Annotated in this window: 54 protein-coding genes and 1 riboswitch (2 of these 55 running past the window's edge); of the genes, 3 read left to right on the plus strand and 51 right to left on the minus strand. The window is 45.6% G+C overall.

Annotation, left to right across the window (positions count from 1 at the left end; all coding sequences use genetic code 11):
* The 50 genes from QNH28_RS27575 to QNH28_RS27820 all read right to left on the minus strand — a co-directional run.
* Positions 1-2,258: the 5' portion of an S-layer homology domain-containing protein gene (locus tag QNH28_RS27575; protein WP_283909330.1), read on the minus strand. Its footprint begins 1,699 nt before the window's first position; the window shows 2,258 of its 3,957 coding nt (coding positions 1-2,258); it begins with the start codon at positions 2,256-2,258; its stop codon lies beyond the left edge, outside the window.
* 159 nt (positions 2,259-2,417) lie between these two features.
* The gene (locus QNH28_RS27580) at positions 2,418-3,545 is read right to left on the minus strand and encodes a glycosyltransferase family 4 protein (protein WP_283909331.1); all 1,128 of its coding nucleotides are present in this window, start codon (positions 3,543-3,545) and stop codon (positions 2,418-2,420) included.
* A 116-nt stretch (positions 3,546-3,661) separates the two neighbouring features.
* On the minus strand, positions 3,662-4,417 hold the full coding sequence (locus tag QNH28_RS27585) for a WecB/TagA/CpsF family glycosyltransferase (RefSeq protein ID WP_283909332.1): 756 nt from the start codon (positions 4,415-4,417) through the stop codon (positions 3,662-3,664).
* A 6-nt stretch (positions 4,418-4,423) separates the two neighbouring features.
* Positions 4,424-5,551, minus strand: coding sequence for a polysaccharide pyruvyl transferase CsaB (gene csaB, locus QNH28_RS27590; RefSeq protein ID WP_283912281.1), 1,128 nt, complete (start codon positions 5,549-5,551; stop codon positions 4,424-4,426).
* The gene (locus tag QNH28_RS27595) at positions 5,527-7,563 is read right to left on the minus strand and encodes a DUF5693 family protein (protein WP_283909333.1); all 2,037 of its coding nucleotides are present in this window, start codon (positions 7,561-7,563) and stop codon (positions 5,527-5,529) included. Before QNH28_RS27595 ends, csaB begins: the two co-directional genes overlap by 25 nt.
* A 134-nt stretch (positions 7,564-7,697) precedes the next feature.
* Entirely contained in the window at positions 7,698-9,419 is a 1,722-nt protein-coding gene (locus QNH28_RS27600; RefSeq protein WP_283909334.1) for a phospho-sugar mutase, read from the minus strand.
* 49 nt (positions 9,420-9,468) lie between these two features.
* On the minus strand, positions 9,469-9,891 hold the full coding sequence (gene fabZ / locus QNH28_RS27605) for a 3-hydroxyacyl-ACP dehydratase FabZ (RefSeq protein ID WP_283909335.1): 423 nt from the start codon (positions 9,889-9,891) through the stop codon (positions 9,469-9,471).
* 256 nt (positions 9,892-10,147) lie between these two features.
* The gene (locus QNH28_RS27610) at positions 10,148-10,396 is read right to left on the minus strand and encodes a DNA-directed RNA polymerase subunit beta (RefSeq protein ID WP_283909336.1); all 249 of its coding nucleotides are present in this window, start codon (positions 10,394-10,396) and stop codon (positions 10,148-10,150) included.
* A 10-nt stretch (positions 10,397-10,406) separates the two neighbouring features.
* Complete coding sequence (locus QNH28_RS27615; RefSeq protein ID WP_283909337.1) at positions 10,407-11,228, minus strand: flagellar hook-basal body protein; 822 nt, start codon at positions 11,226-11,228, stop codon at positions 10,407-10,409.
* Between the two features lie 49 nt (positions 11,229-11,277).
* The gene (locus tag QNH28_RS27620; protein WP_283909338.1) at positions 11,278-12,156 is read right to left on the minus strand and encodes a flagellar hook-basal body protein; all 879 of its coding nucleotides are present in this window, start codon (positions 12,154-12,156) and stop codon (positions 11,278-11,280) included.
* A gap of 47 nt (positions 12,157-12,203) precedes the next feature.
* A complete protein-coding gene (gene mreB / locus QNH28_RS27625; protein ID WP_042131361.1) occupies positions 12,204-13,202 on the minus strand; it encodes a rod shape-determining protein in 999 nt (332 codons plus the stop codon).
* Positions 13,203-13,331: 129 nt separating this feature from the next.
* Positions 13,332-13,619, minus strand: coding sequence for a sporulation transcriptional regulator SpoIIID (gene spoIIID, locus QNH28_RS27630; protein WP_019915029.1), 288 nt, complete (start codon positions 13,617-13,619; stop codon positions 13,332-13,334).
* A gap of 273 nt (positions 13,620-13,892) precedes the next feature.
* Complete coding sequence (locus QNH28_RS27635; protein ID WP_283909339.1) at positions 13,893-14,627, minus strand: M23 family metallopeptidase; 735 nt, start codon at positions 14,625-14,627, stop codon at positions 13,893-13,895.
* A 61-nt stretch (positions 14,628-14,688) separates the two neighbouring features.
* Positions 14,689-15,663 (minus strand): stage II sporulation protein D, encoded by a 975-nt coding sequence (spoIID, locus tag QNH28_RS27640; protein WP_283909340.1) that lies wholly within the window; start codon positions 15,661-15,663, stop codon positions 14,689-14,691.
* Positions 15,664-16,073: 410 nt separating this feature from the next.
* Complete coding sequence (gene murA / locus QNH28_RS27645) at positions 16,074-17,450, minus strand: UDP-N-acetylglucosamine 1-carboxyvinyltransferase (protein WP_283909341.1); 1,377 nt, start codon at positions 17,448-17,450, stop codon at positions 16,074-16,076.
* A gap of 200 nt (positions 17,451-17,650) precedes the next feature.
* Complete coding sequence (locus tag QNH28_RS27650; RefSeq protein ID WP_283909342.1) at positions 17,651-17,908, minus strand: DUF1146 family protein; 258 nt, start codon at positions 17,906-17,908, stop codon at positions 17,651-17,653.
* Between the two features lie 299 nt (positions 17,909-18,207).
* Positions 18,208-18,624, minus strand: a complete 417-nt coding sequence (locus QNH28_RS27655) for a F0F1 ATP synthase subunit epsilon (RefSeq protein WP_042131365.1) — start codon at positions 18,622-18,624, stop codon at positions 18,208-18,210.
* A gap of 62 nt (positions 18,625-18,686) precedes the next feature.
* On the minus strand, positions 18,687-20,087 hold the full coding sequence (gene atpD / locus QNH28_RS27660; RefSeq protein ID WP_042192466.1) for a F0F1 ATP synthase subunit beta: 1,401 nt from the start codon (positions 20,085-20,087) through the stop codon (positions 18,687-18,689).
* 261 nt (positions 20,088-20,348) lie between these two features.
* The gene (gene atpG, locus QNH28_RS27665; RefSeq protein ID WP_042131368.1) at positions 20,349-21,218 is read right to left on the minus strand and encodes an ATP synthase F1 subunit gamma; all 870 of its coding nucleotides are present in this window, start codon (positions 21,216-21,218) and stop codon (positions 20,349-20,351) included.
* Between the two features lie 153 nt (positions 21,219-21,371).
* A complete protein-coding gene (gene atpA, locus QNH28_RS27670; protein WP_283909343.1) occupies positions 21,372-22,883 on the minus strand; it encodes a F0F1 ATP synthase subunit alpha in 1,512 nt (503 codons plus the stop codon).
* Between the two features lie 11 nt (positions 22,884-22,894).
* Positions 22,895-23,446 (minus strand): F0F1 ATP synthase subunit delta, encoded by a 552-nt coding sequence (locus QNH28_RS27675; RefSeq protein ID WP_060625972.1) that lies wholly within the window; start codon positions 23,444-23,446, stop codon positions 22,895-22,897.
* Positions 23,443-23,931, minus strand: coding sequence for a F0F1 ATP synthase subunit B (atpF, locus tag QNH28_RS27680; protein WP_042131371.1), 489 nt, complete (start codon positions 23,929-23,931; stop codon positions 23,443-23,445). The genes QNH28_RS27675 and atpF overlap by 4 nt, the downstream gene beginning before the upstream one ends.
* A gap of 97 nt (positions 23,932-24,028) precedes the next feature.
* Positions 24,029-24,241: a F0F1 ATP synthase subunit C gene (gene atpE / locus QNH28_RS27685; RefSeq protein ID WP_039877624.1), complete on the minus strand. Its 213-nt coding sequence runs from the start codon at positions 24,239-24,241 to the stop codon at positions 24,029-24,031.
* 104 nt (positions 24,242-24,345) lie between these two features.
* Positions 24,346-25,113, minus strand: coding sequence for a F0F1 ATP synthase subunit A (gene atpB, locus QNH28_RS27690; protein WP_042192471.1), 768 nt, complete (start codon positions 25,111-25,113; stop codon positions 24,346-24,348).
* Positions 25,114-25,142: 29 nt separating this feature from the next.
* The gene (locus tag QNH28_RS27695; protein WP_283909344.1) at positions 25,143-25,511 is read right to left on the minus strand and encodes an ATP synthase subunit I; all 369 of its coding nucleotides are present in this window, start codon (positions 25,509-25,511) and stop codon (positions 25,143-25,145) included.
* A 1-nt stretch (position 25,512) separates the two neighbouring features.
* Positions 25,513-25,746, minus strand: coding sequence for an AtpZ/AtpI family protein (locus QNH28_RS27700; RefSeq protein ID WP_042192476.1), 234 nt, complete (start codon positions 25,744-25,746; stop codon positions 25,513-25,515).
* Between the two features lie 177 nt (positions 25,747-25,923).
* Entirely contained in the window at positions 25,924-27,084 is a 1,161-nt protein-coding gene (wecB, locus tag QNH28_RS27705) for a non-hydrolyzing UDP-N-acetylglucosamine 2-epimerase (RefSeq protein ID WP_283909345.1), read from the minus strand.
* A gap of 59 nt (positions 27,085-27,143) precedes the next feature.
* A complete protein-coding gene (gene upp / locus QNH28_RS27710; RefSeq protein ID WP_094871130.1) occupies positions 27,144-27,773 on the minus strand; it encodes a uracil phosphoribosyltransferase in 630 nt (209 codons plus the stop codon).
* Between the two features lie 422 nt (positions 27,774-28,195).
* Entirely contained in the window at positions 28,196-29,443 is a 1,248-nt protein-coding gene (gene glyA, locus QNH28_RS27715) for a serine hydroxymethyltransferase (RefSeq protein ID WP_283909346.1), read from the minus strand.
* 113 nt (positions 29,444-29,556) lie between these two features.
* Entirely contained in the window at positions 29,557-30,141 is a 585-nt protein-coding gene (locus QNH28_RS27720; protein WP_283909347.1) for a TIGR01440 family protein, read from the minus strand.
* 165 nt (positions 30,142-30,306) lie between these two features.
* A riboswitch (ZMP/ZTP riboswitch) is annotated at positions 30,307-30,389 on the minus strand.
* Between the two features lie 48 nt (positions 30,390-30,437).
* Positions 30,438-31,025 carry a low molecular weight protein arginine phosphatase gene (locus QNH28_RS27725; RefSeq protein WP_283909348.1) on the minus strand — a complete coding sequence of 196 codons (588 nt, stop codon included), beginning with the start codon at positions 31,023-31,025 and terminating at the stop codon, positions 30,438-30,440.
* Between the two features lie 47 nt (positions 31,026-31,072).
* Positions 31,073-31,645 carry a manganese efflux pump MntP gene (locus tag QNH28_RS27730; protein ID WP_283909349.1) on the minus strand — a complete coding sequence of 191 codons (573 nt, stop codon included), beginning with the start codon at positions 31,643-31,645 and terminating at the stop codon, positions 31,073-31,075.
* Between the two features lie 126 nt (positions 31,646-31,771).
* Positions 31,772-33,007, minus strand: a complete 1,236-nt coding sequence (locus QNH28_RS27735; RefSeq protein ID WP_283912282.1) for an L-threonylcarbamoyladenylate synthase — start codon at positions 33,005-33,007, stop codon at positions 31,772-31,774.
* A gap of 207 nt (positions 33,008-33,214) precedes the next feature.
* On the minus strand, positions 33,215-33,970 hold the full coding sequence (gene spoIIR / locus QNH28_RS27740; protein ID WP_283909350.1) for a stage II sporulation protein R: 756 nt from the start codon (positions 33,968-33,970) through the stop codon (positions 33,215-33,217).
* A gap of 83 nt (positions 33,971-34,053) precedes the next feature.
* A complete protein-coding gene (locus tag QNH28_RS27745) occupies positions 34,054-35,238 on the minus strand; it encodes an FtsW/RodA/SpoVE family cell cycle protein (RefSeq protein ID WP_283909351.1) in 1,185 nt (394 codons plus the stop codon).
* Positions 35,239-35,464: 226 nt separating this feature from the next.
* Complete coding sequence (locus tag QNH28_RS27750; protein WP_283909352.1) at positions 35,465-36,649, minus strand: FtsW/RodA/SpoVE family cell cycle protein; 1,185 nt, start codon at positions 36,647-36,649, stop codon at positions 35,465-35,467.
* Between the two features lie 140 nt (positions 36,650-36,789).
* Positions 36,790-37,788, minus strand: coding sequence for a peptide chain release factor N(5)-glutamine methyltransferase (prmC, locus tag QNH28_RS27755; protein WP_283909353.1), 999 nt, complete (start codon positions 37,786-37,788; stop codon positions 36,790-36,792).
* Positions 37,781-38,854, minus strand: coding sequence for a peptide chain release factor 1 (prfA, locus tag QNH28_RS27760; RefSeq protein ID WP_042131385.1), 1,074 nt, complete (start codon positions 38,852-38,854; stop codon positions 37,781-37,783). Before prfA ends, prmC begins: the two co-directional genes overlap by 8 nt.
* A 232-nt stretch (positions 38,855-39,086) precedes the next feature.
* Positions 39,087-40,187, minus strand: coding sequence for a redox-regulated ATPase YchF (gene ychF / locus QNH28_RS27765; RefSeq protein WP_094871113.1), 1,101 nt, complete (start codon positions 40,185-40,187; stop codon positions 39,087-39,089).
* 143 nt (positions 40,188-40,330) lie between these two features.
* The gene (locus QNH28_RS27770; protein WP_283909354.1) at positions 40,331-41,683 is read right to left on the minus strand and encodes a S41 family peptidase; all 1,353 of its coding nucleotides are present in this window, start codon (positions 41,681-41,683) and stop codon (positions 40,331-40,333) included.
* A gap of 165 nt (positions 41,684-41,848) precedes the next feature.
* Positions 41,849-42,322 (minus strand): GNAT family N-acetyltransferase, encoded by a 474-nt coding sequence (locus tag QNH28_RS27775; protein ID WP_283909355.1) that lies wholly within the window; start codon positions 42,320-42,322, stop codon positions 41,849-41,851.
* Between the two features lie 40 nt (positions 42,323-42,362).
* The gene (gene fni / locus QNH28_RS27780) at positions 42,363-43,502 is read right to left on the minus strand and encodes a type 2 isopentenyl-diphosphate Delta-isomerase (RefSeq protein WP_283909356.1); all 1,140 of its coding nucleotides are present in this window, start codon (positions 43,500-43,502) and stop codon (positions 42,363-42,365) included.
* A 114-nt stretch (positions 43,503-43,616) separates the two neighbouring features.
* The gene (locus QNH28_RS27785) at positions 43,617-45,092 is read right to left on the minus strand and encodes a phytoene desaturase family protein (protein WP_283909357.1); all 1,476 of its coding nucleotides are present in this window, start codon (positions 45,090-45,092) and stop codon (positions 43,617-43,619) included.
* Entirely contained in the window at positions 45,089-46,249 is a 1,161-nt protein-coding gene (locus QNH28_RS27790) for a glycosyltransferase family 2 protein (protein WP_283909358.1), read from the minus strand. The genes QNH28_RS27785 and QNH28_RS27790 overlap by 4 nt, the downstream gene beginning before the upstream one ends.
* Positions 46,246-46,983: a lysophospholipid acyltransferase family protein gene (locus QNH28_RS27795; protein ID WP_283909359.1), complete on the minus strand. Its 738-nt coding sequence runs from the start codon at positions 46,981-46,983 to the stop codon at positions 46,246-46,248. Before QNH28_RS27795 ends, QNH28_RS27790 begins: the two co-directional genes overlap by 4 nt.
* Entirely contained in the window at positions 46,952-47,728 is a 777-nt protein-coding gene (locus tag QNH28_RS27800; protein ID WP_283909360.1) for a carotenoid biosynthesis protein, read from the minus strand. The genes QNH28_RS27795 and QNH28_RS27800 overlap by 32 nt, the downstream gene beginning before the upstream one ends.
* Entirely contained in the window at positions 47,729-48,601 is an 873-nt protein-coding gene (locus tag QNH28_RS27805; RefSeq protein ID WP_283909361.1) for a phytoene/squalene synthase family protein, read from the minus strand.
* Positions 48,598-50,070: a phytoene desaturase family protein gene (locus QNH28_RS27810; RefSeq protein ID WP_283909362.1), complete on the minus strand. Its 1,473-nt coding sequence runs from the start codon at positions 50,068-50,070 to the stop codon at positions 48,598-48,600. Before QNH28_RS27810 ends, QNH28_RS27805 begins: the two co-directional genes overlap by 4 nt.
* Complete coding sequence (locus tag QNH28_RS27815; RefSeq protein WP_283909363.1) at positions 50,067-51,611, minus strand: phytoene desaturase family protein; 1,545 nt, start codon at positions 51,609-51,611, stop codon at positions 50,067-50,069. Before QNH28_RS27815 ends, QNH28_RS27810 begins: the two co-directional genes overlap by 4 nt.
* A gap of 206 nt (positions 51,612-51,817) precedes the next feature.
* Positions 51,818-52,729: a MerR family transcriptional regulator gene (locus QNH28_RS27820; RefSeq protein ID WP_283909364.1), complete on the minus strand. Its 912-nt coding sequence runs from the start codon at positions 52,727-52,729 to the stop codon at positions 51,818-51,820.
* 226 nt (positions 52,730-52,955) lie between these two features.
* On the opposite strand from QNH28_RS27820, the gene QNH28_RS27825 reads away from it, so the two are divergent.
* Entirely contained in the window at positions 52,956-54,485 is a 1,530-nt protein-coding gene (locus QNH28_RS27825) for a phospholipase D family protein (RefSeq protein WP_283909365.1), read from the plus strand.
* Between the two features lie 57 nt (positions 54,486-54,542).
* Here the strand turns inward: QNH28_RS27825 and cls are convergent, their stop codons facing one another.
* A complete protein-coding gene (cls, locus tag QNH28_RS27830; protein ID WP_283909366.1) occupies positions 54,543-56,051 on the minus strand; it encodes a cardiolipin synthase in 1,509 nt (502 codons plus the stop codon).
* A gap of 226 nt (positions 56,052-56,277) precedes the next feature.
* Between cls and QNH28_RS27835 the strand changes: the two genes are divergently transcribed.
* Together QNH28_RS27835 and QNH28_RS27840 are read left to right on the plus strand one after the other, a co-directional pair.
* The gene (locus QNH28_RS27835) at positions 56,278-57,195 is read left to right on the plus strand and encodes a TetR/AcrR family transcriptional regulator (RefSeq protein ID WP_283909367.1); all 918 of its coding nucleotides are present in this window, start codon (positions 56,278-56,280) and stop codon (positions 57,193-57,195) included.
* A 112-nt stretch (positions 57,196-57,307) separates the two neighbouring features.
* On the plus strand, positions 57,308-57,671 hold the 5' portion of the coding sequence (locus QNH28_RS27840) for an efflux RND transporter permease subunit (RefSeq protein ID WP_283909368.1). The gene runs 2,798 nt beyond the window's last position; 364 of the gene's 3,162 nt are visible here — the first part of the coding sequence; it begins with the start codon at positions 57,308-57,310; the stop codon falls past the right edge of the window.

Consider the following 57,671-nt stretch of genomic DNA (forward strand, 5'->3'; position numbering starts at 1 on the left):
TACTCATAGTACAGGCCATTTGCAGCCAACTCGTTAGGATAACGTTTTGGACCAATAGGACCTTCAGGATTGTCTGTTAGGAGCTTATCTTGTCCTGTTGAAGTAAATACCAGAGTTGAACCCTGATATAGATTTAACGTCGAGGCTCCGCTTCCTTGTAGCACCAAGTCAAATTTATCTTTGCTTGTTGTATATTTTTCGTCCTTATAAATAATTTCAGATGGCAGTGCAAGAATTGCATTACGCTCTACTTCATTAGTAAGAGTTGTTGACGTAAAAGGTAGACGATTATCTCCTACGGTTGGGTGGAACTGCTTCAACCCAGATATATTGGTATCAATGATGTAGAGTTTCAGTTCTTTTTTAATAATCCGCTGATTTCCTGTACTATCTTTAGAGACACCTGTAAACACGATTTTATTCTCACCGTACACCAAGGGACCCGACTGGCTAATTCCTAAGTTAAAATTGAAGGTCGTCTTGTCAGTAGTTGAACCATCCTTCACTACACCAAGTGCAAATTTATTCACAATAACTGTACCCGCTGAATTCTTGGTATCAGGTAATTGATTACTATCAATACCATTAATCTGTACTTGTGCACTCTCGATATTCTCAAATCCGATATATTCACCATTAACATTTAGAGTTCTATCAATACTTGAATCGAATTCATAGGTTTGTCCGTCCTGTAGATTGCTTACGTAAATATAGTTTTTAGATACATATGAAATATCAGCATTATAATAAGACTCTGATCCTGTGTATCGGAACTGTACTTTCTGTTGACCATTCGAGAAACCCGTAATTTTATAAACGTATTCGTTTGTACCGGTAACCGCCTCAGAAACATGAGATATACTTAACGGTTTATTACTCAAAGGTAAATAGTTAGCAGTTAACACAGCTGATGTTGATTTATTTGTTTTTGCCAAAATATAAAAGGTGTCACTCTCCAACTGTTGACCATTTAGAGGCAGTTTTGAGATGTTTGTAAGAGCTCCTGAGCCTGTATATCCAGGAAGATAGTACATTTCTGTTATAACAGTCTCATCTTTCAAAAATTTATAAGAATAGATATGAGAACTACTGTGGGTGCCATAATCAACGGACAGCTTAAAGTCATTTACACCTGGGAGAATATCTAGATTTGTGTTAGTCGTAAATTTAACCAATTTGTAAGTTGGAGTAACGCCATCAGGACCAGGAATAGTTAACTCCTCTTCCACGCTTTTTATCGTAACAACTTTTTCAGTACTGGTAGTACCTTTATTAAGAGTTAGTACAGCACTTGTTTTGAATGGAGCTACGTTGTAAGGCACCAATATTTGTCCTGTAAAACCTGCAACACTAGGTGTCAGGTCAGCAGTTAATGTCGGTACTTTGTCATTTAGAATATTATAGTCGACTGAATTATGATTAATGTTCAAAGAAGCAAACGGTTGATCCTTATCAAAGAAATAAACCGATCTGTCAATGGTTATTGAATCCGAAGCATTTTGAATTACGATTTTAAGAGTACTTAATCCCGGATTCAAATTCAAAGCAGGTGTAAAAAATGTTCCGTCTTCCAATAAGGAGGTTTGCAGAGCTGTTCCGCCATTCACGGAGACACTAACTTTCGTTGCATTCGCTACTTTACCTTGGAGAGTAATTGTAGATACTGGGACAACTACCTGTGTTCCTTCGTTCAAATTCAGTGCAGCAGGTCCACCCAATACTTTTAATTCTGTTACGTAAGGCACTTGATCATATAGCACATAGAAGGATTCTGAACGTTGAAGATTACCTTGCATACCAGAGAAAGTAATCTTATTAAAGCCTGTATACAAAACAAGACCAGACGCTACGAAGCGATTGTCCGGACTATTGTTATCTGTTGTAACTGTTCCCGTAGTCAAGCGCGTCGAATCCGTTACCCATTTTTGAGTTGAGCTATCCTGAGTCAGCTGCTCAACAGTAACCTTCATTGTAGATGAAGTTACCTGTGAGTAAGTTCCTGTAATTGAAAAGGTAGGATTGCTTATTTTGTAAACACTAGAACGACTAATTAGCCCCTCTGGATTTGGAGTACCTGATGTTGGCACAACATCCTGCTTCAACAAAACGGTATTACGTAATGTGAGATCATCCGGACTGAAGAAAGTCGTAGAGCTCGTGGTAGCCGCTGCCGCTATCGGCGTGTATTTACCTGGGAACATAGAAACGATCAAAGCCGCCAGCATCAGCCAAACGAACGGTCTCTTAAAGCGTTGCATGTGTTATATCTCTCCTTTGAGTATAAGTTCTCGTAAACCTTCACTTTGTTCTTTATCGGTCATAAGAAGCAATATTTTTAGGGAAAATAACAAAAAACTCATCCGAAATCGGATGAGTTTTGTTAGTTATAGAAAATTTTAGGATAATTGCTAAGTTGCTTAGGACTTAGAGCCTCTTTCCGGATCAGCCTTCATACGCATTCTTAAAAAGAAATTAATTACTGGACGTTTAGTCTTACCGATCAAACCAGTGATTTCAGCACCGATTTGCAGGAAGAAGAGCATGATACAGATGACCACGAACGTAACCCAGTTCGCTTCATAAAGAGCTGCGGATGATTGAATGACAGCTAGAATACCGAAAAACGCAGCAATACCATAAATAATGAGTACAGTCTGGCGGTGGCTAAAGCCAAGCTCACGTAGACAGTGATGCAAGTGACCTTTATCTGGTGCGAAGATTGGTTTCTTCTGCAGCTTACGACGCACGATCGCAAAGAACGTGTCCGACAAAGGTACACCGATAATAAGCAAAGGTGTAATAAACGAAACCACTGCAATCTGTTTAAATCCTAGCAAAGCAAGTAATGCCAAGCAAAAGCCTAAGAACAGCGAACCCGTATCTCCCATGAAAATCTTAGCAGGATGGAAATTAAAGAACAGGAATCCGATGATGCTACCCAGAAGCAACAGACACAGCATTGCCACCATGGTGTTTCCCATCACGAAAGCCATTGCCGCAATCGTAGCAATTGCAATTCCTGATACACCAGCCGCAAGCCCGTCCAGCCCGTCGATCAGATTAACAGCATTGGTGACACCGACAATCCAGAAAATCGTTAGCGGGATAGCAATCCAGCTCTCCAGTGAGGAATACGTATTGTTAAATGGAATATTCACAAAATCTACAGTAATACCAAAGCCGAAAACAACGATACAGGCTGCGATAATTTGGCCCAGTAGCTTCACTTTTGCTGATAATTCGAATCGGTCATCGAGTGCCCCGATAAGTACAATCAGTCCGCCACCACACAGCAGCGCTTTGATGAAGTTGACCTCCCGCGGAGTGAACTCGTATGGAATAATCGGCAATACGGCAAGCAGGCCTAACACAAACGCTAGAAAAATAGCTAATCCGCCAAGGCGGGGCATAATTTTCGTGTGCACTTTACGAGCATTCGGCACATCTGTCGCACCAATCTTGATGGCGAATTTCTTCACCAAAGGTGTGAGGCCAAGTGCGAGTCCCATGCATACGATAAATCCAGCGATGTATATGATTAACATTTGATCAGTCGACCCCCATTTCTCTACCGCATTGAATTATACGCTGTTACAAAAACAAATTCCAATCCTTTATTTAGGCTATTTATCTCATTTTCTAGGTGAATATCGGCATTTTGCTAGACTTTTGTTACTTTATCTTTCTCACGCACCACTTTTAATGCGAATTTCGGCAGTGCAAGCATCCGTTTGTACCGTGTTGGTTCTTTTAGGAGACGGTACAACCATTCTATTCTCATTTTTTGGAAGGCTTTTGGTGCTCTTTTGCTCTTTCCAGAAATCACGTCAAAGCTGCCGCCGACCCCCATCATGATCGGAACACCCAGTTTGGATTTATATTTAGCAATCCATGGTTCCTGACTATCTGCACCTCTGGCAACAAATAATAAGTCAGGATTAGCCTTAACAATTCCAGCAACAATTTCTTCATCTGCATCCGGACCAAAATAACCGTCGCGATATCCTGCAATGATAACACCCGGATATTGCAATTGTAACCTTTCAGCGGTTTCCCGAATCACTTCAGGCGTAGAACCTAGGAGATATACCTTCCAACTATATCTTTCACCCTGCCGCATCAATTCATGTAACAGATCATAACCTGCTACCCGTTCTGATACCGGCTCATTACAATAATTAGCAGCCCATACAACGCCTGTCCCATCGGGGACAACCAATTCAGCCGATTTCATAATATCCATATAAGCCGGATCTTCCAGCGCAGCCATAACCATAATTGGATTAGCTGTAATCACTTGATGCGGGATACGGGTATGAACAGCCTCCGTCAAATAGGCAACGGTTGCTGCCATATCAACTTTCGAGACTTTGATCCCAAAAATAGGAACTGTAGGTACCACGCTTTCTGCTTTCACGTAAGATCATCCTTTATGGTGAAAATATTCTACAATTTGCCGAGCTGGTGCCTCTGCTTCTTGAATCAACTTGGAAATGACATCTGCCCGTGCTGCTCTCCATTCCTGCCCGGTGTTCAAAAGATGAACAATCTCGGCAGCGACATGTTCAGCATCAAGTGTGTCTGTTGCTCCAACAGGATGGCACTGTACTCTGTCTAGAAAATGATCGATCTTCGGATCATAAGAAATACCAATCAGTGGAACACGTCTTCCAGCCGCGTAGATCAAGCTATGAAGTCGCATACCAATCAGAACATCGCATTGTCCCACTTCCCGTAGCATCTGCTGCGGGTGAATAGCATCCTCACAAATACTGACCTGTCCACCATGCTCGTTTATACTTCCCTTCAGCTTATCCATCAGATAACGTGAAGCCTCATTGTCCGAAGGGGTGTGAAAAGGGAGAAATCGCAAATGTAACGGAGCCTCGCGGTTGGCCTTAATCAATCCTTGAGCAAGAGAATCCAACTCCTTGCGATCTTGCTCCCAATAACGTACCGATATCCCGATCACCGGAAGCGATTCTGATGATTGTGTAGCAACATCCGCGTCCTCCGGCAAAGACAAGCCCATTACCGGATCGGGAACAACTTCTACGTTCTTCTGTTCTAGTCCCATAGATAGAAGAAGCTCGCGGGATTGTTCATCCCGCACAGATATATAAGTACATTTACGAAACACGGATTTGATTAAAGGGTGAAACAGTTTACGATTCACTGGCCCGATACCTTGAGCATAGATAAAGGTTGGTCTACCCATCCACTGCGCAAGCTTGATAATACCTAAATAGTAAGGAATACTCTTGCTACCTGTTACATCCTGCAGCAAGCTCCCCCCACCGCTGATCAGACCAGCGCTCTCATAAATCGCTTGACGGACTTCAACAAGCTTCATCCGGTGCACGGATTTCACTCCGTATGTGGCGCTGGTCCACTCAGGATCAATGGATAACACGATAGGCTCAATGGATATACCTAATGCTTGAGACTGTTTCTGCAGTGCAATTAGAATAGACTGCAATACCGCCTCATCTCCACTGTTACGGAAACCATAGTAACCAGAGATAACTATCTTTTTAGGAGTGGCGACCATCGTTTCCAACACCCTTCTGCAATCTGCCATACGATTACGGCAATTACACCAATGATCAATCCAAGTCCAAGACCGAGCAATCCACGAACCAGCGAGATTAGAACAGGTGAATGAATATGTGCAAAGGTATCCACCATGGAGAGCTGACCAATTACGGCAATGATCATGATAAACGCTGCATTCCGATATCTAAAGGCCAGGAATGCACCAAGAATTAATAACGGATGTGCGAGCAAAAACTCTTTATTACGCGGCCGGACACCAACCGTATTCTCTAGGAATGTACGGAAGGCCATTTCCAGAGGTGTTACGTTACCGCTATTTCCAGTACGGCTTAAATAATACATACCTACGACCCCAAGAACCATAGCGGCAAGAACCATAGCTAATGTGATTGGTGTACGCAGCAGCTTACCTGTCTTGTTAAAGACAAACTCTCCACGATAGAGGAGTACATAAAGCGCTACAAGGCCGATAGGCGCCATATGGAGTAGACTGACACCACGGAACTGGTCCAGCACTAGACTGTAGGTTATGTTGTTGAGCAGTGCGATTACGAATGGCACAGCGCTCAAAGAAATTAATGAAGTCTTCAAATAAAGCACCAGACTATGCGTGAACCGACGTTTCGGGCTCATAGCCTTATAGGTAAGGGAATTGCTCCGTAGAGGAGGTCCCATTTCATTGACCTTACGAATGGCAAGTACAACCGCAAGGGTCGGTGCACTTATCGCAGCCGCAAGCGCCAGCGCCTGCTCAAACAGCTCTGGTTTCAAGACCAACAGGCCTGCACTTCCCAGTAATCCTAGCACCCATGCAGGGATCGTAAGCCATGGAATAAAGTAAGAAATTAGCAGCGCTACTAAAGAAACTGCACCAACTACCGCTACTAGCTTGAAATAACGCTGATAAGACGAATCTACAACCTCAAATGCCGTAGCTTGTCCTAACTTAAACCCATTGTCTTTGATCTGCTCAACGGCACCGCCAGGATCACTCAGACTCGTGATAAGGTTGTCCAGCGTATCTGTAATCTGTGCCTTCGCTGTATTCCGTGAAGGAATCGTATTTAAATAAATCATGCGAATGTTGCGATCCTTTGTCGCCAAAGCGAAACGATCCGAAATCACTTTTGGATCTAGGGCAGAATCTCCTTCGCTAAGGGAATATAACCGTGTTACGTTATAGTCCAGCAAATAGGCGAGCTTGTTAAAGCCTTTCTGCTGTTTCTTAATATTTTCAATCGCTGCAATTCCGATTCCACGTTCCTTAAGGAGATTAGCAAAGTCAGTGATACTAGCCGTATCGGCATCATCATTAAACCCTTTAACGGACTCTCCCTCGAATAGGATTCGTTTTACACCCAATTCTTCATACCGATCTAACAGCTTCTTAACTGTCGCTTTATTATAAGTCAAAGAATCCACAAGACGCGGTACAATGGTAAATCCTTTGTCATGCAGCATCTCCAGTGTAAATGGATCTGGCTGAAGTGGCTTCAATGTAGCATCTTCTATTGGAGTCTCAATAATAAGACCTTGTTGTCCACGGAAACTCCATTCCTTTGAAGTGATCCCAAGATTACCGAATGCCTCTTTAATAACAGGCGCTAAGGCCTCGTAGTAATCAGGATTAGTAAAAAGAACATAAGTATAGTTCTCATTCTCCGGAATGATAGTATTCGTAAAATTAGCTATATCAGCCGCACCCCACATCATAAGGCGACGCGCCTTACGATAATCTTCCAGCGTGCTTTCATAAATCGCCATGCTCTGAACACCAGCATCTTTTAAGCGGTCTAACTGTTCGGAAATATAATTCTGCGGGTTTGCGCGATAGCTAGCGACTTCAACTAGATCACGATAATCAAATACAAATTCCACTGTCTTAGAAGACTTCTCCGTCTGTAGACGGTCATAGACAACAGGCAGGGCAGCTAAAACGCCAACCACAACTATGATCCACAGCCACTTTCGGGAAGAAATATTCCAACGTTGCCATTTTTGCTGCACCAAAAGTACCTCCTCTTTCACTTTAAAACTCTTTTTTACAAAAGTAGAAACGGATCGTCATCCTTTAGAGACGGTACCCGTTTCTACGTTAAAAATATAATTCCAAAATATAGAATGCGATCTATATTCTTATTTTATTGTTCCCCGTCAACGCGGGCCATAACCTGCTTGGATAGTGTAGCTACCTTGTCCTTAGCATTCTGCAAGGATTCACCCACAACCGCAAAATAAACTTTAATCTTTGGTTCAGTACCGGAAGGACGCAGGCAGAACCATGATCCGTCAGCCAGCAAATATTTCAATACATTTTCCTTCGGCAGACCATTCAAGCCTAGCGAATAATCCAGCACCTCTGTAACGGCAGATCCCGCAATTTCTTGTGGTGCATTCGTGCGCCAATCATTCATGATGCCTTGAATTTGCGCAACGCCATCCTTGCCCTTCAATGTACGGGACTCCAGGCTTTCCAAGAAGTATCCGAACTGCTCATACAATTCCTGAAGAACATCATATAATGTTTTGCCTTGAGCTTTGTAATAAGCACCTGCTTCGGCGATCAACATAGCCGCAAGAACGGCGTCCTTATCACGGGCATAGTTACCTGCAAGATAACCATAGCTTTCTTCATAACCGAAAAGATATGTGTAATCTCCGGATTGTTCGAATTGAGTCATTTTTTCCCCAATATATTTGAAGCCCGTTAGCGTATTAAATACAGTTGCACCATAATGAGAGGCTACAGCAGCCCCCATCTCGCTTGTCACGATAGTCTTCACAACTGCACCATTGCTTGGCAACTTACCTTGTTCCTGTAAACGGCTCAAGTAGTAATGAATCATCAAAGCTCCGGATTGATTGCCCGATAAAACAACAAATTTACCTTCATTGTCACGAACCACTGCACCCATACGGTCTGCATCAGGATCTGTGCCAATCAAGAGGTCTGCATTCAACTCTTCGCCCAGCTTCATAGCCAGTGTAAAGGCTTCGCGCTCCTCTGGGTTTGGCGATTTTACAGTAGAAAATTCGGAATCTGGTTGCTCTTGCTCAGGTACAACATGCACCTGTGTGAACCCAATTTTTTCAAGCACGCGACGAACCGGCAGGTTACCTGTACCATGTAGCGGGGTGTATACGATTTTGAAGTCTTTTCCAAGCGTGGAGGCAATCTCTTCACTTGCAAGACTAACCGCAGCAACAGTATCAGTAAACGCTTCGTCATCCTTCTCACCGAGCCAGTGCAGCAGACCTTGACGCTCCGCTTCTTCTTGGGAAATCCGTTTCACACCATCAAAAGTGTCAACCCCTAATATGTAAGAAATGACCTTTTCGGCTTCGTCAGGGACAAGCTGTCCACCTTCAGAATTATAAACTTTATAACCATTATATTCAGGCGGATTATGGCTTGCAGTAATAACAATACCACCCGTTGCCTTCAAATGCCGTACACTGAAGGACAGTTGTGGGGTTGAACGCAGAGAAGTGAATAAATGAGCCTCAATGCCATTAGCAGCCAATACAAGAGCAGCCTCAAGTGTGAATTCAGGCGAGAAACGACGGGAGTCATGAGCGATAACAACAGAAGGTCTTCCCTCTCCAGTATGCTTTTCCAGAATATATTTAGCGAAACCTTGTGTAGCCCTACCTACCGTATAACGATTGATACGATTACTACCTGCGCCAATCACACCACGTAGACCACCTGTACCGAATTCTAGATCTCTATAAAATCGTTCCTCGAGCTCCTGTGGCTCGTTCTCCAGAGCGCGCAGCTCAGCCTTCGTAGACTCATCAACGGAGGCGTTCTCCAGCCAGCGTGATAAGGTTTCTGCCGCTTTTGGGCTTAATTGAGTCATTAAGAATCTCTCCTTCTCCATGTATAATATATAATTTTGAAAATTAATATTAGCTCAGCGCAAACATAATTTCCCCGGAGGCAACAACTTTCCCCTCAACCGACGCAGTAGCTTGTCCTTTTCCAATACTGCCCTTAAGACGAGTAATCTCCACTTCAAGAGTGAGCGTATCTCCCGGTACGACTTGACCACGGAAACGGAATCCATCGAGCCCAGCTAAAAAGCCAATTCGACCGCGATTCGCTTCTACCCCCAGAATAGCAACCGCACCTACTTGTGCAAGAGCTTCTGTAATCAGTACGCCCGGCATTACCGGATAACCTGGAAAATGGCCTGCGAAGAAAGGTTCATTGATCGTTACATTTTTGACGCCTACAGCTCTTTTACCCATTTCGATCTCGGTGATTTTGTCCACCAGCAGAAATGGAGGCCGATGGGGAATAATTTCTTGAATTTGGTTGATATCCAGCATTATAACAAAACTCCTTTCGGATGTTACTTCATTTATTCTTCGCCGAACTGCATAAATTTAGGCAACTTCGGTAAAAACTATATTTATCCTTCACCACCTGCAGAAGTGGAGGTTGAGATAAGGGGCTTTCTCCACCCGATGCGATAGCATGGCGGAGAGGGCCCTTTTTGCTGCCCGAGGCCCCCCACCATTATACATTTATCCGTATAAAAAAGAAAACTCCCTTATCCAAGAAGGGAGTCATTATCATCTTAAATTATGGAGCAAAAACCAAATCATATACATGTCTCCATGTGCTCCATTGTAGAACATCGCTAAACTCTTTTTTGCCAAGGACAACGTAACCGACGACCAGCCCGCCTCCAAGTGCAGCTACTAGAAGCAAAGGAATAAGAATCCACTGGATGAGTGTCCATTTTGAAACTCCGTCCCGCTTCTTCTCTTTCTTGTCTTCTTTCTTGTCTTCTGGTTTGTCTTCCGACTTCACCTTTTTCTGACGTTCCATTCCTTCACCTCTACCCGCGCATGTTATTGGCCAGACCTAGCATCTGATCACTGGAAGAAAGCGCCCGAGCTGCGAGTTGATACGTACGTTGAATCTGCATCATTTCTGTCATTTCTGTGGTCATATCGACATTTGACTGCTCCAGCCACCCTGAGCGTACTCCAATTCCAGAAGCCTCACCTGCCGCTCTTTGTACAAAAGCCTGCCGTGCTGTAACGCCATCGGAAAGCATATAGAAATTCCCGTCCACTGCTTTTAAAGCATTCTGTGTCTTAGGTTCTACAATCATTATAGTACCCGCTACCCGAACAGGTCCATTCTCTGTCTGTTTCGTTAATACACGACCAGATTCGTCGATAGCTGCGTTCACGCCCACAGGGACTGTTAAAGGATTACCTGCTGTATTCAGCACCGGATTCCCCGTATTATCTACAAGGACCATCTTCGTTACATCGGTAGTGTCCGGCGTAAAGTGAAAGTCACCTTGTCTAGTATAAGCTGTAGTTCCATTGACCTGAACACCAAACAGGCCATTCCCCTGAAGCGCCAAATCGGTTGGATTACCCGTTTCTTTAAGGGGGCCTTCTTCCCAATTGGTCGTAATCGAAGGCACATAAGTCCCAAAACCGATATTAAAGCCTAGAGGTGTAGCGCGGCCCGGCTGATCATAGTCATCCGATTGCTGCTGTACACGGGTCAGCACATCCTCAAAGGAGCCTTGCTTGCTCTTATAACCATTTGTATCCATATTAGCTAGATTATCCGCTATAATATCAAGCCGCTGCTGAAGGCTGGACATGGAGACTGCTGCACTAATCGTTGAGTTGTTCATAGATCAAACCTCCTATAAGCTTTACCTGTAAAAATTTCATAAGCAGCGCTTATACCCTGCCGACTTCAGTTACAGCCTTCTGCAAGCTGCTATCATAGTATTGGACGATCTTTTGGTTCGCTTCATACGCCCGGTATGCGGCATTCAAATCTACAGTTACCTGAGTAGGGTCAACATTGGAGCCCTCCAAGTATCCTTGACGCACCTGCAAGATATCAGTTGCATTGGAGTAACGAATGCCCGCCGCCGCTACATCATCAGCGTGAAACACACCTTTACCGTCACGCACAAGCTCCTGCGGCTTTGTAACTACACTCACACCAATCTTGGTCCCTGTCGGAAGTCCTGTTTCTGGATTTAGTACATTCCCCTGCCCGTCCACTTTAAGGGTGTCCTGATTTCCTGTCAAGACAAGAGGCTTACCAGTGGAATCAAGAACCTTAAAGCCTCCACTGCTCAACACTTCTCCCGTAGCCGCATTTACTGTGAAGCTTCCATTTCGGGTAAATAAGTTGTTGCCCTCCGCATCCTGAACGGTAAAGAAAGCTTGTGGACGGTAAGTAACCTCACCATCAGCACTCACATATTTCCCCGAACCATCAAAAGCTATATTCTGACCCGTCACAAGGTCGGCGACTTGCAAATCTGTAGATAAAGCAAAATCCATAGACTTGCCGCTCTCCCTTAAATCACCCTGCAAATATTGGGATATCGACTCTTCTGCAAAAACCCCTGTGTTAAGGCGCCCCACCGGCGTGGTATTGCCATTGCTCATAGCCGAGATCAAGACATCTGGAAAAGCATGATTCACACTATCAACCTGCTTATATCCCGTTGTATTTAAGTTAGCGATGTTCTGTGTTGCCGTATCGTGTCTACGTTGCTGCGCAACCATACCTGCAGCGGCCGTATATAATCCTCTTATCATGAAGGTAGTCTCCTTCCGAATCTAATGCTACCTTTTATATCGGCTGCTTAGAACTTTTTCTTAACGACCTTGTCCAAATTGTCCAGCATAATTCCTGTTCCTTTTACCACACAGTGCATAGGGTCTTCCGCTACCCAGACAGGTACATGTAATTCTTCTGAGAGCAGCTCGTCCAATCCATTAAGCAAAGCACCTCCACCAGTGAGAACAACACCCCTGTCAATAATGTCCGCAGACAATTCTGGTGGTGTACGCTCCAGCACCGATTTAGCCGCAGCCACAATGGAAGAAACCGGATCCCATAATGCTTCCTTTACCTCGCCAGCTGTAATAGTGAGCGTCTGGGGAAGTCCGCTTACCATGTCCCGGCCACGAATATCCATTTCGGACTTCATCAAACCAGGTCGAACCGTACCAATAGTAACCTTAATATCCTCTGCTGTCCGTTCACCGATCAACAATTTATATTTTTGTTTAATATATCTTAAAATGGCCTCATCGAACTTGTCTCCCGCGACTTTAATCGAAGAAGCGGTAACGACGTCGCCCATAGAAAGTACGGCTACATCCGTCGTTCCGCCACCGATATCGACGACCATGTTCCCACTTGGCTGATAAATGTCCATTCCCGCTCCAATCGCAGCGGCCTTTGGCTCTTCTTCCATAAATACTTCCTTAGCCCCGCTACGTTCTGCCGCTTCCCGAATGGACTTCTGTTCCACAGATGTAATATTTGTAGGGGCGCATATCAGAATGCGAGGCCGTGAGTACCACGTACGACCGCCAACACGATCGATAAAATACTTCAGCATCATTTCTGTGATTTCAAAATCTGCAATAACACCATCCCGTAAAGGACGGATAGTTGTTATATTTCCAGGTGTACGTCCAACCATGCGACGTGCCTGTTCTCCCACCGCAAGGACTCTCTTCGTATCACTTTCAAGTGTGACCACGGAAGGTTCATCCAGAACGACTCCCCTTCCCTTAACATGTATGAGCACATTGGCCGTGCCGAGGTCGATTCCGATATCCTTGCTAAACATAATGAAAGAGCCCCCAAAGTGTTATTTTAATTGAAAAAACAGCAGTTAGTACTAAATTTAAAAATAACATACTTTAGGGGAAGTACACAATGTTTTAAAGCTGAATATTTCCTTAAATTTCCGAAAATCTCATGGCTTTGATGCTACAGCAACCTCACGTTTTTTCCCCGTCGTTTTTTTATATTTAATTTTTGTGGCTTCTCCCCCCCGAAGATGTCGGATGGATTTGTGATATTCAAGAATGTGCTTCACCTGATCGGCCAGATCAGGGTTGATCTCTGGCAGACGCTCCGTCAAGTCTTTGTGCACCGTGCTCTTTGAAACGCCAAATTCCTTGGCTATGGTCCGGACCGTATGCCTGGTTTCCACGATGCAGCGTCCGATTTTGATCGTACGTTCCTTGATGTAATCGTGCACGCTCCCGCCTCCCAACTGTGGATAGTTTGGTACATTATATGAGGGGCGGGCTTATATATTCGCGCTTTCAAGACATGACAAGCCTGGAAGGGCTCATTTTATTTAATGGACAACCCAAGAAGCCTTGTTATTAGCAAGACGGAACGTCGTTGGTTCATCAAAGACAATAACCGTTTTTCATAGAAAAATAAGGCTCTTTATAAGCATGCTGCTTACGAAGAGCCTTTTTCACAAAAAAAAACAGGAGGCATTAGCCCCCTGCAGTAGATATTCTTATCGCCCTGGCAGTAACTCTGATGGATTAACTACTTTGCCATCCTTATACACTTCAAAGTGTACATGATTGCCAAGGTCCTTCTCGATTTCACTGCGACCTGCGATTGCAAGCGTATCTCCTTGCTTCACAACATCGCCTTTTTTAACTTTCGCGTCGCCAAGACTTTGGTACACGGTCTTCATGTTACCTTGATGGGTAATCTCAATGACCTTACCTAACACTGCAACATCTTCCACTCTAGTGACTTCACCGCTAAGCGCTGCTTTGACGTCGAACGTATTGTTATCTTCACGGGCAAGGTCGATACCGACATTAGGAATAAATTTGTCGTTATACTGCACCATTGCGGCAACGTGATTGTCTTCTGTACCATTCTCGTCATAATACGGTTTGACCACTTCTACTTCACCTGGATTAGCTACTGGCCAAACCAAGCTTTCCGCTGAAGCAAGAACTTCAAGGGCATCTGGATTACTGTTTGCAGTACCAGCTTCGTTAGTCGAAGCTCCTACTTGCTGTGATGTGGCGGCGGTGTCCAGCGGTTTTTGGCCGGCATCCTGATAGACCCACACCAAAGTTAGTATAATTGCCGCTGCCGCCGTGTAGACTGCTGGGAACACCCAACGTTTAGATAACATCTTGCTCCATGAAGAAGGTTTAGCACCTGAATCTCCCTGCGATTTTTTGAGAGATTCATCATGGTTTGTTTTGTTTTTGTCTTGTTCATTCATATGGCTATCACCTCAGTAACCAGTGTTACCGGGCTTCTATCTTTTATACGTATCTTTCAAGTTATTTTTTCAGAAGAGTTGAGATTTGCGTAAAAGAGATACCACTGTAATAGTGTTTGAGAATTTGAGTAGCCGTTCCGCCTTCCTTCGCCATCCCATTCGCCCCCCACTGACTCATTCCAACACCATGCCCATTTCCGAAGGTAGTTATATAGATTTTATTCCCTTTTCGCCCCCAACTGAATTGGCTGGAACGTAACCCTAGCTTCTCTCGCACTTCTCTTCCAGTAAAAATAGTACCTCCAATAGAGATTTCCTTAACCCGATGTCCAGTGGTGAGAGACAACACTTCTACCGGCAATTCAGAGGAAGTAGATATGTTCTTTGTCATGCCTGATTGGGTCGTATCTTTTGAAGCAGGGATTACTCTGTCGTTTAGCCCAAGTCTAGTAAGTATTTCCGAGATGGTGAATGTAGAGGTCACCGCATAGTTTGGGGTAATCTCTTTCTCCCAAGGACTAGTTACACTGCGCAGATAGGGAATCGCTGCATTCCAGTATTCTTCCGAGTTCTCAGTATATCCTCCACTGGAGGCGAAAAAGGAGGCCGTAATCGGCTGCCCTTTATAGGTCATAATGACACCGCGCGTCTCAAGGACCGCGCGCTGAAGCTTTGCGAGGTCGGCGCTTCTTCCGCCGAGCTTCCATTTCCGTTCCAGCGTGTCCTTAGATACGTAAGCCTGATGGCTTACCGTATCTGTTACATCCGCCCCCGGAACGGGGACGCCGCTTCTGTCGCCAGCCAGCAGGCGGCGCAGGATAAAGGTGCGGGCCGCTACGGCCTGCGCTTTGAGCGCTTCAAGCTCAAAGCTGGCCGGCATCTCGGCCGCAAGCACGCCGCTGACGTATTCCTCCAGCGGCAACGTCTCTATTTGTCCGCTACGCGACAAATAGACGGAGACCTTCGGCTGCGGCGCTTCCTGCGCAGCCGCCTCCGGCCCCGCCGGTGCGGCCGGTGAGGCCGTGACCGCCGGCAAGGCCGGAGGCACCGGTTGTCCCCGGTGCAGCGGGACAACCGCCAGTGGAATCAGCAGCGCCGCCAGGATAGGCGCTGCGATCCAGGCGACGGGGCCGAGTCGCCTGAGCCGGGGAGCAAGGGAACGCGAGTGCCAGCGCGTTGACTTGTTACGTCGCAAGTAGCGGAAATCTTTCATCTCTATGGCTCCTTCCGTAAGTCACTGTTGATTCTTATAGATATGAATTTACAGCAACTACTAGAACAATATTTGAGAGAAAGAGAGTGGCTTTCTCGTATCTATCACTATGCTCCGCGTTAAAGAATTACAAACGAAAAAAATCCCCATTAGTTGAGGATTCAAATTTCTTTCTTATCATAAAAAAAGAACAAGCCGCATCACTGCAGCCTGTTCTCACCTAATGACTAATATTATACCCAAGTTGCTTGAACCTGAAAGCGAGGCTTAACCTCTTCGCTTTTATGAGATTCACTCTTGGCTACTTCTGGTTTAAGAGTTTCATCCTTCACCGTTTGTGCGGCTGTGTCTTCCATAGAAATGCGCCAAATTTCCGCACCTAGTCCGGACAGCTTCTCAGCCAAATGTACATATCCGCGATCGATATGATGAGTTCCGCTTACCTCAGTAGTGCCTTCAGCAACAAGACCTGCCAAAATAAGCGCAGCTCCCGCACGTAGATCCGTAGCACAAACCTTGGCTCCGACCAATTGCGCATTACCTGTAACGATGGCTGAGCGTCCTTCGATCTTAATCTCAGCATTCATGTTGTGGAATTCATCCACATGCATGAATCGGTTCTCGAATACAGTTTCCGTAACGACACTAGTTCCTTCAGAGCGCAGCAATAATGCCATCATTTGTGACTGCATATCCGTTGGAAAGCCTGGATACGGCAAAGTCTTCAAATCAACAGCTTTAAGAGGTTTGTCACTGATTACACGAATCCCGTTCTCATCAGGAATAATGGTCACGCCCATCTCTTCCATCTTTGCAATAACAGGACCCAAGTGATCAGCGATTGCGCCTTCCACATAAACATCGCCACCTGTAATTGCTGCGGCAGCCATATAGGTGCCTGCTTCGATACGGTCAGGTATTACATGATGTTTAACGCCATGCAGACGTTCAACGCCTTCAATACGGATAACACCTGTTCCCGCACCGCGCACGATTCCACCCATACCGTTCAAATAATTGGCCAGGTCGACAATTTCAGGCTCCTTAGCCGCATTCTCAATCACGGTCACGCCTTCGGCGAGTGCCGCTGCCATCATTATATTTTCGGTCGCACCCACGCTAGCTACATCCAAATACACTTTGGCTCCGCGCAGGCGACCGTTACTTTTCGCTTCAATGTAGCCCTGGCCGAGACTAATCTCCGCACCAAGCGCTTCAAATCCTTTCAAATGCTGATCAATCGGTCGTGTGCCAATGGCGCAGCCGCCAGGCAAAGAAATTCTTGTGTGGCCAAGCCGAGATAACAGGGGGCCCATGACTAAAAAAGATGCCCGCATTTTTCGAACCCATTCATAAGGTGCTTCGCAGGAAGTGATGTTTGTAGCATCCACCTGGATAATATCGTTTTGATATGTAACACCTGCACCCAAAGATTCCAACATTTTTGAGATCGTCATTACATCATCAAGCGGAGGTGCGTCCACAATGACGCTTACTCCTTCTTCTGCCAATAGAGAGGCGGCTATGATCGGTAATACGGAATTTTTTGCGCCGCTAACTTTCACGCTCCCGGTCAATCTGTTGCCACCGCGGACGATAAATTTGCTCATTTTCGGTTTCCCTCCGCGTCCATTATTTCTTAAATTATTTTTTAGATTAAAAGTAATTGCAAAAAAATTCGCATACTCCATCAATACGCCCATTCAGCCGGGCATGTTCCTTAAAGTTCAGTGTTGACATAATAAAACCTTATTATTCGACACTTTTTGACCACTGCGACCTATGACACTTATAACCAAACTACATATTCCTAAAACATATAGCGGATCATCCCACTCCAGCTAAGGTAATCCAGAAAGAATCCTGCAACAAAATGACCAAGTACAATGGCTAGAAGTAAGTGCAGTAGCCTTCCTTGAGGACTCTTGGGATATCTTATGACCAAATCCAGCTTAAGGTTCTGCAATGCCCACCAAGATAATACAACACTGAGCAAAGAAACAATCATTGAGATCATGCTGCTGGTTCCAGCTGCACTAGACCAGCCATTGGACAAAATATCCTCCATGCTAACCCTCCGTGTTCGTATTACTCGGAAATCGACTCTTATATCATACTTGTGCAGGGCAAAAGAATCCAGTACTTTTACAAATTTTTAAACAATTCAACGCCAATATCCAAAAAAATGAAGAAATCTTAACCTTTAATACATAGATTACTATAACAAGCTTAAACGCCTTCAGCGGCGTTCTTATAAGGACGGCAAGTGTTTATGCGAGAAATATAAGACAGAAAGTATTGTGTAAAACTTATACTCTCTTATATTTAAAAAAAAGCAGTCAAGCTTAGAGCTTGACCGCTAATATGCTACTGTTGTCCTTTACCAGTGGACACTTTAATCCGTGTAACAGCGCGTTGCAGCGCCAACTCCGCACGGCGGTGATCGATATCATCTTGTTTGCTACGAGTCTGGAGACGGCGCTGAGCCCGTTCTCTAGCAGCTTCGGCGCGCTCAACATCAATATCTGTTGGCAGCTCGGCACTTTCTGCCAGCACTGTTACTTTGTCCTTATGCACTTCAACGAACCCGCCATGAACGGCGATGGAGATCGTAACACCGTCCGATTTGACGGATAACGGAGCAACCTGAAGTGGAGTCACAAGCGGAATGTGTCCAGGCAAAATACCCAACTCGCCTTCGACTCCCCGTACTGTCAAGCTATTCACTTGTTTAGAATAGACGAGATGCTCCGGCGTGACAATTTCCAACAAAAAGGTATTCACTTCCATTCCTCCTTAAAGCTTTACATAGTAAAGCTCACATCGAAAACATCCTTAGCTCAGTGTTACATCGATTTCGCTTTTTCAACCGCTTCTTCGATTGTACCTACAAAAAGGAACGCTGCTTCTGGAAGATCATCATGCTTACCATCCAGGATCTCCTTAAAGCTACGTACAGTTTCTTTGATTGGCACGTATTTACCCTTGAAGCCGGTGAACTGTTCGGCCACGTGGAAAGGCTGAGACAGGAAACGCTCAACTTTACGAGCACGGGCTACGATAACCTTATCATCCTCACTCAATTCATCCATACCCAAGATGGCAATGATGTCTTGAAGTTCGGTATAACGTTGCAGCAATTGTTTAACACCTTGTGCCACATTGTAATGCTCTTCACCAACAATTTCCGGAGCTAGCAGACGCGAGCTGGAAGCCAGTGGATCAACCGCTGGGAAAATCCCCTTCTCGGAAATCTTACGCTCAAGGTTAGTTGTTGCATCCAAGTGAGCAAACGCCGTTGCCGGAGCGGGGTCAGTGTAGTCATCCGCTGGTACGTAGATTGCTTGAATGGAAGTAACAGAGCCTTTTTTGGTAGAAGTGATACGCTCTTGCAACTGACCCATTTCAGTAGCCAGGGTTGGTTGGTAACCTACAGCGGACGGCATACGTCCGAGAAGAGCGGATACTTCGGAACCCGCTTGGGTAAAGCGGAATATATTATCGATAAAGAGCAGCGTATCGCGACCTTCTACATCACGGAAATATTCCGCCATAGTAAGACCGGTCAAAGCTACGCGTAGACGCGCGCCTGGGGGCTCATTCATTTGTCCGAACACCATTGCTGTTTTCTTAATAACGCCGGAGTCCGTCATTTCGTGATAAAGGTCATTACCTTCACGAGTACGTTCACCCACACCCGCGAATACGGAAATACCGCCATGTTCTTGGGCAATGTTATTAATCAATTCTTGAATCGTTACTGTTTTACCTACACCGGCACCGCCGAACAGACCAACTTTACCGCCCTTAGCGTAAGGTGCAAGCAAGTCGATAACTTTAATACCCGTTTCCAAAATTTCGGCTTGTGTCGACAATTCATCAAATGTCGGAGCCAAACGGTGAATCGGGTTCTTAATTTCAGCAACAACTTCACCAGCGTTATCAATTGGATTTCCAAGTACGTTAAATACCCGGCCTAATGTCGCTTCCCCAACAGGAACCGAAATAGGACCACCTTGGTCAATCGCATCCAGTCCGCGAACCAGACCATCTGTAGAAGACATCGCGATACAACGTACCAAATTGTCTCCCAAGTGATTGGAAACCTCAAGTGTTAGGTTAATCTGGCGACCATTGTCCAAGACGGTTTCAATTTTGATAGCGTTGAATATCTCGGGCAATTGGCCGCGTTCAAATTCAATATCGACAACCGGACCCATAATGCTTACAACGCGTCCTTTGTTCATCTTCATTTCCCTCCTCGAAAGCTGTTACATCAAGAAGAAACGACGTTGTCGTCATATAAAGATGACAACCGTTTCTCGTAGAAATATAAGCATTTTGTATAGGGTATAACCTATACTTTCTTATATTTTAAGAAGAACTGCAGTGCCGTTCTTAAGGAGCCATACTCCAGAAGTGGGCGATACTATGTATCGCTCCATGCGGCACTGTTTCTCGTAAAATACAAGGCAAGTCAAGCGCGCTGCTTAACTGTTCTTGTATTTTTAAGACTGAGCGTTCGCTCCGGCCACGATCTCGGTAATTTCCTGCGTAATTGCCGCCTGACGGGCACGGTTGTACGTAAGGGTAAGTTCTCCGATCATTTTCGACGCGTTCTTTGTTGCACTGCCCATCGCTGTCATTTTCGCACCCAGCTCACTGGCCTTGCCATCCAGAATTGCGCTATAAATCAAAGTTTCGGCGTATTTCGGAAGTAGTACTTCGAGTACGCCTTCTGGTGAAGGTTCATATTCGTAATTTGCGGTCGCTTCATGATGCTCATGATTTCCTACGCCTTCCATAGGCAACAGTCGATCAACGGTTGGGATCTGGGTAATCGCATTGACGAATTGGTTGTAACAAACGTACAACTCATCATACGTACCATCTACAAACTGTTGTACTGCCGAATTAGCAATAGACTTGATGTCCGCAAATTTCGGCGCATCCGACAGCTCAGTAACTTCCTGTACAATCGGATATTCACGGCGGCGTAAGAAGTCACGGCCTTTACGACCGATAACGAACAAGGCGTACTCATCTTTGGATTTATGGCGCTCCGCGATGAGCATCGTCACCTTACGTAAAATATTAGCGTTGTATCCTCCCGCAAGCCCTCTATCAGAGGTCACGATAAGATAACCAGTTTTTTTCACAGGGCGACTGACCAGCATGGGATGCTGAACGCCTTCTGTACCCGCAGCAATGCTCGATACAACCTCTTTCAGCTTCTCAGCATAAGGACGGGCGGCAATTGCCTTCTCCTGGGCTTTTCTGAGCTTGGAGGCGGCTACCATTTCCATCGCTTTTGTGATCTGTCTTGTGTTTTGAACACTCTTAATTTGACGTTTAATATCACGCATGCTTCTTGCCATGATTTCACCACCTTAAAGCTTTGACGAAGTCAAAGCTAACTTCGTAAGCATCTTCTTAGCTTTGACGAATTCAAAGCTTACTTTATAAGTAATAGCCTGAGCTTCGGCAGAGCCAAAGCTCACTTAGTAAGATTCGTTTAGGTACGATCTATATTAGCTAGTAGCAAAGCCTCTTTTAAATTTATCAATTGCGGCTTTAAGAGCGGCTTCGTTATCTGCTGTCAAGTCCTTGGTATCTCTGATGGATTGAGCAACTTCAGCAGCACTGCTATCCATGTAAGCAAGGAATTCCTTTTCAAAACGTTTTACGTCTTTAACAGGAATATCATCCAAATATCCTTTTACAGCTGTGTACAAGCTGAGCACTTGATGCTCAACAGACAATGGCTGATTTACACCTTGTTTCAGAACTTCCATCATACGTGCTCCGCGATTCAGACGAGCAAGCGTAGATTTATCAAGATCTGATCCGAACTGTGAGAAAGCTTGAAGCTCACGATATTGAGCAAGATCCAAACGGAGCGAGCCAGCTACCTTCTTCATCGCTTTAATCTGAGCGGAGCCCCCTACACGGGAAACGGAGATACCGACGTTGATCGCCGGACGTTGACCAGAGTAGAACAGATCGGATTCAAGGAAGATTTGACCATCTGTAATCGAGATTACGTTCGTAGGAATGTAAGCCGATACGTCAGATGCTTGTGTTTCGATGAACGGAAGCGCGGTTAATGAACCACCACCAAGCTCATCACTAAGCTTAGCCGCACGTTCCAAAAGACGGGAGTGTAAGTAGAACACGTCACCAGGGAACGCTTCACGACCCGGTGGACGACGAAGCAGCAAGGACAATTCGCGATAAGCCGAAGCTTGTTTTGAAAGGTCATCATAAATGATCAGTACGTGTTCGCCCTTGTACATAAAGTATTCGCCCATTGCGCAACCTGCGTATGGAGCAATATACAACAGTGGGGATGGCTCGGAAGCCGAAGCAGTTACAACGATTGTATATTCCAACGCGCCATGACGGCGGAGAGTTTCTACAACCTGTGCTACTGTTGATTGTTTTTGTCCAATGGCAACATAAATACATTTCATTCCGTTGCCTTTTTGGTTGATAATCGCATCGATTGCGATTGCAGTCTTACCTGTTTGACGGTCACCAATGATAAGTTCGCGTTGTCCACGACCAATTGGTACCATCGCATCAATCGCTTTAAGGCCAGTTTGCATTGGCTCATGAACCGATTTACGGTCGATAACACCAGGAGCGTTATTCTCAACCGGACGGAACTCCGTCGTTTGAATTGGGCCTTTACCGTCAAGCGGCAAACCGAGTGCGTTAACTACACGACCCAGAAGGGCCTCTCCCACTGGAACTTGCATGATTTGTCCAGTACGTTTTACTTGATCGCCTTCACGAATTTCCTTGTACTCACCCAGAATAACAACACCGACGTTGCTTTCTTCCAGATTGAGCGCCATGCCCACTACACCGTTGGAGAACTCTAGCAACTCGCCTGCCATTGCGTTTTCCAGACCGTAGACACGAGCGATACCGTCTCCGACTTGAATGACGGTGCCCACTTCGGCAACTTCGATATCGGCTTTATATTGCTCAATTTGACTTTTGATCAAAGTGCTGATCTCTTCAGGTCTGATGCCCAATATCCTCACCCCTATCTTCTATGCTTATCATTAAAGGATTTCTCGAGACGTTCCAATTTACTAGAAAGACTGCCGTCATACAGCGTATCACCGATATAAACTTTCAGTCCTCCCAGCAGGCTTGGATCGACCACATTCGTAACCCGAATTTTACGGTTTACGAGCTGGCCGAATTCTGCAGCTACAGCTGCTTGTTCTTCTTCACTTAAAGAATAAACAGAGTATACCTTAGCATCACCAATGCCAAGAGCGTCTCCTTCAATCTTGATATACGTATCCAGCAGTTCGGCAAAAATATCGGTTCTGCCTCGCTCTACTAACAGTTCTACAATGTTCATCACAATAGGAGAGAGCTTATCTTGAAGTGCTGTGCGCAGCACTTTCAGCTTGTCGGACTCCGAGATACGTGGTGCAAGAATAAAGCGCTGTACCTCTTGGTCTGAATGTAATACTTCGACCACTGCCTTGAGCTGTTCTTCTACTTCAAGGGTAATCCCCTTCTCTACCGCTGCACTGTACAATGCTTTAGCGTAGCGCTTGGCAACTACCGTATCGCGGCTCATGATCGGCCTCCTACCTCATTGAGGTATTGGTTCACAAGCTGCTCCTGCTCACTGCTAGCACTAACTTCTTTCTTAAGAAGTTTAGAAGCAATACGAACAGATGCCGTTCCAATTTCGCTGCGCAACTCTTCCACTGCTTTATTCTTCTCGTTCTCGATATCGCGCACGGCCTCTTCTTTGACGCGTGCAGCTTCAACTTTAGCTTGCGCCAAAGCTTGTTCTACCTGTTGATTACTAGTAATTTGTGATTGTTGAATAATCTGTTGAGCTTCCTGGCGTGCACTGTTCAGCGCCTGCTTCTGCTCTTCCACATACGCGACCGCTTGCTCTCTAGTCTTCGCAGCTTCATCCATTTGCTGCATTACCAGCTCACGGCGTTTCTCCATAACTGCGAACAGTTTGCTGAACGCATACTTACTGAGCAAGAAATATAGAATCCCAAAGGCTACAATTGAAAATACGATGTTTGTCCAAACAATTTCCACTGAGGTCACTCCCTTCCGTTACCGCGTCATGCGGACGTATACAAAAGTAAGGCGCGGATGGCATCGGCCGTCCCCGCCAAACCGTAAATACGGTTTATTAAGAAAACATGATCAGGAATGCGATAACTGTTGCTGCCAACGGAATAACTTCGACGATACCTACACCGATAAACATTGTTGTTTGAAGCGCGTTACGAGCTTCTGGTTGACGAGCGATAGACTCAACTGTTCTACTAACGATCATACCGTTACCAAGACCTGCGCCAAGTGCACCCAATCCAACCGCTATTGCTGCTGCTAAAAATTCCATTTGTAAATATCCTCCTTTAATTTCGGTTCATAATGTGTTTAATGATATAAGATATCTCCCGCGAAAGAAAATCAGACAATATCCGTTCTCTTCGCAGCAGTTCATTAATGTGCTTCTTCTTCGTGAATCGTCATCTGTGCGATATAAACCATCGTCAGAATCGTAAAGATAAACGCCTGTAGTGCCCCGACGAAAATACTGAAGCCTTGCCATACAGCCAGGAACGGAATACTGAGAATCCCCAGTTTCAAAATGACTGTAATCAGTACTTCTCCGGCGAAAATGTTAGCAAATAGACGAATAGCCAGCGCTACTGGTTTTGCCAAGTTCTCGATAATGTTCAGTGGCAAAAAGATTGGAAACGGCTCAATATAGTGTTTGAAATAATGCTTGCCGTTGAGCTTAATGCCCAAGAAGTTCATCAGTATAAACACAATAATTGCCAATCCTGCAGTGATATTAATGTCAGCAGTCGGCGACTTGTACCATAAGATCTCAACATGATCACCATGCGCCAAGTTCCTGGTTGCTTCAATCACATGGCCAAACACGGTTACAGGTCCATGTGCTTCAGTTACAACTGAGAAAGGCAATCCAAGAAGGTTGGAAACAAAGATAAACAGAATCAACGTTAGCCCCAAAGATATGTAAGGTTTTCCTTTCTTCAGGTCCATGGCACTGCTTATGACACCCTCTACAAATTCTACAACCCATTCCATAAAATTCTGAAGCTTAGATGGATTCTCAACCGAAAGCTTACGAACCGACAGCATCACCAGTACAAATACTACTGTACAACTGATCAGAAGCATCAATACGGCTGATATATCTATCGGTATTCCCCCGACAAAGATTTTCGGCATCTCATGCATAGTATCATCCCCCTTTCTCTTTAATCTGGTTAAAGTTTGTTCTTCACACTCAGATATATCCCCGCAGGAATGGCGAGAAGCTGAGGAATGAATACGCCCGCAACAGTTGCTACCAGGGAGAAATGCTCAATCTTGACCGCGAACATGGTGACCAAAATTGCGAAGCTAATCCGTGTAACAAAACCGAGGCTGAAGGCATTCCCTTCGTTGCTCGCAATCGACTGCGTTACCCGTCGAACCTTGACGGCCAGATAACGAAAGTTTACCAATCCCGCCACCAGACCCAGAGTCATGCCCAGCGTAAAATCCCTAGTCTCATGATGAAGCGCCCAGCCCATTAAGAGTCCTGCCATAAGGACGAGCGTAACTCTAGTGACGGTATTGATCATGGGAGTCATATTATCCATTCTGCTCCCCCAAAAATTTTTTAATTAACAGGACGACGTTCACAATTCCCAGAATCATTCCGGTTATAGTGCCAATAGCGAGCCAATATTTCGGCCCCTCCATCAGGTCTTTCAGCCACCTTGCCGCAAAAAAACCAATAACAATGTAAGCGGCGAGTATAGTGCCTGCACTTCCAATGATAAGCGCGGTCTGTAACAAGCTGTCCCTGCTATTCTGTTCTTTCATGGCTACAATCCCAACTAATTTTACTGAATTTCTGGAGTCTTTGTCAATTCATTGAACATTGCCCAAAAACCCTTGAAAACATGAAAATAATCACAGCAAAATGTTCCAAAACCATATAAACCGTACAGTTTCACTGTATGTTGATTTTAATCAGCTCAGATATTACTTTAAATGAAATTATTTATTTTTTGTGAACATTCTGTGAAACTCTTCAGGACGCTCCTTATTTACACCAAAATGGTGCAAAATCGCATTGACAATTCGTTGGGAGGCTTTGCCATCTCCGTACGGGTTGGCGGCCCGACTCATCGACTGATAGAGCTCATTATCAGTCAAAAGAGCATGTGTCCGTTCATACACCTTCTCCTCGTCCGTGCCCACAAGCTCTAACGTTCCAGCGTCTATCCCTTCAGGACGCTCCGTCGTATCACGAAGCACAAGTACAGGTACTCCGTATGAAGGAGCTTCCTCTTGTAAACCACCAGAATCGGTCAATATCAAGTGGGTATGCGGATAAAAATTATGCAAATCCACGACATCCAGCGGATCAATCAGCTTAATTCTTGGATGTCCACCCAAAATTTCATGTGCAGGTTCCTTAACGGCAGGACTCGGATGCACAGGATAAACAATGGCTACATCTTCGAATTCATCAGCGATTCTTTTGACAGCTCGGAAGATATTCCGATGCGGTTCACCTTGCGATTCTCTACGGTGAGCAGTCATCAAAATAAGTTTTTTTCCTGAAGCAAAATCCAAAACAGGATGCCGGTAATCAGGCTGTACGGTATATTGAAACACATCGGTTACAGTGTTGCCTGTGATATAAATACTTGATTCTTTTTTGTTCTCATGTCTCAGATTACTAGCCGACCAATCGGTTGGAGCGAAATGCAGGTCTGCTAATACACCTGTAAGCTGACGGTTCATTTCTTCAGGATACGGAGACAATTTGTTCCATGTCCGAAGTCCTGCTTCTACGTGCCCAACCTGAATTTGCTGCAGGAAAGAGGCGTAGCTTGCAAGGAACGTCGTTAATGTGTCTCCGTGCACCAATACGAGATCAGGTTTAACCTCTCTGAGTACAGGTTCCAAGCCCTCAAGCACTCGGATAGTAATCTCATTAAGCGTCTGACGGTCCTTCATCACATCCAGATCGTAATCAGGAGTGATATTGAACACTTCCAACACTTGATCGAGCAACTCCCTGTGCTGTGCTGTTACACATACAATTGACTCGATGTGCTCAGGATGCTTCTTCAGTTCAAGAACTAGAGGAGCCATCTTGATCGCCTCGGGGCGCACTCCGAAAATAGTCATCACTTTAATTTTGGACATAACCCCTACCCTCTCATCAAAAAATCAAAAATTTCGTATTCCCAATCACGAATTACTAACTACTTAGTTCCGTACAAACGGTCTCCAGCATCACCAAGTCCCGGAACGATATATCCATGTTCATTTAAATGATCATCAAGCGCAGCTACGTAAATATCTACATCTGGATGAGCTTCTTGAACTGCAGCAACACCCTCTGGAGCCGCAATCAGGTTCATCATTTTAATTTGAGTACAGCCACGCTTCTTCAGCGAGGTAATAGCAGCAATCGCGGATCCCCCTGTTGCTAGCATTGGATCAATTACGATCAACTCACGTTCCTGTACATCTGTAGGAAGCTTGATGTAATACTCAACCGGTTGAAGCGTCTCCGGATCACGGAACAAGCCGACATGTCCTACTTTAGCAGCAGGGAGAAGCTTCAGGACGCCCTCAAGCATACCTAGACCTGCACGAAGAATAGGGATTAGCCCGAGCATTCTTCCTGAAATCACTTTACTTTCCGTTTCAGTGACCGGTGTTTGTACCGTAATAGTCTCTAGAGGAATATCACGTGTAATCTCATAAGCCATCAATGTGGCAACTTCGTCAACATGTTCTCTGAAATCCTTCGTGTTTGTTCTTACATCGCGAATAAATGTTAGTTTGTGTTGAATTAAAGGATGATCGCAAATCACCAATTTTCCCATTTCCTGTCCCTCCGGTAATTGTAAGTCTTGTCTATAACCTTAGAAAGCGCTTTTGCTTCTCTATGGCTAAATCCTGTCTATTATAGCATTCCCATCGCCGCATTTCACCTAGAAAGGAACTTGTATTCACATTGACCCCATTCTGCTTAATTTCCTTTGTTTAGAACGGTAATGATTGGAAAATTAAGTGCCCAACTAGGTTTAAAACCTAAATTAGGTTGTGCAAGTTTACATATTTCATACTATTCACATTTCTTTCACTATTTTTTATGAAAATTACATGAACTTTCATGGTTTTTTTCACTCTTTTCCATCAATTACTTCATGTGATTTTGTGAACAATAAACAACAAAAAAAAACCTCCACCAAACCTGAAATCATGGCTTGGTGGAGGTAAGCTCATTAATGAATATGAATAATATTTAGTATTTCAGTTCTGGATAAAGTGGGTACTGGTCCGTCAAATCAGCAACTTGACGAGCTGCCTCAGCCAATTTCGCTTCATCTTTCGGATTCTTCAGAACATTAGCTATAATGCGGCCAATAGCTACCATTGCTTGCTCGTCCATACCACGTGAAGTAACTGCAGGTGTACCAATACGAATACCACTTGTTACGAAAGGACTTGTAGGGTCAAACGGAATTGCGTTTTTATTCACGGTGATTCCGATGGAATCTAGTACTTTTTCCGCATCTTTTCCGGTAATGTTCAGGTTACGCGTATCAAGCAGCATCAAGTGGTTATCTGTACCACCAGATACAATGTTAACCCCTTCGCTGATCAGTGTTTCCGCGAGAACATGTGCATTCTTCACTACATTCTCAGCATAAGTCTTAAAAGATGGCTGTAAAGCTTCGCCAAATGCAACAGCTTTAGAAGCAATTACATGCATCAGTGGTCCGCCTTGGGAACCAGGGAATACAGCTTTATCGATAGCAGCAGCCCAAGGCTGTCTGCACATAATCATACCTCCGCGAGGACCGCGTAAAGTCTTATGTGTAGTAGTTGTAACAAAATGAGCATGAGGAACTGGGCTCGGATGAAGGCCAGCAGCAACAAGACCTGCGATATGGGCCATATCTACCATAAACAACGCGCCGACATCATTGGCGATAGCACCAAGTTTTTCGAAATCAATAATACGTGGGTACGCACTTGCACCAGCAACAATCAACTTAGGACGGTGCTTGAAGGCTGCTTTGCGCACTTCATCATAATCAATAAGGAAAGTATCTTCTTGCACACCGTAAGCAACGAAGTTATACAGCAAACCAGAAGCATTAACTGGGCTACCGTGTGTTAAATGACCACCATGCGCCAAGTTCATGCCAAGAACAGTGTCGCCTGGGTTAAGTGCAGCCAGATATACCGCCATATTCGCTTGGGCTCCGGAGTGAGGCTGTACGTTGACATGTTCAGCACCGAACAATTCTTTTGCACGATCGCGAGCCAGATTCTCAACGATATCTACATCTTCACAACCACCATAATAACGTTTACCTGGATAGCCTTCTGCATATTTGTTCGTAAGCACCGAGCCCATGGCTTCCATTACAGCTTCGCTAACGATATTCTCTGAGGCAATAAGCTCAATGTTGGCACGCTGACGTTTCAGTTCCAAATCCATCGCTTCCAGTACTGCCGGGTCACTCTTACGTAATTGTTCCATGTTCTTATTTCCTCCTAGTGTGTGTAGATATGTTGTATTTAAGTAGAAACGATTTGCCCGCCACGAAGAGGCATCAGACCTACGTTTCTGCAAAAAATATAAAACGAAGTTCATCAATCACAAATCTGTGAACCACTTTGCTCTGGAGCACTGTATACTGCACGTTCACCGCCAATAAGCGGAGGTCTGGTCCACGCTGCGTTCACCCTTGCTGCTCCAATGTACCGTAAGGTCGGCCGAAAAGGAACAGCCACCCGGCGCAAATGCATCCCGATAAGGGTCTCACCAATGTCTAAACCAGCATGTGCTTCTATCATTTCCGCCAGAACAGGATCTTTCATAGAGCGATAGGCAGCCGCAGCCATCGAACCTCCAGCCCCTGGGATGGGTACAGCTGAAATTTCATTTAACCTAAGCGACTCTAGCAAAGAGCGTTCCATTACAAGTGCACGATTTAAATGCTCGCAACACTGATAAACGAGTTGAAACCCTTTCTCCGCAGCGACCAAGCGAGCCCCTTCGAGCAATTGCTGTGCAACTTCAAGCGCACCACCGGTCCCAATCCGGACACCAGCAACCTCACTTGTGCTAACTCCAACGACAACAATTTTACCAGACCCAAGGTTACCAGCTTCCGCCAACTCCCTTAACACAGTGACAGTGGCTTCAGTTAAAGATAACTCCACAACTTTGTCCATCACCCTACCTCCTCAAGCTTCAAACAAGCTTCTTTCAAACATACACGCCTTCCGCGTCCTTAAAAGGATGATAAGCGTATATGCGATAAATATAAGGAAGTTAAAGTACTAAACTTTCTTATATTTTAAACAAAAAAGAGCAGTCCGCAGGTAGCTGCGGATTTGCTCTTTTGCCCAGGCGACCGGCCGTTTATTCCGATGCTCCATCGTGGTTTGATCCACATTTGTCGCCAGTTACATCGGAACCGATTAGTTGTACTTTCATCTTAAAGCAAAGCCGACTGAAAATCAACCATTTACAAATGGCGTAAGGATTCCAGTTTATCTAATAAGCTAAACAACGCGGTACGAATCTCAGCTGCAGTAAGCTCATAATCTTCACGCGTACCCCCGAATGGATCGGAAATATCAAAGCTTGGGATACGCTGGCGGATTTCAATCATTCGCTGTAGATCCGTTGCGTTCGGTTCACCACCTAGAGCAATGCTTAACTCAGCATCTGCGTAAAGGCTGTCCAATTCTTTAATATCCTCAGTCACAGCATCTTCGTTATGCACATATTCCTTCAATGTATATGTTTTCGTTACGGCATCCGGAAAATACTGCAGCAAATGCTGCTTATGTCCACTGGTCAAGGTCAGTACAAGATCGGCCCAAGCAACCAATTGCCCCGTTAATTGTGACGACTCCAAATGATCATCAATGCCTTCTTCCTGCAAAATAGCCGCAGCATGTCTCGATATAGAAGTACCAGAAATGGCAGATACGCCTGCAGACCGCACTTCCAGGTCGATTCCACGTTCCTTTGAGAGCTTTCGTAAAAGCCCCTCAGCCATAGGACTACGGCATGTATTACCGGTGCAGACGAATAAAATATGCAGCATGCTTTTGCACCCCCATGAAATTAAAATATTGTAATGCCGTTATTGTATCAAAAGATGAATAGCAAGCCAAACCCCAATAAAATAGCTCCGCCCAGCGCTTCCCCATATTCCCCAAGTCCACGACTGACATGCCGCCCAAGCAGCAGACCGATAATCGACATCAGACCTCCACAAACACCAAAAGCTAGTATGGTCAGAAGCACACCATTCACAAACATCCCTAGGGATACCCCAACGGAAAAAGAATCCACACTTACACTGAGTGAAAGAAGCAGCATTCCCCATAAGGTTCGGTGATTCATAGCTCGTGTACCTACCACTTCCGGACGAAAGGAGTTATACACCATATGTCCACCTAACAGCACAAGAAGCCCTCCGGCGGCATAAGTCGTTACTTGACCTAGCAAATGTCCGACATAACTTCCCGTTAATAAACCTAGTAGAGGCATCAGCATATGAAAAAAAGCAATGAGCACACTCATTTGCAGAACATGCAATAGACGAATCCCCTTCATCCCGATGCCTACACCGAGCGAAAAAGCATCCATCCCTAATGCAATCGCCATTATAGCGATAGTAACTGTCTGCCCCCAACCGGCATATATATCTCCTATGCCCATGCTTAACCCCCCAAGTCCGAAATATCTTGTACAACAACGATATGCGGACAAGGGGGTAATCATGACTTCATAGAAGATTTCAATTTGAAGAACCGGTGTAAAAGCTGTAAAGAAGGGGTGCCGTGGCTATCCGGCGTCAATGACGGAACCACCGGCGGCCTTCATAAGCCGGTTCATAATAGCAGCGCCGAGGCCCGTATACGGACAAGCCTCGGCCAAGATGTAAGTCGCTCCCGCTTCATCGAAGCGCCGCAGCGCGGCATATAGGGAGCGTGCTCCTTCCTCCGGCGAGGATAACGAGCCGAGGGAGAGAACACAGGCGGCTGGAACGGCGGGATAGAGGACCCTATGCTCCTCGAAGAGGAGCAAGCCCGTCACTTCGCCGCTCAGCTGCGCTGCCTGAAGTAGACCTGCGGCTTCTTCCGCCACTCGTTGCGGGGAAGAGCCGCGTACTACACCAAGCCAGCCGCGCGGCGCGTAGTGCGTGTACTTCATGCCCGGCGCGCGCGGCGCTGAGCTGTCAGCTTCTGCACCGTGAAGTTCCCTAGTTGCAGGAGCTTCTAGAGCTTCTGCTGCTGCAGAAGTTCCAAATTCTTTAACTGCAGCTGGCTCAGCAGCAACGGCTCCCTCCCCCACTACAGCAGCCAACTGTTCTGAAGTAATTCCGCCGGGGCGCAGCACGGCAACCATTCCATCCGGCTGCACCTGCACTACGGTTGACTCCAGTCCAACTCCGGCGGCGCCGCCATCAAGAACACCGCCAATGTATCCGGCCAAATCCTCCATCACATGCGAAGCTAAGGTCGGACTCGGACGACCCGAACGGTTAGCACTAGGTGCCGCAACGGGGCAGCCCGCTGCACTGATCAGCGCCAAAGCTACCGGATGATCAGGCATACGTACACCTACCGTGTCCAGACCTGCCGTCACAGAAGGCGACAAAACACCCTCACGAACAGGAAGCACAACTGTCAGCGGTCCAGGCCAATAAGCTTCCATCAATGCCGCAGCCGAAGGGTGAACTTCTGTAACCAGCTCGTCTAAAGCACCTGGATCGGCAATATGCACGATTAGGGGATTGTCAGACGGTCGCCCTTTTGCCGCAAAAACAGCCTCAACCGCTGCTGTATTCCGTGCATCCGCCCCAAGCCCGTAGACCGTTTCAGTTGGAAAAGCGACCGTTCCACCTTCACGAAGCATGGTTGCCGCCTCTACTATGGCCAACTTATTCTCTTCACTTGGCTGAAGTACATCGGAAGCAGAAGCTGTATCTTCCAGCAAATCCAGTTCCCAATATACAGTCTCATTCTTATTTCCACTCCGCCGCTGAACGGCGAATAAAGGGTCGTGTGGTTCATTCATTCTCATCACAGGCTTTCTACAGGATATATATTGAACAATAGCTTTTCTTGCAATCTTAGGATAAATACTCTGGAGGTTCATTAACTCTGATCTTACCAAAAAGCGGCCCCAATGAAGGCGCCGCAGTCGATCTGCTTATGAAATAGTAACATATCTAGGTTCAAAACTATAGACCATTTCCACAAAACCAAAGGGCTAGCATCAGCATTACGACCATAATCCGCTAATCCAGTTCCAAAGGTTTTGCAGCAGTTCCCAAACGAAGAACCGCACCTCTGGTTCTGCGGAATCCGCTGCCGCAACATCCCCTGCCGAAGAATCTGCTTGTACAGCTGTTCCTACTGCTGGTTGCGCCTTAACTCCGCTGTCTGCCCCGGCAGCCGAGACGGTCTTCGCCCCTTTATTAGCAGCAGGCGCTGCTGCATCTCCGGAGCCCGCATCGATAAAGCACAGCGGCGGAAATAGTACACACCACCAGTTCTGACCCTTTCCTTCACCCAGTGTTACCCGTACAGCCTCGTATTCTCCTGCCGGATAGACTGTTCCACCGTATAATTTGGTCGGAAAAGGAACCACTCCGAGCTCCACTTTATAGGAGTATTGAATGCCACGTTTCTCTAGCTCCGATCCAACCAGTGCATTAAGCTCTGGGAGATGGGTTCTAATTAAAGCACGTGCCTGCTCTAAGCTCTGCGGGTCCTCAAGTGCAGTTACCCACTGGTTCATTTGCTCCACGATGGAATCGCGGATTTGCCGCTTCACTAGTTGATCTTGCGTCCCGTCCGAATTCGCCAAAATACGCAGCCGGATAGAATCCTGTGGAATCGTTACTTCGGCTACTGCTGCATCGGTTTTTTGACCTTCCCAGGCCATGATAACAATCATAAAAAAACAAATTAAAATGGCAGTATACTTAAAAGTTACACGTAAGGAATCTCTTTTATCCATATGATTATCGTTCATTTGTCGCAGCCCCTCTCCTCTTAACACTCATGCTAGTAGTATGTCCAGAGATGAGAGACTGCAAACCTATGAATCTATTAAATCTATAACTTCACAGCAAGCGCCTTAGGCAACTGCAAATCATCCTCAACATCCCGCCCATAAAGATGTACACTCATCACAATCCCCATACAGGCCATATTGATTAAAAGTGAAGTACCTCCATAACTGATGAACGGAAGTGTAATTCCCGTAAGCGGCATTAGGCCGATAAAGGCTCCAATATTCTCTAAGATCTGATATAGCAGCATAGCCGTAATTCCAATAATTAAAAACGGACCACTGCGCTCCCTACTCTCTAGAGCAATCAGTATCATCCGATGGAGCAAAATAAAGAAAAGCAACAGCAGCAGCGCTGAACCTACGAACCCAAACTCCTCCGCAATCTGTACGAATATGGCATCCGAATAGGTATACGGAACACGGTTACTCTGCACAGAGCTTCCTTGCAAATACCCTTCGCCGCTCATCCCTCCGGAGGCAATAGCCACTTTAGCATTTTTCGTGTGATAGCTTGCATCATCTGACGCCAAATCAGGTACGAGCCAAGGATCAAAACGATCCACTAAATGTTTCCTGCCAAGGGTCTCTTCAAAAAAATATACCGCATCATCATGATAGTGAATATAGCTCAGAATTCCGGCAAGACCCAATCCACCAACTATTAATAACCCGATGAGTGCATGTGAAATTTTGATATTCCCGATCCATAGAAGACCGATCAAGATAACGATGTAACTCAGTGCATTCCCCAGGTCATTCTGTACAATCACTATAGCAAAAGGGAGCAACGTAAGAAGCGCCAGCGGGACGACTCCCTTCCAGAAGGTTAGCGTAGCTCCTTGTTTACGGACCAGAATAGAGGCCAATAAAAGGATCAATATCAACTTAAAAAGCTCCGCAGGTTGAAAGCTAAGCCCACCTATTTCTAGCCCCAACTGCGCACCATTCTTTACTTTACCAAAAAAACTAACCGATACTAACAGACCTATGCCAAAGATATAAATATAAAGAGCATATTTAACAAATATCCTATAGTCCACAAAGGTGAGCACAAAGAAAGCTACAAATCCTACAATATAATATTTAAGCATTTGTAAATGGAAACCATCTAGTTTCTGAACTAATCTACCATTAGTCACGCTGTATATCGAAAAAACACTAGTGACCATCAGCAAAACTAGAACAATAAGAATCACGCTATCGATTTTCTTGAGCTTTTCAAGCATACGCAAACCCCTTACTCTGTTAAGGTTCCAACCGCCCTCATCCGAGGACAGTCGCTCCTTTCTATTGTAGAGCATTCGAGGTTATAATTCCAAATATATGTAATGTATCCGTATTAAGAGACACATCTTCGAGATCTAAAGATGGACATCCTCTTAAAAAATAAAAAAACCGTCAGTTCCTATCCATAAAGGATGAGGTTCTGACGATTTTATTGTGATGACGTGATTATACCTGCTTGGCGGCTGCATAAGGAGTAGGCTTAGGCAAATCTTCCTCTACATCTTGACCATGCAGACGCACACTCATTACCAGCCCAATGCTGGCCATGTTAATAAGCAGGGATGTACCCCCAAAGCTGATGAAAGGTAACGTGATACCTGTCAAAGGCATCAAACCAATAAACGCGCCGATATTCTCAAAAATCTGATACAGCATCATCGCGACAATGCCGACGATCAGAAACGGACCTGCTCGATCTCTAGATTCCAATGCAATCAGAATCATTCGGTGAATCAGGATAAAATACAGTAGCAGTACAAATGCGGAACCTACGAATCCAAATTCCTCGGCAATCTGCACAAAAATAGAGTCTGAATACGTATAAGGCACTCGATCCGTCTGAACAGAACTACCGTTCATATAGCCCTCGCCACTCATCCCACCTGAGGCAATCGCGAGCTTGGCGTTTTTAGTGTGATAAAGAGCTTTCGCTGTTGCTTTGTCCGGCACAAGCCAAGGATCGAAACGTTCGATCCAGTGTGAGCGGCCAATATCATTAAGGAACGTTTTAATTTCATCATGATAATGGATATAGCTCATAATTCCGGCAATTGCAGAGCTTGCTACAATTACAAGCCCGATTAATGCGTGAGTGTACTTAATGTTGCCGATCCATAACAGACCCGCAAGAATCACAATGTAAGACAAAGCGTTCCCAAGGTCATTCTGTGTAAGGACAATAAGAAACGGAAATAAGGTCAAGAGACCGAGCGGCACAACATCCCGCCAAAACAAGAGTTTACTCTTATTCTTACGAACAAGCATCGCGGCCAGAAATAGAATCAATATTAGCTTGAATAGCTCGGCAGGCTGAAGGCTTAGTCCTCCAGGGAGAGACAGCCAGCCTTGGGCATTATTTTTGGTCTCGCCCAAAAAGCTGACGAGAACCAGGATACCTATCCCAAATAGATAAATATATAGCGCGTATTTCACTAAAATTCTGTAATCCAAAAAGGTCATTCCAATAAAAGCAATAAAGCCAATTGCATAATACATCATCATACGGATATGATGTCCGTCCAGCTTTTCTCTTCCATGAGTCACACTATATATGGCGAAGATGCTGACAGTCATGAGTAATAACAGAACGACTACGATAGCACCGTCAATTTTTTTAATCTTCTGAAGCACGTTCTGCCTCCCTACTCTAAATCTGGGCTTTCTTTTATGGTTCACCAAGAAGTCCGGTTAAATTCTATTGTAAAGGAAGTCGGGTTGAAAATACAATTTCACTCTCCGAGCAACAGGAGTTCCCTGCATAGAATGCAGTATTATCGCGCTATACCTAGCACATGACGCGGAATTCCAGCCAGATCATTAATGGTGATGATCTCTTTCCAATGGCCCGCCGCTTCAAGTAGCGCGGCCACTTGCTCGGCTTGTCCGAAGCCGAGTTCAAAGCCAATCAGGCGCGGCGGTGCGGGAAGCAGCGCGAGCTGATCCATCATGCGGCGGTACGGGTCCAGCCCATCCGCCCCACCATCCAGCGCAGTGCGCGGCTCATGGTCGCGCACCTCACGCTGTAGCCCGGCGATATCCTCGCCGGGGATGTACGGCGGGTTGGAGACGAGAATATCCGTCTCCATTCCCGCGAACGGCTCGAGCAGATCGCCGAGCCGAAAATCCACAGCTGTGCCATTGCGCAAGGCATTGCGCTCGGCCACAGCCAAGGCCGCCGGCGAAATGTCGCCGGCGCAGACCCGCCACGCCGGCGCTTCCGCCGCCAGCGTGACGGAGATCGCTCCGCTGCCGGCGCCGATGTCGACGGCGGTCAGCGGCCGTACGGCGCGTCCACTTTCCGCGCCGCCCGCACGATCTTGCGCTGCTGCTAACGAAGCAGCGCCTTCTTCCTGCGCCGCTTCACTCGGCGCAACCGTGCCGTCCGGCCATAGCTCCGCGCCGTACCGTAAAATCGCCTCGACGAGCAGCTCCGTCTCCGGTCGTGGAATAAGCACATCAGGCGTCACTTCAAAGGGACGCCCATAGAATTCTTGCTCGCCGATGATATATTGCACCGGCTCACCCTTACTCCGGCGGGTAACCCCCGCCTCCCACGATTCCTTGATCGCAGCTGGAAAAGGATCCGCCAGCGCCATATAATACGCCGCTCCGGATAAGCCAAGCGCATGCTCAAGCAGTAGTTGCGCACTACGCTGCGGTTCATTACAACCGCTCTGGCTCAAAAAAGAAGAAGCCTCCGCAAAGGCTTCCCGGATGCTTTTCACTTCCGACATGACAAATACGCCATCGTTCAAAGCATTATTATCCATTGTCCATACTATCCATCAAATCAGCTTGTTCAGCAATTGAAAGAGCCGAAATAATTTCAGTGATTTCTCCGTTCATAACCTGCTCCAAACGGTGCAGTGTCAAGCCAATACGATGATCTGTAACCCGGCTCTGCGGGAAGTTATACGTCCGGATACGCTCACTACGATCACCCGTACCTACTTTGCTCTTCCGTTCACCAGCATACTTCGCTTCTTCTTCCTGCCGTTTCATATCAGAGATACGGGCACGAAGCACTTGTAGCGCTTTTTCCTTATTGGAGTTCTGTGACTTACCATCCTGACAAGTAGCAACAATGCCCGTAGGTACATGAGTTACACGTACTGCAGACTTGGTCGTATTTACAGACTGTCCGCCTGCACCACTTGAACAGAAGGTATCCACACGAATATCTTTATCATGGATTTCAATTTCAAAGGCCTCAGCTTCGGGCATCACCGATACTGTAGAAGTAGAGGTATGAATACGTCCACCAGATTCAGTCGCTGGGATACGTTGTACGCGATGCGCACCACTTTCGTATTTCAGCTTACTGTATGCACCACGGCCGTTAATAAGGAAGATGACCTCTTTAAATCCACCAAGGTCACTCGCGTTGACATCCATTAACTCCACGCGCCAGCCTTGTGAATCCGCAAACCGGGTGTACATCCGGTAAAGGTCGGAAGCGAACAATGCCGCTTCATCTCCGCCCGCTGCACCACGAATTTCGACGATTACGTTCTTATCATCATTCGGGTCTTTAGGCAACAGCAATACACGGATTTGCTCTTCCAGCTCTACCTGACGTTTGGAAAGGTCGTCAATTTCCATCTTGACCATTTCCTTCATCTCATCATCAAGCTTTTCGCCTTGCATTTGTTTAGCGGCTTCAAGCTCTTCCATTACATTCTTATATTCAGTATACGCCTCAAAAGCAGGCTGTAGGTCTGATTGTTCTTTGGAATAATCCCTCAGTTTCTTACTGTCGTTTGCAACATCCGGATCACAAAGCAGTTCACTGAGCTTCTCATAGCGGTCCGCCAGGGATTGCAATCGGTCCAACAAGGGAATTCACCTCTCCTAGTTCAATTTCAAATTCGCAAATAAAGCGATTAAAACATATGTCATAAAAATAGATATACGACTTTATATTATACCAAAGATATTGTGAAATGGCTACAGTTCTGTACGCGTAAATGCCATAATAAATGACTTATATTTTAAAAAGGACCACCCCAGCAGTAGATACCCCTACCGACTGAGATGACCCTCTTATCATTAGTGCGCTTCAGTCCTCTTAAACGTTGAAACGGAAATGCATAACGTCGCCGTCTTGCACCAAATATTCTTTACCTTCAAGACGCAATTGGCCACGTTCTTTCGCACCATTCATAGAGCCTGCTGCCACAAGATCTGCGTAAGCCACTACCTCAGCACGGATAAATCCACGCTCGAAGTCCGTATGAATTACACCAGCAGCGCCGGGTGCTTTAGTTCCCTTACGAATGGTCCACGCACGAACTTCCTGAACGCCTGCCGTGAAATACGTATACAAGCCTAGCAGCTTGTAAGCCGCTTTGATCAAACGGTTCAAACCAGATTCTTCTAGCCCAAGTTCTTCTAGGAACATCGCTTTATCTTCGCCCTCAAGCTCGGCAATTTCAGCTTCTACTTTAGCACTGATCGGAACAACTTCAGCACCTTCAGTTGCTGCAAATTCACGCACTTGCTGCACATAAGGATTATTCTCAGCACTTGCTACTTCCTCTTCACTTACATTCGCTGCATACAGCACTGGCTTCAATGTTAACAAATGAAGATCACGGATAATAAGCTTCTCGTCATCGGACAATTCTATACTACGTGCAGGTTTATCTTCGTAGAGCACTTCTTTGACACGTTCTAGCAGTTCAACTTCTTGAGCGTATTTCTTGTCGCCGCCTTTGATGTTCTTACGGGAACGCTCAATCCGCTTCTCAATGCTCTCAATGTCAGCAAGAATCAGCTCCAAATTAATGGTCTGAATATCGCTGATCGGATTTACTTTACCATCCACGTGGGTAACGTTCTCATCTTCAAAGCAGCGAACCACATGAACGATAGCATCCACTTCACGAATATGAGCCAGGAACTTGTTGCCTAGTCCCTCACCTTTACTTGCACCGCGCACAAGACCAGCGATATCAACGAATTCAAAAGCAGTAGGTACGGTCTTGTTAGGCTGTACCAGCTCAGTCAGTTTATCAAGACGTTCGTCCGGAACTTCAACGACACCAACGTTAGGATCAATCGTGCAAAAAGGGTAGTTTGCGGATTCTGCTCCCGCTTGCGTTATTGCATTAAACAATGTGGATTTTCCTACGTTAGGAAGACCGACGATTCCAGCTTTCAAAGCCATTTATATGACAACTCCTATTTTCAGCTAAATTGATCATCCGAATAAGTAATACGATCTAAACCATTATATATTAGAACATATTCTCCAGCAACACCGGATGTCATGCAGATGTGTCAATCCAGCCTTATCCAAGCGCGTCTAATTCAATGGGATTTGGCAAGTTGCAATACCTTTTGCACCGCCGGCTGATCCAATAGGGGCTTAGAAGTATCAGGATCAACCTCAATATCAGGCACCGTCTTAACTTCCTCATTACAGCTTCCATCAGAGTTAAGACCCATCTGGAGGGAAAACCTAAATACATAACCACTATTCGGCAATGCAGCTAAAAGCGGATCTGTCCCCAGACCGTCACCCCCTGTTCTTCCGCCTACAACCGTAGCAAACCCGGTACCTTTGGCGAATGCGGCGAATCCTTCCGCGGATGAATATACAGCACTGTCTAACAGCAAATAGATTTCCCCCTTGAAGCCAACAGAATGATAAGGGGTTACGATATCAACATTTTTGTTATAGTTTTTAAACATTGTTGTTGCTTCTGGTGGTATTTTGGGCAGCTCTTCGTCTTTAATGTTGGCAATAGGTTGTAAACCTTCTGTCAGCCGGCGTGACTGCATAAAGGCGTCGGCATATTTGTCTCCCCTATAAAGAGAATATGTATTATAAGTAATAGGCTTATTAATCAACTGAGGAACTATGTGAATGCGCCAGTAATCACTACTCCCTCCCCCATTTCCACGAATATCTAGGATTAGAGTTTTGAAGTCCTTTACCTGTTTAAAAAAATCTCTGATCTCGGCACTGTCCATCTCCATGAGATGGCCACCAAAGCTTCGCATGCCTAGATACGCTATTTGATCAGGCTCTATAATGACCTTCTCTACATTTCCCGACGTCTCTTTTCTTACCCCTTCCTCTTCCACCATATTGTTATTCTTACTAATTTCATCAGAACTTGTCTGCTCATTTAAAGGTTTCTGGTTATATCGAGCCAACACATTTGGCTGTTGAAACACGTTGATCCAAGGCTCATAGCCAAAACCTGCCTGAACATAGGTGTTTAGATACCATGGATATTCATCCTTAGATATAAAATTCGTATGCCCATTATTTAATCTGCTAAGTACGAATGTCATTTCCCCCAAAAACTCATCATCTGTCTTCACTGCTGCAATTTTATTGCGGTACTCCTCTTTGTTCGCAAGCCAATCCTCTCCATTTAGACGCTTATTTACCTCTAGGAAAGGATAGTTCTCCTCAATAATCTTCCACATGTAATCAAAATCCTCTAGTCTCTGCTCCACTGTCAATGGAGACACCGCTGCTTCTGGCAGTTCTTCCGCTACCTTTGAAGAGGCTACCGGCGCATCCGGACTTGCCTGAACTTGCTCCGACTCAGATTGCTTTTTCCCTGGCAAATCCCCACTGTTGCAACTAACCACTAACAGTATTGCAGTTGCAGATATAACCACCGACAATACAAACCTTGGTCTCACCTTAATCCCCCTTCTAATATTCCATATAACCCAATCCATATTTTCAGGAATTTATTTAATAATCATATTTTTCTATTCCTCCTAATTCAAATATATTTGTCACAATTTTTTACATTTTATAGAACAACAAAAAAAAGACCTCCTTCGAGGTCTCCACGGATAGCATTATAGATCTTTAGACATCGTAATGTCGGTTACGGTATATCCCATTTTTTTATACAGCTCAAATGCACGATTGTTCTGACCGAAGACATGTAACCCGATTTTGGTGACGTTCATCTCACGGGCTTCTTCATCAAGTGCGATCATAGCCTGCTTGCCGTAACCTTTGCTCTGATACGGTTCAAAAATGTAGAAATCATAAATGAAAGCCTCTCGACCACTGCGACCTTCACTTACATTAAACCAGATATATCCCACCTGGCTGTCACTACTAATCTCTACTATAGAGTATAGATAAGCGCCATCTGTGTTCAACCCTTTGGGCAGAGACTGTGTTATAGCTTCCTCAGAGAGCTTCATCGCGATGTCAGGATCCCAAGCGCCGGCTTTAATTTTATCTTCAGCGTAGTCACGAGTAGCTTGACCTAAGAAAAATTGAAAGGCAGACTCATCCATATGAACCAATTTAATCATCATCTTTTTTTCACTTCCTCGCTTCTATATTTACCATATACTTTTATTTACGTATTAAACGGGAAGTCCCACGTAAAGTTGCTAAATCGGGAGCTCCGATACCAAACATTGCTATCTTAAGCTCCAGCTCTACCTGAGCCAGTGCAGCATCTAGCGCCTCTTCAGAATCTACTGCCGGTCCTAACAGATTGCGTCCAAAGCCTGCTAAATCAGCACCGAGTGCCAATGCCTTCGCTGCATCCACGCCATGCTTCAGGCCGCCGCTGCCAATCAAAGCCCCCTTCGGGGAGACAGCACGTACCTCTGCAATGCAATCTGCGGTTGGAATACCCCAGTCCGCGAAAGCTTCAGCTGCTGCGCGCCGTATAGGGTCTACACTGCGGAACTTCTCCACCTGACTCCAGGATGTTCCACCTGCCCCCGCCACATCAACAAAAGCTACCCCTGCATTATAAAGACGTGCTGCTGTATCACCGTCAATGCCCCAGCCCACCTCTTTCACACCTACAGGAACCTCTAGTGCACGGCATACTTTCTCTATCTGCGATAGCAAGGACACAAAGCCAGTGTTCCCTTCCGGTTGAAAGACCTCTTGAAGACCATTGAGATGCAGTACAAGAAAGTCTGCACCAGCTATATCCACAGCCCTGCGGCATTCCTCAATCCCGAAACCATAGGACAGCTGTACGGCACCAATATTAGCAATAACCGGTATGTCAGGTGCTTTGTCCCGTACATAAAAGGTTTCGGTTAACTCTGAACGCTCCACCGCCGCCCGTACAGATCCAACACCCAACGCCCATCCTCGACGCTGCGCCGCCTCCGCCAGTCGAGCATTAATAGCTCCGGTAGCTGCACTGCCACCTGTCATCGAGCTGATCAGCAGCGGCGTACGTAGTTCACGTTCCAGGAACGTAGTCTGCAATGATATATCATCGAAATTCAGCTCTGGAAGAGCATTATGCCGAAATCGGTAATGTTCAAAACCCGTAGTCACACCAACGCCACCGACTTCCTCATTTAGACAAAGGCGTACATGTTCTATTTTGCGTTCACCCGTCTTTGATGTAGGCAATAAAGACTTCTTATCTGAAACCTCTACAGTCGATAGGTCATTACCATGATCGGCGCCAGACTGCCTATTCGCATCATATGGTACGGCCTCTTCTGGCGTATGATTCATGCTCCGTTCCTCCTATTCCTAAACTGCACTTATTATAACATATCCCTTCAGATGAATTTACAATATGAGGTTAGCGATTACAATTCACATCTCTATTATTCTATAAATCAGCTTCTACGCATGGCTAGCAATATGCTCACCGACTAACCTTCCCGATAACGAGACGATCGGTGTGCCACCGCCGGGATGTGTAGTTCCACCTACATACCAGAGTCCTTTAACATCGCTTGAACGGTTGCCTGGTCTGAAGAAGGTCTGCCCTACCGAGTTCGAGGAAATCCCATAGATCGCGCCCTTGTGAGCCAATGTGTCATCTGCGATATTTTGAGGTGTATAATGTTGGAGCACATCGCTCTGATCTAAGCCTGTAATTCCATGGCTCGCAAGCGCCGAAAGTACTCTTTTACCATAGGAAGCAGTCTCTGTCCGCCAATCACAGGCCTCATTTATATAAGGTGCATTAGCCAAAATAAACAGATTACTGCTTCCTTCAGGGGCCATGCCTGACTCAGAGTATCCAGAGTGACATACATAAACGGTCGGATGCTCGGGAGGACGTTTGCGTTCAAAAATATCTCTAAACTCTAACTCATACTGCTCAGGGAAAAACACCGTGTGATGTAATAGAGCATCATATTTACGAGGAACACCTGCGAGTGTTACAAACCCTGATAAAGAGGGCTCATAAGCAGCGATTTTGCGATCACTCATAGAAGGACGGCTATTCTCCTGCACAAGCATACGGTTAACTGTGAGCACATCTCCTCCTGCAACAACCGTCTTCGCCTCGTAAAAGCCTCGTGTTGTATCCACACCTTCGACTACTCCATTTACCACGGAAATATTCGTAACTTCAACCCCTGTCATGATGCGAACCCCTAAGCCTTGTGCCAGTTCCGAAAGACCTTCGACCAGCTTATAAGTTCCGCCCCGCACACCATAAACTCCTTCTACACTTTCCACATATCCAAGCATGGCGAAAATAGCTGGTGAACGAAACGGGGAAGATCCGACGTAGGTAGCGTAGCGACCTAACATCGCTAAGGTGTGAGGATGGCTAAAGTATCTCAATAAGAGTGAATGCAAACTTAAAAAAGGCCTGACTCGCAGCAGATCCCGTAGTAGAGGAAGAGACAGCTTATCTCGCCAGGACAACAGCAATTTATTTAAAAACTGCTTCTCACTGAGTTGATAGAGCATAGCAGCTTCAGCCATAAAATCATCGTACCGGAGCGCATCACTTGAACTATATTTAGCAATCTGAGCCTTCATAAACGCTTGATCGCGAGAGAAATCCACTACAGTTCCATCCGTAAAAATATTGCGTGTACGCGGCTCCAGCTCATATATTTGGACATAATCCTCCATGGAAGCACCCGCAAGCTCATACAGTGAGCGAAATACATGAGGCATTGTTATCGTGCTAGGGCCCCTGTCAAAGGTATAGCCATCGATTTCAATCCGTTGCAGCTTGCCACCAGGATTCTGTTGGCGTTCCAGCACCGTCACCTCCCAGCCTTTCGAGGCTAAGGTTACAGCACAGGACAGTCCACCGAATCCCGCGCCGATGATTACTGCCTTTGATTTCATAAGTAACGCCTTCCTTTCCATTCATAGCCTTGACCGGGACGACTGCCCCACCAAGAACTAGTCGCAATGGCTACCAAACAGAGGATACTTACAGAAATCAGCAAGCATAACCATACCGATTGTCTGGCAGACGCATCACTAATCCGCTTAATAGCAATGCCTAACAGACTAGCCGACAGCGCCCATGTTACCTCAGCAGCCTGACCTGTCACACTGAAAAAAATAAACGCCGCTAAAGGAAACACATATAAGAGCGTATACATGCTTAACATCGCCAGCAGAATAAAAGGGCGGCGGCCCAATCCAGCATAAATATTTTTGCGGTAGCCTTTCCATACCTCGCTGGCATTATGATACATTCTCATTTCCGCATATTCCGTAATATCGGCGAGTGTAACCTGATCTCCAGCCTTCTTGACCGCACGAGCTAAGGCCATATCATCTACGAGATCCGATCGAATCGCCGCATGACCACCACAGCGCATATAACTATTCCTGTGAACCAGCATGAATCCTCCATGCGCTGCTACGAATCGTGGATCGCGGGAAGCACGGACAAGGGGAATTGGCAAATGACAAATGATCGTGAAGGTCATTAAAGGTACCACAAGCTTTTCCAGCCAAGTCCCAGTATGCTGATAAGCAAATCCTGTGATGAGGCCCTCCTCCTGAGCATCAGCCATGGCAAGAGCGTTCTCCAAAGCTTCAGGCTTCAGCCGAATATCTGCATCAAGATACAGCAGCCACTCTCCAGAGGCGACTTCCATCAACTGTTTGCAGGCATAAGACTTGCCTAACCAGCCATCCGGCAACTCTCTTCCGGTCACAACCTTAACACGCTTATCTCCTATAGCTCTGGCAATCCTACCTGTTTCGTCATTGGATCGGTCATCCAGAACGATAATCTCCAAGTCCCACCCTGTACTTGTACAGGCCAATACGGAAGCAAGACAATCCCCTATATTGTCAGCCTCATCACGGGCAGGTATCAGTACAGACACACGTCCATTACATTCAATCGTAGAAGAACTCATAGTACCCATAGAGTTATATTTCGACTTTGATGCCCCAAGCTTCGGTAGCTGGGCTGTATTCCACAGTGCAAATAAATATTGAAGGAGGAGACATCCAATAATGATCTGAAGAAAAAGAATCATCCTCTACCCCATAGTCGCACAGCATCGAACCATTCATTAGTAGATTTCCCCTGCTTCATGAGCGGGAGAAAATCCTCCGGAATATAACCGCCGTTATTAACCATCATCAAGCGGTGGTGATCCAGTTGTTCTCCAAGCATAACCTGAAGTTCCTTTCCGATGCTGTTGCGATCCATTGCACGCCATGGACGAGATATAGCACTGCCTGCCAACAACGTCGCCTCTGGTTTGGAATGCCGGAACAAGCCATGATACAGCGTTACAGGTACAACAACTGCTTCCGGACACAATCGGAGGATTAGCCCTACCCCTGCTTTCAAGTTTAATGGACGATGCTCCAGTGGCTGAATTTCTCCTTCGGGAAACATCCATACCCTGCCTCCTGTACGCAGTAGCCTTGCGGTATAACGGAGCGAAGCACTAATATCCCCGGTGTTATGCCGATTAATCGAATAGGCGCCGAGCTTGCGAAAAAAAGCGTACTTTCGCAGCTGCTCTTCCTCCATCATGAAAAAGTGCTCTTCACTAGTCATGGTTCTCGCTGCATGATAAGCCAGTAATCCATCCCACCAAGAACTATGATTCATAATATATAGAATGGGCCTATCTCCCGTAGATTGTGGCTGCAATTGTCCAGCGACCCCAACATAACGGAAATGTCTCTGAATCAAATAAAGCCGATTATAATGATAGAACAGCTTATCAAAGCCTTTGTGTTTGACGGCTTCCAACATAACGCAAGCTCCCTTCAGCAAGTAACGCCCCTAGTACAGCAATAACTCCACAGAGCAGCAAACCTTCACGCAGACCAATGGTTCCAAATAAAATTAATATCGCTTGATATAACCGGGTCCCGCTACGAGCAGACAAACTAGTACTCTTAACGTTACGTAGCGTTAAGGACAAGATCATCCCTACGATGAACCATCCGGTGAAATTGCTCCAAGGCACACCATAGAATCCTCCACGGCTACCCCAATGCCAGAAGCCTCTAGCATGAGCAACAGGGTCCAATACGAGATCCAGCAGTACAGTCCAAAATCCAACCTGAAGTGCTTTTGCCAGCCATAATTGTGGCCCCTTCAGTCCGTAATCATAACTAATTAAAGCAGCATTGTATATCACAGCAATCCAAGCAAAACCTAAGGTAATAGGCACCTCATATAACAGCGGACCTAAAATATCAGAGTAATTATAAGTACCAAACAACTTACCGGAATGAACACCAATCCACTCAACGGACATGCCTAAGGTCCAGATAAGGATAGCCGACACCCAAATAACAGGCTTACATTGTTTAATGACTGACTGGTCAGACATTAATTGCTGCTTTGATCCCCTGTGAATTAAATCGGCAGCATAGGCAGCATAAAAAATAAGAAATAAACCATTCGAAAATTGTAAACTTTCAGGAATGCCAAGCCATATTAACAGTAGCGCTCCAATAAAATACCATGCCCAGAATACTATTCGGATCATTTAATACACCGCCATTCTGCCCTTGCCTCCCAAACTTGGCGCATAACGCATAGCGGTACGATGGAACATTCGAAGCTTAGCCTCATCACTGACGTAAGCACGCCTGCGAAATACATCGTAATTACCTGCGGCCACATCATCGAGAATACCTGCATAAAAGGCGGCGGCTAATTCTACTGCCATCCCACTTTCCGGGGGATAGGTATCTACATTATTCAGCCCCTTCTCAAACCACAGCAGTGCCTCTCTTCTAAGATCCTGCAATACAGCTACAAAGCACTCATTAACCACTCCACGTTCCAGCTCCTGCTGGCTGTACCCGTTCTTTCTCATGATTTCCAAAGGAATATACCTTCTTCCGCGCTCTAGATCTTCACCCACATCACGGATAATATTTACGATCTGCATACCAATACCAAGAGCGATCCCTGCTTCCTGGGCTTCATCGCCTCCGTCCTCTCTCAGCACAGGGAGCAGCATCTCTCCTACAGTACCTGCTACGAGATAACAATAAGATAGAAGCTCTTCCAGCGTCTCATAATGAGTGAAGGAGAGATCTCTTACCTGACCTTCCATTTGTAACAGAAACGGCTGTTTATCCAAATGAGGAAAATGATGCAGCAACCAACGTAGTGCAGGCCAGATGAAATGCCCCTCTGCTTCCTCTAAGTTTCGGAAATGATTTCGGAGCTCATGAATCGTATAAGATGATTTTTCCGGCTCATCTACACTGTCGTCTATTAAGCGGCAAAAGGCATAGATTACATGCACCGCCTCCCGTCGTGGACTAGGCAAGCCATCAAATGCCCTGTAAAACGAAGAAGAACCCCTTCTGATCATTTCCTCACATTTCTGTAATACTTGTTCATTCATGTATTGTTCATCTCCTTCATCAGTTCATGAACTGCCAATTTTGCGCCCTGCATAACAATAGGAACGCCGCCGCCAGGATGCACAGATGCACCAGCAGCATATAAACCTTCAATATTGTAGGGCTTAGACTGAGGTCGAAACACACCGGATTGTGTCAGCACGGGTGCGATCCCAAAGCTTCCACCGCCGAACAAACCTTCCTTGGCAGCATCAGCCGGCGTACGTACTTTTCTCCAGACTGTATGAGCAGCAAGCCCAGGAAAACCTCGCTCTTCTGCGTCTGCCATTATTTGTGAAGCCAAGGACTCTGCCGCCGTATCCCAATCGATTCCCTCACCGGAAGGTACTGGTACGAGAAAATAAAGTACACTTTCTCCTTCAGGAGCCGCAGTATCATCGAGCATTACCGGATTAAACACATAATAGGAAGGTTTATCAGGGATTCTTTTACGATCAAACAAATCACGTAAGCTCTCATTCAAGGAATCAGGAAGAAAGAACTGATGTGTTAGCGACTCCTCCCATTGTTTGGAGACTCCTACATAGATGAGCAGACAGCCTGAAGAAGGCATGAAATCCCTACGGCGCTGTCTCCTTTCATCTCCTTCAGATAAGGCAGGTAAAAGATCGGACAAGTGTGGAAAATCACCGTTGTAGAGCACGGCATCGTAAGCTATCTCTTGTCCATGGACAACTACTCCGTGGCATCTGCCGCCTTCCACAAGTAGCGACTCTACTTCCGTACCTGTGTGCATGCAGACTCCGCGTCTTTCTAGCTCTCGTGTAATGATTCGAGGCAACTCCCCATATCCTCCCTTCAGCATCCAGACTCCAAAGGCATGCTCTGCATAAGGAAGCATTGTATAAAGACCGGGGGTGCGGAAAGGTGCTCCACCAATGTATAGACTCTGAAGCGAGAAGGCATCCTTCAACTCATCACTGCGAAAATACTGCCCAACTGCGGCCCTAAGATTCTTATAGGCGCGTAAACGAACCATTAGTCTCAAATTGTTCACGCTGAAGAATTCCCTGCGAGTCTTGAAGCCTCGTTCCAGAAAAGAAGCTTTCCCTAAGGGATACAGACCCGACATCTCTTTCATGAACCTAATGAATCCTTGCCCTTCACCGGGAAAACATCTCTCGATCTCAGCCGCCTGCGCCTCTATTCCGTTCACTTTGGTCAAGGTACGTCCACTCTTAAAATGAACACGGTAGAGCGGATCGCACCGTAACAACTCCAGACTCTCCGGTGGTAGGCCACCCTCTTCCAGAATGCTCAGCAGCATCTCCGGTAGTAGTACAATTGTCGGTCCTTGATCGATCCGGTAACGGCCATTCTCTTCAAAAGCAACACGTCCACCAACACGAGGTGCACGTTCATACACCGTAACCTCCTGCCCACGCTGGCTTAGCAGAAGTGCTGCTGTAAGACCGCCTATGCCGCTACCCACAATAGCAACCCGGCTCATAATGACGCTCCCGTTCCGGCGAATCCTGTGGATACGACCTTAGATCTTGCTTCACGGTCTTGCTCCTTCAGCAGCGCCACACTAATTTTCGCCGATTCAAATATCGTCGGAAGACCACTTCCGGGATGAGTTCCTCCGCCAACCAACCAGATTCCCTTGACCTCTTCAAAGGTGTTATGAGGTCGCATATACATCATCTGCCCGAGATTATGAGCCAAATTAAACGTTGCACCGTTATATACATTCAGCTTGTTCCGCCAATCCAGTGGCGAGAAGAACAAACTCTCCTCTATTCTCTGAGGCAAATTCTCTAGACCTGGAATACGCTGCAGACGCTCCATCATATCTTGCTTGACCCATTCACCCTCCTGCTCCCAATTAACATCAGCCGTCAGGTTGGGCACTGGCATCAGCACGTAAAGAGATGACTTGCCTGCTGGGGCCAACGTAGGATCTAACACCGAGGGATTATGAACGTATATCGAAGCGTCCGCGGAAAGCTTGCCAAGCCGCGTGAGCTCATCTACATTAAGCCGATAATCTTCAGCGAAATGAACGGAGTGATGAGCTAAATCAACGGCTCCGTCGACTCCCAAATACAGCATCGCGGTAGAACAAGAGTACCTCTTACGGGATATTTTATCCGGTGAATAACGTTTAAGAATGCCAGGCTCAAATAACTGTGTCATAGCCGAACCAAAATCGGCTCCCAGCACCACATAATCGGCCTCCACCTTCTCTCCATTCTCCAGCAATAAACCACACGCTTGCCCGTTCTGTACCAAGACTCGCTTTACTCCGCAAGAAATATGTACGATTCCACTGTACTCCGAAATAATCTTTGCCATTGCCGTTAGCACACGGTTAATTCCACCAATAGGATGATACAGTCCATATCGGTGCTCCATAAAAGAAAGAATGGTGAAGGTACCCGGGCATTCCCACGGCGACATCCCCAAATATTTAGCCTGAAATGCAAAAGCAAATCTCAGACGTTCATCATCAAAATATTTTGAAAGTCTGTTGTACACAGTGTCGGTTGCATGCAGTTTAGGTAGCGCGTGCAGAACATCTTTTTTGACATAGTCTCCTATAGATTGAAAAGGCCGCTGTAATAGCGGAATCACCCGGTCCAACTTATCCTGTTCCTCAGCCATGAATCGTTTATATCCACTACCGTTTCCGGGGAACAACTTCTCTATCTCTTCAGCGGTCCGCTCTTGATCCGTAGAAGGGGTAAATACGGTATCTCCAAAATGAAGCGAATAAAGCGGGTCAAGCTCTTTCAAATCCACATAATCTTTCAGGGATCGACCAGCGGAGGCAAATAACTCTTCCAGCAAATGCGGCATCATTAAAAATGTAGCTCCACGATCAAATCGGTAATCACCCAGACGAAGTTCACCTGAACGACCTCCAACAACCTCCTGCTTCTCATAAACTGCGACTTCATAGCCGTCAGCAGCTAGGAGCATAGCAGCAGCAAGCCCTCCCGGACCCCCTCCAACCACCGCAACCCTAGCTGTGTTTCTTCTACTCATACGATCCCTCCTTCACAGCTTTATATGTCAATTAAACGTTATACAAAAATCATACAAACACTATACAAATATCATACAGTGTTTATACAGCTATGTAAATAACTCTGTAGGATCCCTCCTTTTTCAATAAAAAAAGAGCCTGCCATATCACCCAAAAGTGATATTACAGACTCCTATTTATATATCTATTTTCTTGATCAGAAGGATTACTTGATCTTCATACTTGTAAACACATGATCAAACCACGCTTGCCAGTGTTCAGCAGGTTCCGTCATCACATAATCCGCTTTAGATAAAGAAGGGTCTCTTTCATAGCCCTTGCCACCTACGAGGAATTTAGCCCCTGGACATACCTTTCTTAGCCGCTCTATAAGCTCCTCACTAAAGGGTACCAATTCTTTATCCGTAATCGATAGACAAATCAAACCTACCCGACTTTGTTGTTCCAACATCGAGATGATCCCTTCCTCAGGCGTGTTAGCTCCTAAGTAGATAACCTCCATTCCGTTTTTGCGCAAAAACAAGGCGAATAACAACAGCCCGACTTGATGATGCTCTCCTGCAGGGCAGAAAGCCAGCACCTTCGGCAAATGGGAGTAAACGGGGAATACGTGGAATATTTGATAGAACCGGTTGGAGATCATATGCGTGGTGTAATGTTCTTGCGCTACCGTTGCTATACCAGCTTCCCACGCATCCCCTACTTGTATCAAGATTGGCACAAGTACCTGATGGAACATTGCTTCATAACCATAAAGAGATAAACCAAAGTCAATTAAGGCATTAGCTCGCTCTCCCTGAAAGTCATGTAGTGCATTGTATATTTGTTCTTTCATTTTCTCAAAAGCATCCTGAGTATTTCCGCTTGCGACTGAAAGCGTATCATCCAGTTGTTTTTCTTTACGAGCCTTCAGCATTCGAACAGCATGCGATATGCTTACCCCTTGCTGCTCGGTCTGTTCCTTCAGCCAGCGCAGATCCTCGACATTCTCATGGCTATACAGCCTGTACCCGGATTCGGTTCGTTCAGGTGTAACCGCCTGATACCGGTTCTCCCAAGCTCTGAGAGTCACAGAAGGAATATCCAGCATTTCAACAACCTGTTTGATGGAATACATGATAGAACTCACTCTCTTTCCTTATTGCAACTGCCCAAATTCGCAATCCTAAACATTATACAAATCTTTCACACTCATTATACATAAGCCTATGTGTTATGTCATTAAACGTTAATGATACGGAGGCTGCTTCATTTCTCCCCACTAAGTGTTAATAGGTTGGTAACATGCTGGAGCATATTAACTTAAAGAAAGTGCTCTGCAATACCTTCAGGAGGAACTACCGATGACATCAGATCGCGAACAACCCGTTCAGCCACAAACGATTCAAGATCAACCCTATATTCTTGCGCCAAAGAAACGCTCTTCTTCACGCCGCAGCAAACGAGTGATATGGGTTTTCGTTATTTTAATTCTCTGGTTAACCGGTGTAATGATATATCAGACACATAAACCTCTTCCCGCAGGGATTTCCTATGAAAGCCCCATGTACAAAGTAAATAATGTATCCTTCTGGCATGACCTTACCTATCCAGACGGTACGGACACAGGTAAGCAGGAGAGTGAAATTCTTCCGAGAATGCTACAAATCATCGAGGAATCTAGGGAGTTCTTAGTCATTGACCTCTTCCTATTTAATGATTATACCCATAAGGATCAGTCGTTCCCTCCTGTCAGTCGAATGCTGACAGATAAGTTAATCTCACAAAAGCAAGCCTTTCCCGAAATGGAGATTGTCTTCATTACCGATGAGGTCAATACCAATTACAATTCAGCACCCAATCATCTTCTGGAAGAAATGAAGGCCGTAGGGATACGAGTTATTATGACTGATGTTAATGCGCTGCGAGATTCTACCCCTGCTTATTCAGCCGTCTGGCGCACCTTCATTCAATGGTTTGGACAATCCGGTAAGGGTTTTATCCCCAATCTTATGGCCAGTGGTGGTCCGGATATAACCGCTCGATCTTATCTGAAGCTGCTCAATGTGAAGGCTAATCACCGTAAAGTGGTTTTAAGCGAGAATACCGCTCTAATCTCCTCTGGAAATGTCCATGACGCCAGCGCCTACCACTCCAATATTGCTCTAGAGGTGCAAGGTCCAATTCTCGCTGATATTCTCCAGACAGAACAGGCTGCGGCCAATCTATCAAATGCAGGACCACTTCTGAATCATGAGCCAAATTTCACTCAAGAAAAGAACCAGCCCTCTGCAGAACCTTTGGAAGTGCGGTATATAACGGAAGGAAAGGTCTATAAATATGCGCTTCAAGGCATCAGGTCCGCCCAGAAGGGGGATACCGTATGGATGGGTATGTTCTACCTTGCTAACGATGCCATTCTGGATGCGTTGGTAGAGGCTACATCACGCGGAGCTAAAGTAAACCTAATCCTGGATCCAAATCAGAACGCCTTCGGTCGTGATAAAATCGGGATCCCTAACCGTCCAGTTGCCATGGACCTGAACAAGCGTACGAACGGCAAAATCTCTATTCGTTGGTACAATACGACCAAAGAGCAATATCATCCGAAGCTGCTCTTTATCGCCAAACAAACCGAGAGATCCATCATTCTTGGCGGTTCTACCAATTTCACCACCCGCAATCTGGATGACTACAATCTTGAGAATGATCTGTGGATTTCTATGAATCGAGATCAGCCGCTTTATACAGAAATGCAAGCCTACTTCAATCGTCTGTGGAATAACGAGGGTCATGCGTTCACTTTACCTTTGGAGGCCTATCAGAGCGATGTGACCTGGTACAAGTACATTCTGATCCGGTTGCAGACCAACCTGGGCTTCACCACTTTTTAAACAAAAACCACCGCAGAGAAGGCAACACCCTCCGCGGTGGTTTAATCTGTAATGAGGTTATAGCAGTGGGGACATTAATCTGGCGGCAGATTCCAGTATACGTACCACCATGCGTTTATTCATAAAGGTCTCATGCACAATCTGAGTCGTGGACAATAAATCCCGTTCAAAATCAGCAACGATTCGTGTAACACTCTCTGTCTGAAGCAGCAATGCATTCACCTCGAAGTTAAGATGGAAGCTACGCATGTCCATGTTCGCCGTACCAATGGTCGCTATTTCACCATCCACGATCAACAGCTTAGAGTGTATAAAGCCCTTCTCGTATTCATAAATCTTTACTCCAGCCTCCAGCAATGCCGGGAAATAGGAGTGCGAAGCCAGAAACGGAATCCATTTATCCGGCTTAGCAGGGAATAACAAACGAACATCAAGACCAGATATAGCCGCTACACGTATAGCAGTTAGGATATCCTCGTCCGGAATGAAGTACGGGCTGGCAATCCATACTGATTTCTCAGCTGAGGTGATCATGGAGAAAAATATATTTTTGAGCGCACGACGTTCGTTATCCGGTCCACTCGCAATGATCTGTACTGCTCCGTCACCTGTCATAAAGTGTAGCTGTGGCGTGAGATAATCCTGCTCCAGTATTTTTTCACCCGTAGTATGCATCCAATCCTGCAAGAAAATAATTTGCATCGTCCGTACCGCTTCGCCTCTAACTAACATATGAGTGTCGCGCCAGAATCCATAAGTTTTGCTGCGGCTTAAATATTCATCCCCTACATTCAGTCCACCCATGAACCCGACATCACCGTCGATGACGACGATTTTTCGGTGATTCCGGTAATTAACCCGGCTAGAGAAAAAGGAGGTGGAATTACCGTACGATGCCACTTGTACTCCAGCATCAACCAACTCTTTCAAAAAAGCTTTAGAAAGCTGAAAACTACCCACAGCATCATACATAAATCGGACAGATACACCCGCACGCGCCTTTGCGATCAAAATCTGTTGAATACGCGTTCCAATATGATCCGCACGGAAGATATAATACTCCATATGTATATGGTGCTTAGCTTGCCGTAGCTCTAGCAGTAATGTCCCAAACGTCTCTTCACCATTGGTAAGGATGCGCGTCTCTGATGCAAAGGAAATAGGAGTACGTGCTAGAGTCTTGGATAATAACAGTAGTTTTTGGCGCGAGGGGTCAAAGACCGACCAATCTTGATGCGTACGCAAAGCGTCATTCTCAATTCGCTCATAGGCCATAAGATCTCGTTGTGCTTTTTTATCATATTTACGACGTTTAAATACATTCTGTCCAAATAGAAAATAAAAGACCAGACCTAGCACCGGGATCAACGCAAGCAAAAGAATCCAAGACATTGTAGTAGAAGGATTACGGTTCTCCATAAAAATGGCCAAGCTAATCGAAATGACAGTCAGTGTGGAGAAAATACTAATAATCGTTCCAGCAGTACTACCAAAAATACCAAAACCAAAATAATAAAATGCTATAAATGCCCCAATGATAATTATAGATTGAAGTCCTCTTCTCATATTGTACCTACCTTCTTATTCATACAAGCAACACCAAAATGACACATTTATATATTACATGAAGAACCTATATCTTCCTAGACAATTACTATGTAAAAATCTATTTACAACAAAACTGTAACCCTTCTGTTCTGAAATTTGTAATGACAGGATGGATCGAATATAATTATTTTGACCGATTAGTCAATTATAGAACTGAGTAGTCAGAAAGGAGGTTATCCCCCCAATGAGTGATAAAACTGTGGACAAGCAGGAACAGATTATTAAGATCGCCATGCAATTATTCGCTGTGAAAGGCTCTTCTTCCACGTCCATGCAAGAGATCGCCGAATTATGCGGAATTTCGAAGGGAAGCTTGTATCTAGTATTCAAATCGAAAGAAGAACTGGAACGAAGTATTTTCCTCTATTGTTACCGAATGATTCGTGATCCCTTATTACGTGAAGAACAAGAAACCCAAAGAACACCACGTGAGAAGCTTAGGAATCAAATAGAAATTTTACTGAGCCATGTTTACGAATTGCGTGAGTTCTTACAGCGTCAAATTCAGGAAGTTGCCGGAAAAGGATTTGATGCTGAAGTACCGGAATGGCTACGTAGAAACAATGCTTCCTTCTTGCGCTGGTTTCAGGTGAAGATGGAGACCCTTTATGGAAAAGACATTGTTCCCTATACCGGAGATTTATGTATTGTTGGTCATGGACTAATCAAATCATATATTGCGGTTATTTTTCGTCAGGATACCCATTTGTCCCTTGCCGTTATGGCTGATCATCTTATGAATCTATTGGATATTATTGTTTCTGGTCTTCTTACAAGTAAGCAGGCTCCTCTCATCAACTCTAGTATTCTAGCAAGCTGGATGGAGGAAAATGAGGAGAGTAAGCGCAAGAATCCACTGCAGATCATTAAGGACATGAAGACTGTGGTCAGTAAATTAGATAGTATAGAACCCGCAGAGTCAGCCGATTTGCTGGAATCACTCAACATTCTAGAAGGTGAAGTTCTCTTACCACACCCACGCAAAGCAATCATACAGGGGATGTTGTCCAACCTTCAATCCTGCTCAGAGCTCACTACACCATTGGAAGAATTGAGGAAGCTGGTTACCTCTTTTTCAAATCATTCATGCGTATTTCGTTAATTGCTCTATAAAGAGTTCGTGAGAGAGAAGAACATGGATAGCGAGTATTATAAATTTTCAAAATGGTGCCTATTTCGTAAAGAAAGGCCCGAGAGGAGCAGAATCAAAACTTATGAAAAGCTTAATTAATTTCTCGCTCAGGAACAAATTTGCCATTTGGCTTCTGACGATAATTATTGTATTTGCCGGTTTGTATAGCGGACTGACAATGAAGCAAGAAACCTTACCTAATATTAGTATACCCTATCTTAGCGTAACAACCATTTATCCGGGTGCTGCACCAGAAGGCGTCGTTAATGATGTCAGCAAACCGTTGGAGCAGAAGCTACGTAATGTGGATGGTGTAAAAACGATCACCTCCACTTCTCTAGAGAATGCTTCCAGTATCCAAATCGAGTTCGATTATGGTACGAATCTAGATAATGCAACAGCAGCAGTTCGTGAGTCGCTAAACGAAGTCTCTCTGCCAGACAATG

The sequence above is a fragment of the Paenibacillus sp. G2S3 genome, assembly GCF_030123105.1.
Lineage (GTDB): Bacteria > Bacillota > Bacilli > Paenibacillales > Paenibacillaceae > Paenibacillus_AQ.

Coding starts and splice junctions, on each gene's coding strand:
- QNH28_RS27810 (WP_283909362.1), bottom strand. CDS start 50,070: ATGAGCCGGGTTGCTATTGTGGGTAGCGGCATAGGCGGTCTTACAGCA.
- atpG (WP_042131368.1), bottom strand. CDS start 21,218: ATGGCAAGAAGCATGCGTGATATTAAACGTCAAATTAAGAGTGTTCAA.
- fni (WP_283909356.1), bottom strand. CDS start 43,502: ATGAATCATACGCCAGAAGAGGCCGTACCATATGATGCGAATAGGCAG.
- QNH28_RS27600 (WP_283909334.1), bottom strand. CDS start 9,419: ATGACTCAATTAAGCCCAAAAGCGGCAGAAACCTTATCACGCTGGCTG.
- QNH28_RS27835 (WP_283909367.1), top strand. CDS start 56,278: ATGAGTGATAAAACTGTGGACAAGCAGGAACAGATTATTAAGATCGCC.
- cls (WP_283909366.1), bottom strand. CDS start 56,051: ATGAGAAGAGGACTTCAATCTATAATTATCATTGGGGCATTTATAGCA.
- QNH28_RS27790 (WP_283909358.1), bottom strand. CDS start 46,249: ATGATTCTTTTTCTTCAGATCATTATTGGATGTCTCCTCCTTCAATAT.
- atpB (WP_042192471.1), bottom strand. CDS start 25,113: ATGCATGAGATGCCGAAAATCTTTGTCGGGGGAATACCGATAGATATA.
- glyA (WP_283909346.1), bottom strand. CDS start 29,443: ATGGAACAATTACGTAAGAGTGACCCGGCAGTACTGGAAGCGATGGAT.
- QNH28_RS27825 (WP_283909365.1), top strand. CDS start 52,956: ATGACATCAGATCGCGAACAACCCGTTCAGCCACAAACGATTCAAGAT.
- QNH28_RS27775 (WP_283909355.1), bottom strand. CDS start 42,322: ATGATGATTAAATTGGTTCATATGGATGAGTCTGCCTTTCAATTTTTC.
- QNH28_RS27815 (WP_283909363.1), bottom strand. CDS start 51,611: ATGAGTAGAAGAAACACAGCTAGGGTTGCGGTGGTTGGAGGGGGTCCG.
- wecB (WP_283909345.1), bottom strand. CDS start 27,084: ATGTCCAAAATTAAAGTGATGACTATTTTCGGAGTGCGCCCCGAGGCG.
- fabZ (WP_283909335.1), bottom strand. CDS start 9,891: ATGCTGGATATCAACCAAATTCAAGAAATTATTCCCCATCGGCCTCCA.
- QNH28_RS27700 (WP_042192476.1), bottom strand. CDS start 25,746: ATGAAAGAACAGAATAGCAGGGACAGCTTGTTACAGACCGCGCTTATC.
- QNH28_RS27650 (WP_283909342.1), bottom strand. CDS start 17,908: ATGGAGGATATTTTGTCCAATGGCTGGTCTAGTGCAGCTGGAACCAGC.
- QNH28_RS27745 (WP_283909351.1), bottom strand. CDS start 35,238: ATGCTTGAAAAGCTCAAGAAAATCGATAGCGTGATTCTTATTGTTCTA.
- QNH28_RS27795 (WP_283909359.1), bottom strand. CDS start 46,983: ATGTTGGAAGCCGTCAAACACAAAGGCTTTGATAAGCTGTTCTATCAT.
- atpE (WP_039877624.1), bottom strand. CDS start 24,241: ATGGAATTTTTAGCAGCAGCAATAGCGGTTGGATTGGGTGCACTTGGC.
- QNH28_RS27675 (WP_060625972.1), bottom strand. CDS start 23,446: ATGAGCCGCGATACGGTAGTTGCCAAGCGCTACGCTAAAGCATTGTAC.
- QNH28_RS27800 (WP_283909360.1), bottom strand. CDS start 47,728: ATGATCCGAATAGTATTCTGGGCATGGTATTTTATTGGAGCGCTACTG.
- spoIIR (WP_283909350.1), bottom strand. CDS start 33,970: ATGAACGATAATCATATGGATAAAAGAGATTCCTTACGTGTAACTTTT.
- QNH28_RS27785 (WP_283909357.1), bottom strand. CDS start 45,092: ATGAAATCAAAGGCAGTAATCATCGGCGCGGGATTCGGTGGACTGTCC.
- QNH28_RS27635 (WP_283909339.1), bottom strand. CDS start 14,627: ATGAATGAACAAGACAAAAACAAAACAAACCATGATGAATCTCTCAAA.
- QNH28_RS27720 (WP_283909347.1), bottom strand. CDS start 30,141: ATGGACAAAGTTGTGGAGTTATCTTTAACTGAAGCCACTGTCACTGTG.
- QNH28_RS27610 (WP_283909336.1), bottom strand. CDS start 10,396: ATGGAACGTCAGAAAAAGGTGAAGTCGGAAGACAAACCAGAAGACAAG.
- QNH28_RS27725 (WP_283909348.1), bottom strand. CDS start 31,025: ATGCTGCATATTTTATTCGTCTGCACCGGTAATACATGCCGTAGTCCT.
- csaB (WP_283912281.1), bottom strand. CDS start 5,551: ATGGTCGCCACTCCTAAAAAGATAGTTATCTCTGGTTACTATGGTTTC.
- QNH28_RS27820 (WP_283909364.1), bottom strand. CDS start 52,729: ATGTATTCCATCAAACAGGTTGTTGAAATGCTGGATATTCCTTCTGTG.
- prmC (WP_283909353.1), bottom strand. CDS start 37,788: ATGGATAATAATGCTTTGAACGATGGCGTATTTGTCATGTCGGAAGTG.
- QNH28_RS27730 (WP_283909349.1), bottom strand. CDS start 31,645: ATGGGCATAGGAGATATATATGCCGGTTGGGGGCAGACAGTTACTATC.
- QNH28_RS27580 (WP_283909331.1), bottom strand. CDS start 3,545: ATGTTAATCATATACATCGCTGGATTTATCGTATGCATGGGACTCGCA.
- murA (WP_283909341.1), bottom strand. CDS start 17,450: ATGAGCAAATTTATCGTCCGCGGTGGCAACAGATTGACCGGGAGCGTG.
- atpD (WP_042192466.1), bottom strand. CDS start 20,087: ATGAACAAAGGACGCGTTGTAAGCATTATGGGTCCGGTTGTCGATATT.
- QNH28_RS27805 (WP_283909361.1), bottom strand. CDS start 48,601: ATGAATGAACAAGTATTACAGAAATGTGAGGAAATGATCAGAAGGGGT.
- ychF (WP_094871113.1), bottom strand. CDS start 40,187: ATGGCTTTGAAAGCTGGAATCGTCGGTCTTCCTAACGTAGGAAAATCC.
- mreB (WP_042131361.1), bottom strand. CDS start 13,202: ATGTTTAGCAAGGATATCGGAATCGACCTCGGCACGGCCAATGTGCTC.
- QNH28_RS27615 (WP_283909337.1), bottom strand. CDS start 11,228: ATGAACAACTCAACGATTAGTGCAGCAGTCTCCATGTCCAGCCTTCAG.
- QNH28_RS27620 (WP_283909338.1), bottom strand. CDS start 12,156: ATGATAAGAGGATTATATACGGCCGCTGCAGGTATGGTTGCGCAGCAA.
- QNH28_RS27695 (WP_283909344.1), bottom strand. CDS start 25,511: ATGACTCCCATGATCAATACCGTCACTAGAGTTACGCTCGTCCTTATG.
- QNH28_RS27735 (WP_283912282.1), bottom strand. CDS start 33,007: ATGAATGAACCACACGACCCTTTATTCGCCGTTCAGCGGCGGAGTGGA.
- upp (WP_094871130.1), bottom strand. CDS start 27,773: ATGGGAAAATTGGTGATTTGCGATCATCCTTTAATTCAACACAAACTA.